This window comes from Streptococcus sp. HMSC034E03 (assembly GCF_001811505.1).
Classification (GTDB): domain Bacteria; phylum Bacillota; class Bacilli; order Lactobacillales; family Streptococcaceae; genus Streptococcus.
This window is the reverse complement of sequence record NZ_KV804942.1, coordinates 22,026-76,104: the sequence shown is the minus strand read 5'-3', so window position 1 is coordinate 76,104 and position 54,079 is coordinate 22,026. Positions and strand designations below refer to the sequence as shown.

At 39.4% G+C, this 54,079-nt stretch carries 74 protein-coding genes and 1 pseudogene (1 of these 75 running past the window's edge); 64 read left to right on the top strand and 11 right to left on the bottom strand.

Annotated features, from left to right (window positions below; genetic code table 11):
• From HMPREF2805_RS00880 to HMPREF2805_RS00840, 9 genes and pseudogenes are all read left to right on the top strand, one after another.
• On the top strand, positions 1-882 hold the 3' portion of the coding sequence (locus HMPREF2805_RS00880; RefSeq protein ID WP_000804748.1) for a CD3337/EF1877 family mobilome membrane protein. It extends 1,296 nt beyond the left edge of the window; only the last 882 of its 2,178 coding nucleotides appear in the window; its start codon lies beyond the left edge, outside the window; its stop codon occupies positions 880-882.
• Positions 879-1,880 (top strand): bifunctional lytic transglycosylase/C40 family peptidase, encoded by a 1,002-nt coding sequence (locus HMPREF2805_RS00875; RefSeq protein ID WP_075231012.1) that lies wholly within the window; start codon positions 879-881, stop codon positions 1,878-1,880. Before HMPREF2805_RS00880 ends, HMPREF2805_RS00875 begins: the two co-directional genes overlap by 4 nt.
• Complete coding sequence (locus HMPREF2805_RS00870) at positions 1,877-2,812, top strand: conjugal transfer protein (protein WP_001224320.1); 936 nt, start codon at positions 1,877-1,879, stop codon at positions 2,810-2,812. The genes HMPREF2805_RS00875 and HMPREF2805_RS00870 overlap by 4 nt, the downstream gene beginning before the upstream one ends.
• A gap of 313 nt (positions 2,813-3,125) precedes the next feature.
• Positions 3,126-3,173 (top strand): annotated as a pseudogene (locus HMPREF2805_RS11645) (hypothetical protein); the annotation flags it as partial.
• A 15-nt stretch (positions 3,174-3,188) separates the two neighbouring features.
• Entirely contained in the window at positions 3,189-5,108 is a 1,920-nt protein-coding gene (gene tet(M), locus HMPREF2805_RS00865) for a tetracycline resistance ribosomal protection protein Tet(M) (RefSeq protein ID WP_000691734.1), read from the top strand.
• A gap of 363 nt (positions 5,109-5,471) precedes the next feature.
• Positions 5,472-5,717 (top strand): hypothetical protein, encoded by a 246-nt coding sequence (locus HMPREF2805_RS00855; RefSeq protein ID WP_001813542.1) that lies wholly within the window; start codon positions 5,472-5,474, stop codon positions 5,715-5,717.
• The gene (locus HMPREF2805_RS00850) at positions 5,714-6,049 is read left to right on the top strand and encodes a DinB/UmuC family translesion DNA polymerase (protein ID WP_000806926.1); all 336 of its coding nucleotides are present in this window, start codon (positions 5,714-5,716) and stop codon (positions 6,047-6,049) included. Before HMPREF2805_RS00855 ends, HMPREF2805_RS00850 begins: the two co-directional genes overlap by 4 nt.
• A gap of 12 nt (positions 6,050-6,061) precedes the next feature.
• Entirely contained in the window at positions 6,062-6,430 is a 369-nt protein-coding gene (locus HMPREF2805_RS00845; RefSeq protein ID WP_000567222.1) for a hypothetical protein, read from the top strand.
• A complete protein-coding gene (locus HMPREF2805_RS00840; protein WP_001072467.1) occupies positions 6,417-6,716 on the top strand; it encodes a DUF5960 family protein in 300 nt (99 codons plus the stop codon). Before HMPREF2805_RS00845 ends, HMPREF2805_RS00840 begins: the two co-directional genes overlap by 14 nt.
• Before the next feature lie 117 nt (positions 6,717-6,833).
• Here HMPREF2805_RS00840 and msr(D) read toward each other — a convergent pair whose 3' ends face one another.
• From msr(D) to HMPREF2805_RS00825, 3 genes are all read right to left on the bottom strand, one after another.
• Complete coding sequence (gene msr(D) / locus HMPREF2805_RS00835; RefSeq protein ID WP_000420313.1) at positions 6,834-8,297, bottom strand: ABC-F type ribosomal protection protein Msr(D); 1,464 nt, start codon at positions 8,295-8,297, stop codon at positions 6,834-6,836.
• Positions 8,298-8,317: 20 nt separating this feature from the next.
• Positions 8,318-9,535 (bottom strand): macrolide efflux MFS transporter Mef(A), encoded by a 1,218-nt coding sequence (mef(A), locus tag HMPREF2805_RS00830; RefSeq protein ID WP_000417519.1) that lies wholly within the window; start codon positions 9,533-9,535, stop codon positions 8,318-8,320.
• Between the two features lie 385 nt (positions 9,536-9,920).
• Entirely contained in the window at positions 9,921-10,091 is a 171-nt protein-coding gene (locus HMPREF2805_RS00825; protein ID WP_000873143.1) for a hypothetical protein, read from the bottom strand.
• Positions 10,092-10,612: 521 nt separating this feature from the next.
• Between HMPREF2805_RS00825 and HMPREF2805_RS10430 the strand changes: the two genes are divergently transcribed.
• On the top strand, positions 10,613-10,804 hold the full coding sequence (locus HMPREF2805_RS10430) for a cysteine-rich KTR domain-containing protein (RefSeq protein ID WP_001860868.1): 192 nt from the start codon (positions 10,613-10,615) through the stop codon (positions 10,802-10,804).
• A 59-nt stretch (positions 10,805-10,863) separates the two neighbouring features.
• Here HMPREF2805_RS10430 and HMPREF2805_RS00820 read toward each other — a convergent pair whose 3' ends face one another.
• On the bottom strand, positions 10,864-11,217 hold the full coding sequence (locus tag HMPREF2805_RS00820) for a helix-turn-helix transcriptional regulator (protein WP_001227347.1): 354 nt from the start codon (positions 11,215-11,217) through the stop codon (positions 10,864-10,866).
• Positions 11,218-11,720: 503 nt separating this feature from the next.
• Between HMPREF2805_RS00820 and HMPREF2805_RS00815 the strand changes: the two genes are divergently transcribed.
• Both HMPREF2805_RS00815 and HMPREF2805_RS00810 read left to right on the top strand, forming a co-directional pair.
• The gene (locus HMPREF2805_RS00815; protein ID WP_000804885.1) at positions 11,721-12,143 is read left to right on the top strand and encodes a sigma-70 family RNA polymerase sigma factor; all 423 of its coding nucleotides are present in this window, start codon (positions 11,721-11,723) and stop codon (positions 12,141-12,143) included.
• Positions 12,140-12,370, top strand: coding sequence for a helix-turn-helix domain-containing protein (locus HMPREF2805_RS00810; RefSeq protein WP_000857133.1), 231 nt, complete (start codon positions 12,140-12,142; stop codon positions 12,368-12,370). The genes HMPREF2805_RS00815 and HMPREF2805_RS00810 overlap by 4 nt, the downstream gene beginning before the upstream one ends.
• Before the next feature lie 225 nt (positions 12,371-12,595).
• Here HMPREF2805_RS00810 and HMPREF2805_RS11430 read toward each other — a convergent pair whose 3' ends face one another.
• Positions 12,596-12,847, bottom strand: a complete 252-nt coding sequence (locus HMPREF2805_RS11430; RefSeq protein ID WP_001845478.1) for a hypothetical protein — start codon at positions 12,845-12,847, stop codon at positions 12,596-12,598.
• Between HMPREF2805_RS11430 and HMPREF2805_RS00805 the strand changes: the two genes are divergently transcribed.
• The gene (locus tag HMPREF2805_RS00805) at positions 12,831-13,034 is read left to right on the top strand and encodes an excisionase (protein ID WP_000814511.1); all 204 of its coding nucleotides are present in this window, start codon (positions 12,831-12,833) and stop codon (positions 13,032-13,034) included. The two genes, HMPREF2805_RS11430 and HMPREF2805_RS00805, sit on opposite strands and share 17 nt — an antisense overlap.
• An 81-nt stretch (positions 13,035-13,115) precedes the next feature.
• Positions 13,116-14,333, top strand: coding sequence for a tyrosine-type recombinase/integrase (locus HMPREF2805_RS00800; protein WP_001291561.1), 1,218 nt, complete (start codon positions 13,116-13,118; stop codon positions 14,331-14,333).
• A 208-nt stretch (positions 14,334-14,541) separates the two neighbouring features.
• On the opposite strand, the gene HMPREF2805_RS00795 is transcribed toward HMPREF2805_RS00800, so the two are convergent.
• Positions 14,542-15,708: a CynX/NimT family MFS transporter gene (locus HMPREF2805_RS00795; RefSeq protein WP_075231011.1), complete on the bottom strand. Its 1,167-nt coding sequence runs from the start codon at positions 15,706-15,708 to the stop codon at positions 14,542-14,544.
• A gap of 215 nt (positions 15,709-15,923) precedes the next feature.
• On the opposite strand from HMPREF2805_RS00795, the gene HMPREF2805_RS00790 reads away from it, so the two are divergent.
• From HMPREF2805_RS00790 to HMPREF2805_RS00775, 4 genes are all read left to right on the top strand, one after another.
• A complete protein-coding gene (locus HMPREF2805_RS00790) occupies positions 15,924-16,958 on the top strand; it encodes a glycosyltransferase family 2 protein (protein WP_075231010.1) in 1,035 nt (344 codons plus the stop codon).
• A gap of 56 nt (positions 16,959-17,014) precedes the next feature.
• Positions 17,015-18,865 (top strand): nucleoside-diphosphate sugar epimerase/dehydratase, encoded by a 1,851-nt coding sequence (locus HMPREF2805_RS00785; RefSeq protein ID WP_049530309.1) that lies wholly within the window; start codon positions 17,015-17,017, stop codon positions 18,863-18,865.
• A gap of 260 nt (positions 18,866-19,125) precedes the next feature.
• Positions 19,126-19,551, top strand: a complete 426-nt coding sequence (locus HMPREF2805_RS00780) for a DUF805 domain-containing protein (RefSeq protein ID WP_075231009.1) — start codon at positions 19,126-19,128, stop codon at positions 19,549-19,551.
• Between the two features lie 150 nt (positions 19,552-19,701).
• Entirely contained in the window at positions 19,702-20,118 is a 417-nt protein-coding gene (locus HMPREF2805_RS00775) for a DUF805 domain-containing protein (RefSeq protein ID WP_060956321.1), read from the top strand.
• A gap of 86 nt (positions 20,119-20,204) precedes the next feature.
• Here HMPREF2805_RS00775 and HMPREF2805_RS00770 read toward each other — a convergent pair whose 3' ends face one another.
• From HMPREF2805_RS00770 to sdaAB, 3 genes are read right to left on the bottom strand one after another with little or no spacing between them, the layout of a single operon-like run.
• Positions 20,205-20,846: an HAD hydrolase-like protein gene (locus tag HMPREF2805_RS00770; protein ID WP_075231008.1), complete on the bottom strand. Its 642-nt coding sequence runs from the start codon at positions 20,844-20,846 to the stop codon at positions 20,205-20,207.
• Between the two features lie 23 nt (positions 20,847-20,869).
• The gene (gene sdaAA / locus HMPREF2805_RS00765) at positions 20,870-21,742 is read right to left on the bottom strand and encodes an L-serine ammonia-lyase, iron-sulfur-dependent, subunit alpha (protein WP_045762454.1); all 873 of its coding nucleotides are present in this window, start codon (positions 21,740-21,742) and stop codon (positions 20,870-20,872) included.
• A gap of 8 nt (positions 21,743-21,750) precedes the next feature.
• Positions 21,751-22,422 carry an L-serine ammonia-lyase, iron-sulfur-dependent subunit beta gene (gene sdaAB, locus HMPREF2805_RS00760; protein ID WP_001191178.1) on the bottom strand — a complete coding sequence of 224 codons (672 nt, stop codon included), beginning with the start codon at positions 22,420-22,422 and terminating at the stop codon, positions 21,751-21,753.
• Positions 22,423-22,663: 241 nt separating this feature from the next.
• Between sdaAB and HMPREF2805_RS00755 the strand changes: the two genes are divergently transcribed.
• Positions 22,664-23,269, top strand: coding sequence for an aggregation-promoting factor (locus HMPREF2805_RS00755; protein WP_075231007.1), 606 nt, complete (start codon positions 22,664-22,666; stop codon positions 23,267-23,269).
• A gap of 51 nt (positions 23,270-23,320) precedes the next feature.
• Here HMPREF2805_RS00755 and HMPREF2805_RS00750 read toward each other — a convergent pair whose 3' ends face one another.
• Positions 23,321-24,184, bottom strand: coding sequence for a helix-turn-helix domain-containing protein (locus HMPREF2805_RS00750; protein ID WP_075231006.1), 864 nt, complete (start codon positions 24,182-24,184; stop codon positions 23,321-23,323).
• Between the two features lie 750 nt (positions 24,185-24,934).
• On the opposite strand from HMPREF2805_RS00750, the gene HMPREF2805_RS11425 reads away from it, so the two are divergent.
• Together HMPREF2805_RS11425 and HMPREF2805_RS00745 are read left to right on the top strand one after the other, a co-directional pair.
• Positions 24,935-25,063 carry a hypothetical protein gene (locus HMPREF2805_RS11425; RefSeq protein ID WP_261676122.1) on the top strand — a complete coding sequence of 43 codons (129 nt, stop codon included), beginning with the start codon at positions 24,935-24,937 and terminating at the stop codon, positions 25,061-25,063.
• On the top strand, positions 25,060-25,275 hold the full coding sequence (locus HMPREF2805_RS00745) for a hypothetical protein (RefSeq protein WP_075231005.1): 216 nt from the start codon (positions 25,060-25,062) through the stop codon (positions 25,273-25,275). Before HMPREF2805_RS11425 ends, HMPREF2805_RS00745 begins: the two co-directional genes overlap by 4 nt.
• Positions 25,276-25,439: 164 nt before the next feature.
• On the opposite strand, the gene HMPREF2805_RS00740 is transcribed toward HMPREF2805_RS00745, so the two are convergent.
• Positions 25,440-26,243, bottom strand: coding sequence for a hypothetical protein (locus tag HMPREF2805_RS00740; protein WP_075231004.1), 804 nt, complete (start codon positions 26,241-26,243; stop codon positions 25,440-25,442).
• A gap of 304 nt (positions 26,244-26,547) precedes the next feature.
• On the opposite strand from HMPREF2805_RS00740, the gene mnmA reads away from it, so the two are divergent.
• The 43 genes from mnmA (at position 26,548) to HMPREF2805_RS00540 (ending at position 53,999) form a co-directional block, all read left to right on the top strand.
• The gene (gene mnmA, locus HMPREF2805_RS00735; RefSeq protein ID WP_075231003.1) at positions 26,548-27,669 is read left to right on the top strand and encodes a tRNA 2-thiouridine(34) synthase MnmA; all 1,122 of its coding nucleotides are present in this window, start codon (positions 26,548-26,550) and stop codon (positions 27,667-27,669) included.
• 66 nt (positions 27,670-27,735) lie between these two features.
• Positions 27,736-28,122, top strand: coding sequence for an SseB family protein (locus tag HMPREF2805_RS00730; protein WP_261676120.1), 387 nt, complete (start codon positions 27,736-27,738; stop codon positions 28,120-28,122).
• 149 nt (positions 28,123-28,271) lie between these two features.
• Positions 28,272-28,727, top strand: a complete 456-nt coding sequence (locus tag HMPREF2805_RS00725; protein WP_075231002.1) for an NUDIX hydrolase — start codon at positions 28,272-28,274, stop codon at positions 28,725-28,727.
• An 8-nt stretch (positions 28,728-28,735) separates the two neighbouring features.
• Positions 28,736-29,167 (top strand): NUDIX hydrolase, encoded by a 432-nt coding sequence (locus HMPREF2805_RS00720; RefSeq protein ID WP_075231001.1) that lies wholly within the window; start codon positions 28,736-28,738, stop codon positions 29,165-29,167.
• On the top strand, positions 29,157-31,073 hold the full coding sequence (mnmG, locus tag HMPREF2805_RS00715; protein WP_075231000.1) for a tRNA uridine-5-carboxymethylaminomethyl(34) synthesis enzyme MnmG: 1,917 nt from the start codon (positions 29,157-29,159) through the stop codon (positions 31,071-31,073). Before HMPREF2805_RS00720 ends, mnmG begins: the two co-directional genes overlap by 11 nt.
• Positions 31,074-31,160: 87 nt before the next feature.
• Positions 31,161-31,295: a hypothetical protein gene (locus HMPREF2805_RS11420; RefSeq protein ID WP_261676119.1), complete on the top strand. Its 135-nt coding sequence runs from the start codon at positions 31,161-31,163 to the stop codon at positions 31,293-31,295.
• A 44-nt stretch (positions 31,296-31,339) separates the two neighbouring features.
• The gene (locus tag HMPREF2805_RS00710; protein WP_075230999.1) at positions 31,340-32,893 is read left to right on the top strand and encodes a damage-inducible protein CinA; all 1,554 of its coding nucleotides are present in this window, start codon (positions 31,340-31,342) and stop codon (positions 32,891-32,893) included.
• Between the two features lie 129 nt (positions 32,894-33,022).
• Complete coding sequence (gene nrdD / locus HMPREF2805_RS00705; RefSeq protein ID WP_075231036.1) at positions 33,023-35,230, top strand: anaerobic ribonucleoside-triphosphate reductase; 2,208 nt, start codon at positions 33,023-33,025, stop codon at positions 35,228-35,230.
• Between the two features lie 11 nt (positions 35,231-35,241).
• A complete protein-coding gene (locus tag HMPREF2805_RS10900) occupies positions 35,242-35,382 on the top strand; it encodes a hypothetical protein (protein ID WP_000521609.1) in 141 nt (46 codons plus the stop codon).
• A 37-nt stretch (positions 35,383-35,419) separates the two neighbouring features.
• Positions 35,420-35,920 carry a GNAT family N-acetyltransferase gene (locus HMPREF2805_RS00700; RefSeq protein WP_075230998.1) on the top strand — a complete coding sequence of 167 codons (501 nt, stop codon included), beginning with the start codon at positions 35,420-35,422 and terminating at the stop codon, positions 35,918-35,920.
• 5 nt (positions 35,921-35,925) lie between these two features.
• Positions 35,926-36,522 carry an anaerobic ribonucleoside-triphosphate reductase activating protein gene (nrdG, locus tag HMPREF2805_RS00695; RefSeq protein ID WP_075230997.1) on the top strand — a complete coding sequence of 199 codons (597 nt, stop codon included), beginning with the start codon at positions 35,926-35,928 and terminating at the stop codon, positions 36,520-36,522.
• Positions 36,519-37,142, top strand: a complete 624-nt coding sequence (locus tag HMPREF2805_RS00690) for a uridine kinase family protein (RefSeq protein ID WP_075230996.1) — start codon at positions 36,519-36,521, stop codon at positions 37,140-37,142. Before nrdG ends, HMPREF2805_RS00690 begins: the two co-directional genes overlap by 4 nt.
• A 264-nt stretch (positions 37,143-37,406) precedes the next feature.
• Positions 37,407-37,715, top strand: coding sequence for a 30S ribosomal protein S10 (gene rpsJ / locus HMPREF2805_RS00685; protein ID WP_001284513.1), 309 nt, complete (start codon positions 37,407-37,409; stop codon positions 37,713-37,715).
• Between the two features lie 82 nt (positions 37,716-37,797).
• Positions 37,798-38,424 carry a 50S ribosomal protein L3 gene (gene rplC, locus HMPREF2805_RS00680; protein ID WP_000160197.1) on the top strand — a complete coding sequence of 209 codons (627 nt, stop codon included), beginning with the start codon at positions 37,798-37,800 and terminating at the stop codon, positions 38,422-38,424.
• A gap of 24 nt (positions 38,425-38,448) precedes the next feature.
• The gene (rplD, locus tag HMPREF2805_RS00675) at positions 38,449-39,072 is read left to right on the top strand and encodes a 50S ribosomal protein L4 (RefSeq protein WP_000024549.1); all 624 of its coding nucleotides are present in this window, start codon (positions 38,449-38,451) and stop codon (positions 39,070-39,072) included.
• Positions 39,072-39,368: a 50S ribosomal protein L23 gene (locus tag HMPREF2805_RS00670; protein WP_001055348.1), complete on the top strand. Its 297-nt coding sequence runs from the start codon at positions 39,072-39,074 to the stop codon at positions 39,366-39,368. Before rplD ends, HMPREF2805_RS00670 begins: the two co-directional genes overlap by 1 nt.
• 17 nt (positions 39,369-39,385) lie before the next feature.
• Positions 39,386-40,219: a 50S ribosomal protein L2 gene (rplB, locus tag HMPREF2805_RS00665; RefSeq protein WP_000512914.1), complete on the top strand. Its 834-nt coding sequence runs from the start codon at positions 39,386-39,388 to the stop codon at positions 40,217-40,219.
• Positions 40,220-40,323: 104 nt separating this feature from the next.
• Positions 40,324-40,605, top strand: coding sequence for a 30S ribosomal protein S19 (rpsS, locus tag HMPREF2805_RS00660; protein ID WP_000533766.1), 282 nt, complete (start codon positions 40,324-40,326; stop codon positions 40,603-40,605).
• An 11-nt stretch (positions 40,606-40,616) separates the two neighbouring features.
• Complete coding sequence (rplV, locus tag HMPREF2805_RS00655; RefSeq protein WP_000818137.1) at positions 40,617-40,961, top strand: 50S ribosomal protein L22; 345 nt, start codon at positions 40,617-40,619, stop codon at positions 40,959-40,961.
• Positions 40,962-40,973: 12 nt separating this feature from the next.
• Complete coding sequence (gene rpsC, locus HMPREF2805_RS00650) at positions 40,974-41,627, top strand: 30S ribosomal protein S3 (protein ID WP_000529936.1); 654 nt, start codon at positions 40,974-40,976, stop codon at positions 41,625-41,627.
• Between the two features lie 3 nt (positions 41,628-41,630).
• Positions 41,631-42,044, top strand: coding sequence for a 50S ribosomal protein L16 (gene rplP / locus HMPREF2805_RS00645; protein WP_000960948.1), 414 nt, complete (start codon positions 41,631-41,633; stop codon positions 42,042-42,044).
• 9 nt (positions 42,045-42,053) lie between these two features.
• A complete protein-coding gene (gene rpmC, locus HMPREF2805_RS00640) occupies positions 42,054-42,260 on the top strand; it encodes a 50S ribosomal protein L29 (RefSeq protein ID WP_075230995.1) in 207 nt (68 codons plus the stop codon).
• 24 nt (positions 42,261-42,284) lie between these two features.
• A complete protein-coding gene (rpsQ, locus tag HMPREF2805_RS00635) occupies positions 42,285-42,545 on the top strand; it encodes a 30S ribosomal protein S17 (protein WP_000440801.1) in 261 nt (86 codons plus the stop codon).
• 25 nt (positions 42,546-42,570) lie between these two features.
• Complete coding sequence (rplN, locus tag HMPREF2805_RS00630; protein WP_000616548.1) at positions 42,571-42,939, top strand: 50S ribosomal protein L14; 369 nt, start codon at positions 42,571-42,573, stop codon at positions 42,937-42,939.
• An 83-nt stretch (positions 42,940-43,022) separates the two neighbouring features.
• A complete protein-coding gene (rplX, locus tag HMPREF2805_RS00625; protein ID WP_000497691.1) occupies positions 43,023-43,328 on the top strand; it encodes a 50S ribosomal protein L24 in 306 nt (101 codons plus the stop codon).
• Between the two features lie 23 nt (positions 43,329-43,351).
• A complete protein-coding gene (gene rplE / locus HMPREF2805_RS00620) occupies positions 43,352-43,894 on the top strand; it encodes a 50S ribosomal protein L5 (RefSeq protein ID WP_000013542.1) in 543 nt (180 codons plus the stop codon).
• Between the two features lie 17 nt (positions 43,895-43,911).
• Complete coding sequence (locus tag HMPREF2805_RS00615) at positions 43,912-44,097, top strand: type Z 30S ribosomal protein S14 (RefSeq protein WP_001085699.1); 186 nt, start codon at positions 43,912-43,914, stop codon at positions 44,095-44,097.
• 212 nt (positions 44,098-44,309) lie between these two features.
• The gene (rpsH, locus tag HMPREF2805_RS00610) at positions 44,310-44,708 is read left to right on the top strand and encodes a 30S ribosomal protein S8 (protein WP_000245504.1); all 399 of its coding nucleotides are present in this window, start codon (positions 44,310-44,312) and stop codon (positions 44,706-44,708) included.
• A 186-nt stretch (positions 44,709-44,894) separates the two neighbouring features.
• A complete protein-coding gene (gene rplF, locus HMPREF2805_RS00605) occupies positions 44,895-45,431 on the top strand; it encodes a 50S ribosomal protein L6 (RefSeq protein WP_000086625.1) in 537 nt (178 codons plus the stop codon).
• Between the two features lie 83 nt (positions 45,432-45,514).
• Entirely contained in the window at positions 45,515-45,871 is a 357-nt protein-coding gene (rplR, locus tag HMPREF2805_RS00600) for a 50S ribosomal protein L18 (protein ID WP_000624044.1), read from the top strand.
• A gap of 17 nt (positions 45,872-45,888) precedes the next feature.
• Complete coding sequence (gene rpsE, locus HMPREF2805_RS00595) at positions 45,889-46,383, top strand: 30S ribosomal protein S5 (RefSeq protein WP_000874203.1); 495 nt, start codon at positions 45,889-45,891, stop codon at positions 46,381-46,383.
• A gap of 13 nt (positions 46,384-46,396) precedes the next feature.
• Positions 46,397-46,579 (top strand): 50S ribosomal protein L30, encoded by a 183-nt coding sequence (rpmD, locus tag HMPREF2805_RS00590; RefSeq protein ID WP_000057243.1) that lies wholly within the window; start codon positions 46,397-46,399, stop codon positions 46,577-46,579.
• A 146-nt stretch (positions 46,580-46,725) separates the two neighbouring features.
• Positions 46,726-47,166, top strand: coding sequence for a 50S ribosomal protein L15 (rplO, locus tag HMPREF2805_RS00585; RefSeq protein ID WP_000766079.1), 441 nt, complete (start codon positions 46,726-46,728; stop codon positions 47,164-47,166).
• Positions 47,167-47,178: 12 nt separating this feature from the next.
• On the top strand, positions 47,179-48,489 hold the full coding sequence (secY, locus tag HMPREF2805_RS00580; protein ID WP_075230994.1) for a preprotein translocase subunit SecY: 1,311 nt from the start codon (positions 47,179-47,181) through the stop codon (positions 48,487-48,489).
• A gap of 155 nt (positions 48,490-48,644) precedes the next feature.
• Positions 48,645-49,283, top strand: coding sequence for an adenylate kinase (locus HMPREF2805_RS00575; RefSeq protein WP_075230993.1), 639 nt, complete (start codon positions 48,645-48,647; stop codon positions 49,281-49,283).
• A gap of 117 nt (positions 49,284-49,400) precedes the next feature.
• Positions 49,401-49,619: a translation initiation factor IF-1 gene (gene infA / locus HMPREF2805_RS00570; protein WP_001029883.1), complete on the top strand. Its 219-nt coding sequence runs from the start codon at positions 49,401-49,403 to the stop codon at positions 49,617-49,619.
• 24 nt (positions 49,620-49,643) lie between these two features.
• Positions 49,644-49,760 (top strand): 50S ribosomal protein L36, encoded by a 117-nt coding sequence (rpmJ, locus tag HMPREF2805_RS10420; RefSeq protein WP_001808836.1) that lies wholly within the window; start codon positions 49,644-49,646, stop codon positions 49,758-49,760.
• 17 nt (positions 49,761-49,777) lie between these two features.
• Complete coding sequence (gene rpsM, locus HMPREF2805_RS00565; protein ID WP_000090783.1) at positions 49,778-50,143, top strand: 30S ribosomal protein S13; 366 nt, start codon at positions 49,778-49,780, stop codon at positions 50,141-50,143.
• 17 nt (positions 50,144-50,160) lie between these two features.
• Complete coding sequence (gene rpsK, locus HMPREF2805_RS00560; RefSeq protein ID WP_001118385.1) at positions 50,161-50,544, top strand: 30S ribosomal protein S11; 384 nt, start codon at positions 50,161-50,163, stop codon at positions 50,542-50,544.
• Between the two features lie 42 nt (positions 50,545-50,586).
• Positions 50,587-51,522 (top strand): DNA-directed RNA polymerase subunit alpha, encoded by a 936-nt coding sequence (locus tag HMPREF2805_RS00555; protein WP_000568996.1) that lies wholly within the window; start codon positions 50,587-50,589, stop codon positions 51,520-51,522.
• 11 nt (positions 51,523-51,533) lie between these two features.
• On the top strand, positions 51,534-51,920 hold the full coding sequence (gene rplQ, locus HMPREF2805_RS00550) for a 50S ribosomal protein L17 (RefSeq protein ID WP_000331493.1): 387 nt from the start codon (positions 51,534-51,536) through the stop codon (positions 51,918-51,920).
• 465 nt (positions 51,921-52,385) lie between these two features.
• Positions 52,386-52,652, top strand: coding sequence for an ACT domain-containing protein (locus HMPREF2805_RS00545; protein WP_000644115.1), 267 nt, complete (start codon positions 52,386-52,388; stop codon positions 52,650-52,652).
• Positions 52,653-52,661: 9 nt separating this feature from the next.
• Positions 52,662-53,999 carry a PFL family protein gene (locus tag HMPREF2805_RS00540; protein WP_075230992.1) on the top strand — a complete coding sequence of 446 codons (1,338 nt, stop codon included), beginning with the start codon at positions 52,662-52,664 and terminating at the stop codon, positions 53,997-53,999.
• Positions 54,000-54,079: the final 80 nt, after the last annotated feature.

The following is a 54,079-nucleotide window of genomic DNA, read 5'->3' as shown; positions in this document are numbered from 1 at the left end:
ATGAGTATGTTTTCTCTACAGAGTAACGATTCTCAAAGTGTGGGAAGTCGTGTGATGAGAAAACCTCGTATGCTTATGCACGCTCACATGCACCGTCTACAGCGGAAACTTGGACGTTCCATGACTACTCTAGGGGCTGGGTCTGCCATTGTTACAGGTAAAAAAGGACAGTCGGGTTCGGGGAGTTCTGCAAGGACACAAGCAGATCACTCCCGACCAGACGGAAAGGAAAAATCAACACTTGGAAAACGTATCGGTCAAACCATCGGTACAGTAGCTGATACCAAAGACAGAATGGTAGACACTGCTAGTGGTTTGAAAGAACAGGTTAAAGATTTGCCGACCAATGCAAGATATGCAGTATATCAAGGAAAATCCAAAGTAAAAGAGAATGTCCGTGATTTAACCAGTAGTATTTCTCAAACCAAAGCGGACAGAGCCAGTGGACGCAAGGAACAGCAGGAACAAAGGCGAAAAACCATTGCGAAGCGTCGCTCTGAAATGGAACAGGTCAAACAGAAAAAACAGCCTGCTTCTTCTGTTCATGAAAGACCGACTACAAGACAAGAACAATATCATGATGAACAGACCTCAAAACAGTCTAATATTCAGACTTCATATAAGGAATCTCAACAAGCCAAACAAGAGCGTCCAGCAGTTAAGTCCGATTTTTCAAGTCCAAAAGTGGAACGCCAAGGCAATACCGTTCAAGAAAAAACCGTTCAAAAGCCAGCAACTTCAACCACTACAGCAGATAGAACTTCACAACGTCCAATCACAAAAGAACGTCCGTCTACTGTTCAAAGAGTACCACTACAAAATACAAGAAGTAGACCACCAATCAAAACCGCCACCATTAAGAAAGTCGGTAAGAAACCATGAAGTTGAAAACTTTAGTGATTGGTGGTTCTGGATTATTCTTGATGGTCTTCTCACTGCTTCTGTTTGTTGCCATTTTATTTTCAGATGAACAGGACAGCGGAATTTCCAATATTCATTATGGAGGTGTGAATGTTTCCGCAGAAGTGCTGGCTCATAAGCCTATGGTAGAAAAATATGCCAAAGAATATGGCGTTGAAGAATATGTCAACATACTTCTTGCGATTATACAGGTGGAATCGGGCGGTACTGCGGAAGATGTTATGCAGTCCTCGGAATCCCTCGGTCTTCCACCTAATTCATTGAGTACAGAAGAATCCATTAAGCAAGGTGTGAAGTATTTCAGTGAATTATTAGCCAGTAGCGAAAGGCTCAGTGTAGATTTAGAATCGGTTATCCAGTCCTACAATTATGGTGGTGGTTTCTTAGGGTATGTGGCTAATCGTGGAAATAAATATACCTTTGAACTGGCTCAAAGTTTCTCAAAAGAGTATTCAGGTGGCGACAAAGTGTCTTACCCCAATCCCATAGCCATACCTATCAATGGGGGCTGGCGATACAACTATGGCAATATGTTTTATGTGCAACTGGTAACGCAGTATCTTGTCACAACAGAGTTTGATGATGATACGGTACAAGCCATCATGGACGAAGCACTGAAATATGAGGGCTGGCGATACGTTTACGGTGGAGCTTCCCCGACTACTTCTTTTGATTGTAGCGGACTGACACAATGGACGTATGGAAAAGCTGGAATTAACTTACCACGAACCGCACAACAGCAATATGATGTGACCCAGCATATCCCACTATCGGAAGCACAAGCTGGCGATTTGGTTTTCTTTCATTCTACCTATAACGCTGGCTCTTATATTACTCATGTTGGGATATACCTTGGCAATAACCGTATGTTTCATGCAGGCGACCCAATCGGTTATGCCGACTTAACAAGCCCCTACTGGCAACAGCATTTAGTGGGAGCAGGACGAATCAAACAATGAGAAAGGAAGATTTAATGATGAAATTTAGAAAAAATCAGAATAAAGAAAAACAGATACCAAAGGAAAAGAAACCTCGTGTCTACTATAAGGTCAATCCTCATAAAAAGGTTGTGATTGCCTTGTGGGTACTTTTAGGGCTTAGTTTCAGCTTTGCGATATTCAAGCACTTTACAGCTATAGATACTCATACTATTCACGAAACAACTATCATAGAAAAGGAATACGTTGATACTCATCATGTAGAAAATTTTGTAGAGAACTTTGCGAAAGTCTACTATTCATGGGAGCAATCCGATAAGTCCATTGATAATCGAATGGAAAGTCTAAAAGGCTATCTGACAGATGAACTTCAAGCTCTCAATGTTGATACAGTACGCAAAGATATTCCTGTATCGTCTTCTGTAAGAGGATTTCAGATATGGACGGTAGAGCCAACTGGCGACAATGAGTTTAATGTAACCTACAGTGTAGACCAGCTCATTACAGAGGGAGAAAATACAAAGACCGTCCACTCTGCTTATATAGTGAGTGTCTATGTAGATGGTTCTGGAAATATGGTACTGGTTAAGAATCCGACCATTACCAACATACCTAAGAAATCAAGTTATAAACCAAAAGCCATTGAAAGTGAGGGGACGGTTGATTCCATTACAACCAATGAAATCAATGAGTTTTTAACGACGTTCTTCAAGCTCTATCCTACAGCGACAGCCAGTGAACTTTCCTACTATGTGAATGACGGGATATTAAAACCAATCGGAAAAGAGTACATCTTTCAAGAACTGGTAAATCCTATTCACAATCGTAAGGATAATCAAGTCACGGTATCGCTGACAGTGGAGTATATCGACCAGCAGACCAAAGCAACGCAGGTATCTCAATTTGATTTGGTACTTGAAAAGAACGGGAGTAATTGGAAGATTATAGAATAACAAATATTGGTACATTATTACAGCTATTTTGTAATCACGTACTCTCTTTGATAAAAAATTGGAGATTCCTTTACAAATATGCTCTTATGTGCTATTATTTAAGTATCTATTTAAAAGGAGTTAATAAATATGCGGCAAGGTATTCTTAAATAAACTGTCAATTTGATAGTGGGAACAAATAATTGGATGTCCTTTTTTAGGAGGGCTTAGTTTTTTGTACCCAGTTTAAGAATACCTTTATCATGTGATTCTAAAGTATCCGGAGAATATCTGTATGCTTTGTATGCCTATGGTTATGCATAAAAATCCCAGTGATAAGAGTATTTATCACTGGGATTTTTATGCCCTTTTGGGCTTTTGAATGGAGGAAAATCACATGAAAATTATTAATATTGGAGTTTTAGCTCATGTTGATGCGGGAAAAACTACCTTAACAGAAAGCTTATTATATAACAGTGGAGCGATTACAGAATTAGGAAGCGTGGACAAAGGTACAACGAGGACGGATAATACGCTTTTAGAACGTCAGAGAGGAATTACAATTCAGACAGGAATAACCTCTTTTCAGTGGGAAAATACGAAGGTGAACATCATAGACACGCCAGGACATATGGATTTCTTAGCAGAAGTATATCGTTCATTATCAGTTTTAGATGGGGCAATTCTACTGATTTCTGCAAAAGATGGCGTACAAGCACAAACTCGTATATTATTTCATGCACTTAGGAAAATGGGGATTCCCACAATCTTTTTTATCAATAAGATTGACCAAAATGGAATTGATTTATCAACGGTTTATCAGGATATTAAAGAGAAACTTTCTGCCGAAATTGTAATCAAACAGAAGGTAGAACTGTATCCTAATATGTGTGTGACGAACTTTACCGAATCTGAACAATGGGATACGGTAATAGAGGGAAACGATGACCTTTTAGAGAAATATATGTCCGGTAAATCATTAGAAGCATTGGAACTCGAACAAGAGGAAAGCATAAGATTTCAGAATTGTTCTCTGTTCCCTCTTTATCATGGAAGTGCAAAAAGTAATATAGGGATTGATAACCTTATAGAAGTTATTACTAATAAATTTTATTCATCAACACATCGAGGTCCGTCTGAACTTTGCGGAAATGTTTTCAAAATTGAGTATTCGGAAAAAAGACAGCGTCTTGCATATATACGTCTTTATAGTGGCGTACTGCATTTGCGAGATTCGGTTAGAATATCGGAAAAGGAAAAAATAAAAATTACAGAAATGTATACTTCAATAAATGGTGAATTATGTAAAATCGATAAGGCTTATTCCGGGGAAATTGTTATTTTGCAGAATGAGTTTTTGAAGTTAAATAGTGTTCTTGGAGATACAAAGCTATTGCCACAGAGAGAGAGAATTGAAAATCCCCTCCCTCTGCTGCAAACGACTGTTGAACCGAGCAAACCTCAACAAAGGGAAATGTTACTTGATGCACTTTTAGAAATCTCCGACAGTGACCCGCTTCTGCGATATTATGTGGATTCTGCGACACATGAAATCATACTTTCTTTCTTAGGGAAAGTACAAATGGAAGTGACTTGTGCTCTGCTGCAAGAAAAGTATCATGTGGAGATAGAAATAAAAGAGCCTACAGTCATTTATATGGAAAGACCGTTAAAAAAAGCAGAGTATACCATTCACATCGAAGTTCCACCGAATCCTTTCTGGGCTTCCATTGGTCTATCTGTAGCACAGCTTCCATTAGGGAGCGGAGTACAGTATGAGAGCTCGGTTTCTCTTGGATACTTAAATCAATCGTTTCAAAATGCAGTTATGGAGGGGATACGCTATGGCTGTGAACAAGGATTGTATGGTTGGAATGTGACGGACTGTAAAATCTGTTTTAAGTATGGCTTATACTATAGCCCTGTTAGTACCCCAGCAGATTTTCGGATGCTTGCTCCTATTGTATTGGAACAAGTCTTAAAAAAAGCTGGAACAGAATTGTTAGAGCCATATCTTAGTTTTAAAATTTATGCGCCACAGGAATATCTTTCACGAGCATACAACGATGCTCCTAAATATTGTGCGAACATCGTAGACACTCAATTGAAAAATAATGAGGTCATTCTTAGTGGAGAAATCCCTGCTCGGTGTATTCAAGAATATCGTAGTGATTTAACTTTCTTTACAAATGGACGTAGTGTTTGTTTAACAGAGTTAAAAGGGTACCATGTTACTACCGGTGAACCTGTTTGCCAGCCCCGTCGTCCAAATAGTCGGATAGATAAAGTACGATATATGTTCAATAAAATAACTTAGTGTATTTTATGTTGTTATATAAATATGGTTTCTTGTTAAATAAGATGAAATATTTTTTAATAAAGATTTGAATTAAAGTGTAAAGGAGGAGATAGTTATTATAAACTACAAGTGGATATTGTGTGCTGAGAGCTTTCTTCTATACTAATAGACGAAAGGGTGTGAAAATGATTTTTAAATGATACTGTGGAACGGAACAGTAGCCCTAGTATTGACTACTGTCGTTTCTATTCATATTGGCTATTCTAGGACTGAGATGAAAAAATCTATAAATGCTCAGAATAAAATTGAACCCGCAAATCTCCCCAAAACAATGGTGAGTCATGTACTTGTATTATTCCGAAAAAATACACCTCTGGTGCAGTGAGACAAATTGGTGTATCTTATAGTGGCTTCGTAGATGAAAGCTATACTCTACTATCACTCTTTGATGATGTAGAACAAATTGAAAAAGATAATAGACTTCAGACAGCTATTGATGTTGTCAGAGAACAGTTTGGTTTTTTAGCCATACAAAAAGGAACCGTCCTAACTGAAGGTTCCAGAAATATTGAACGCAGTAAACTTATCGGTGGTCATTCCGCGGGTGGATTGGAGGGATTAAAATGAAACAAGAAAAAAATACAGTACAATTTTCAGAAATCCGTAGCAAAGGATGTAATGATATTGAAATGCTTGAAAGATTTTTACATGGAATCGTTGAAACAGCAACTTCAAAACTTCGTCAGAGAAAACTCAAAACAACTGAAATATCGATACGACTAGTACATGCTAAATCTGAAAACCGATTACCATTGGAATTTACATTTAGCATTAAGCCAACAAGCTCATCTGTGATAATCTATACTGAGGTAATCAATCGCTTTAAAGAATGTTACACAGGTGGGGGAATTCAAGGTTTTACGATTCAATTTGATAAAAATACCCTTGCCTCTGCATAGAAAGGATTTGATATGATTGACCGTTCATATTTACCATTTCAATCAGCAAGAGAGTACCAGGATACAAAGATGCAAAAATGGATGGGCTTTTTCCTATCTGAACATGCATCAGCACTCTCTGATGATACAAACAAAGTAACGTACATGTCTGACTTATCACTAGAGAAGAAATTATTACTCCTCAGTCAAGTATACGCCGGGCAGCTACGCACACGCATTCAAGTGATTGAAAAAAACAAGCGTGTTTCCTACACTGGAACAATACCAAGTCTGACCAAAGATTTCATTTTGATAAAAACTACAACAGGTCACATCAATTTGAAATTAAAAGACATTATTAGTATTGAACTTGTCGAGGAGGTGCTCTATGAATCAGCTTGAGTTTCAGCGTAATCACCTACAAATGGACTATTATAGCGAGAGCTACCAAGATTTTGAACGTGACTTCTACCGCTACTCTAACATGAATATTCCATTGACCTTCCTAACTGATGATATCCTAAAAACAATGGCGACTTCACGTAAGAATTACTTTGTCCTCAATAAGGAAAAGTCCAGAGATAACCGCGATCACTTCTTCATATTTGAAGTAAGTACCGTAGATGAGAATCCGCTAATCTATCATTATACATATAAGAAAACTACAATATATTTAGCAGAAAAATAGGAGCAGTTCAATTGACTGTTCCTATTTTTAATATTCATAAAATCTAAAGTCTTTATACTCTTTAACAATGGAGTCGCCAACCAGAACAGACTATACTGACCAGCGACTACCTTAAATTTAATGTTTCAGATTTATTTTCTTATCTCTAATTTCATAAACTACATCTGCTACATTTTCGAGTAATCGTTTATCGTGGGTGATAAACACGATAGTTCCGGTGTACTCCTTCATTAGTATTTCCAAAGCCTCTAAACTTGGTATGTCAAGGAAGTTACTGGGTTCATCCATTATTAGGATGTTATATCTACCCATGAGCATTTTAGCAAGCAACAATTTTATAATTTCTCCACCGCTTAAAACAGATAAACTTTTTCCAATATCGTTCTGTTTGAACCCCATAGATGCTAGCACTGAACGAATTTCTGATATATTGTAGTCACAATCCTTCTGCATAAACTCCATAACATTCTGATTACTGTTGTACTTGTAACCATTCTGTGCAAAGTAACCTATTTTTGCCTTAGGCGAAATAGAAATTCCTTCTTCATGGTTTAAGATCATTTGGATTAAAGTTGTTTTTCCGATTCCATTACCACCAGTTAACGCCACTTTTGCTCCTAACGGAATTTGAAAAGATGCATTTTCAAACAGAGCCTTATCCCCAAATACTTTATTAATTTCTGCACCGACTATAGGGTATGGATTATGGAGCTCCAATGCTTTACTTTGCCTGAAACGAATTCTGCGAATGCCTTCCGGAGCTTCTACTTTTCCTAAGGCCGCAATCCTGTGCTCTAGGGTTTTAGCAGCATTATACATCTTTTTTTCCTTACTTCCTATTGATTTTTGATGAGCTAAACGCCCTCCGTCTTCAGTACTTTTTTTCTTTGAAGAACCTTTTGCCTTCTGTTCTATTTTACGAGCCTGTTTTCGCTTTTCCTCCGCAGCCCTTTCCAATCGGGCACGTTCCGCAATAAATTGTTCGTATTCTGCAGCTTGGCTCTTACGTTCTTCCTCTTTCTGACGAAGATAATCAGAATAGTTTCCCCAATACTCAGTGATTTTGCCATCTTTCAGTTCCCATATTTTATCTACTATTTCATCAAGAAAATAGCGGTCATGGCTAATAACTAACAGTGCACCTGTAAAATATTTTAGCTGTCCTATTAGAAAATCAATTCCTTCACGGTCTAAATGGCTCGTAGGTTCATCCGCTAAAATACCATGAACCTGTGCCGATAAGGCCTGTGCTATTTTAAGCCTTGTTTCTTCACCACCGCTCATAGTCTGTATATTTAATTGCTCAACACCTAGCTTGCCTACAAGTGCAAAATCTTTTTCCTCCTGCAGAGTTACTTCGTCCAACTGGGGAATATAGGCAAGTTCACCCAGACGATTCATTTTACATCCTGGGGGAGTTAATTCTCCTAAAAGTACCCTGAGTAAAGTGCTTTTTCCAGCACCATTTGCTCCTACTAAACCAATACGGTCATAATCATATACTTCTAATTCATTTATATCTAAAACATCGCGTCCTTTGAATTCCACACGAATGTCTTTTGCTTTTAATATTAATTCCATAACATTTCCTCCAATATTGTTTATTTTAAATCTAATTTTCTAACCTCAGTTATCATTTGGCAAACTATAGCAATGCCAATAATTAAAATACCTGATAGTAAAAACCAATGATTTACACCGATTTTATCAGCAAAGAATCCAGAAAGAATTAACCCAATTGGCATAGCAAGTGACATGATACTTCCGATCAAAGAAAATACACGTCCTAAATATTCAGGCTTAATTTTCTCCTGAAAAAGAGCTGTTTGCACACCGCTATAAAATGGCACCGAAAGCCCCATTATTGCACAGCAAACTACGAATATTACAAATCCATTTGGAGGAAGTATTCCCGAAACGGCTAAACTGGTCCCCATTATAAAAAATGAACTTGTTATTAGTAATACATGCTTTTCGAAGCCCCCTAATCTTCCTAATAATAAGCCTCCTGCTAGCATCCCAAATGCAAAGGAAATTTCCGTAATAGAAATATGCACAGGTGTTCCATTAAAGTGTTCCATGCTTATTAAAGGAAATAGTGCATTGATTGGCATATAAACAAAAGTATATAGTGTTCCTAAGAGTAATAAGGCAAACAATCCTTTGTTTTGTCTCAGAACCACAACTCCTTCTTTCATCTCCCTTATGAAATTTGGTTCTAAACTTTGCACTTGATTACCCAGCTTAGGTATACGTACAATTGCTACCGTAATAGATGCAATCACAGCACCCAATACGTCGATGGCAATAATAGCATTTAAATCCCAAACGGAGTATAAGAGTGCTGCAACTGCCGGACTAACAATATAGCTTATAGACTGCAAAGACTGACTATAGCCTGCGCATTTCGTTAGCTGTTCTTCTGGTACTAAAAGTGGTGTAACCGCATTGAGTGCTGGGGTATGAAAAGCTGTTCCAATGCTACGGATAAACAATACTATCATAATCATCCAGACAGGTAGCTCCATACAGAATGCAACAATAGCAAGCACTGCACCAGCTGCTGCGATAATTAAATCGGCACCAATCATTATCTTCTTCCTATCATGACGATCCACTAGCACACCAATGGCAGGTCCCAAAATCGCATAGGGTAAAAAACCTACTAATGAAGCCATAGACAAGACCATCGCAGATCCTGTTTTTTCTGTAAGGTAAAAAATAATCGCCATTTGCAGGATGGCACTAGTGATTAATGATACTGCTTGCCCTGCCCATATTGCATAAAATTTTCGTTTCCAATTGTTGTATTTTTCCATTTATATTATCTCCTGCATATTATTTTGCTTGAATTTCTATTTTGAATAGCATTCTAGGCAATAAAAAATGCAGGCCAAACCCCACAATGTGGCTTTTGGTCTGCATACATACAATTTGGAAACATTCATATTAAAGACATAGTTAAATAAAGGTATAGTTAAATAACCAATATCCTCACCGTAACTAATGAATGCTCAATATCGTATAAATAAGCACAACAAAAAAGCCTATCATCGGGTATAGATTCTGCTTTTTTTATTGCCAGCTTATCTTAAACGCATTGAGGCTGTCATAGTTTCGGTTCCTCCTACATCTTTGTTTATATCAATTTATAGTATAACACAACAAGATGATATGTTCAATATAAAAGTTATGGAATGAGACTCATACTTCCAATTCGATGCCAGATTTAAAGGATATGACGAAGTTTTCTTCATAGACTGTAACGCTCTGGATTATCTTCCTTAGTAGCAAGCGATTAGCTTTCACAAAATCTTCTGTTTGTAGTTTTAAAAATTCATCAGGATTTTCTAACTCAACCTCAAAATATTTCATTTTACATTCCCTCATTTCATTTATTGATAAATTGAGTTTGCAAAAAAGAGTGGACAATTTTTGTCTACTCTTAACCTTTAAAATAGTTTTTTTTAATCGATTTGAAGTTGCCTAAATTATTACTTATTCGGTAAAATGAAGTATTGCTTTCAACAGATTTCCTTCAACTACACTTCACTTGATTCAAACAAGGTGGGTACATTTCTATTCCCACAAACTCCTTGTCAATGGAAACAAACACGTACCCACAGGGTAAATGGAAATAGAAACTGATAATTTCTAGCTATCACTTCTACTCATTCCAAAAATTTTCTCACTCTGATACTTACCCACCATAAAGCAAAAAGCCTTGCAATCAAGGCTTTCATTATCCCTTTCGTTCAAAGGTTTCTAAGCTTTTACGAGCAGAGCGACACACTCAGCGGTTCGCTATCTCCGTTCTGTCTGCGTGCTAGCACTTGTCAATCACGGACAGCTATCGCATGGGCGGAAGTAAATGCTAATCTTCGTCGTTTTACTCCTTGACTAGCAAACTTACCGCCTCAACATGTCCTGTATGTGGAAATAAAACACGATTAAAGATAAGGGAAGATACTGAATTAAAAAAATTCCCCCTCTATTGTCCGAAATGCAGACAAGAAAATTTAATTGAAATAAAGCAGTTCAAAGTAACTGTGATTACAGAGCCAGACGCAAAGACGCAGAGCCGATAAAATGAGATTAATACAATCTCATTTTATCGGCTCTTTCCGTTATGTATGGATTCTTTTAATTAGTCTTCGATATTTCTTGCTTCGTTGATACCGCTGGCTAAAGATTCCATTAAGGATAGTTCTTTGTCTGTAAAGCTATCCATGTATTTCTCTATCTGTAATCGTCGGGTGCTTTTTACCAAGTTATTAGCAGGTAAGAAAAATTCATCAACGGAAACATGAAGTAACGATACAAGGTCATAAAGAACTTGTATGCTGGGGTGTTGCCCCTTATTTTCAATATTAGTTAAGTACCGTGGGTCAATTTCAATCAATGCTCCCACTTGTTCACGAGTTAAACCTCGTTTCAATCGAGCTTCTTTAATGGCTAAACCAAAGGCTCTAAAATCATATTTATCTTCTTTTTTACGCATAGTAGACCACCTCTATACATTTTATTGTTCCTACTGAATTAAAAACAGGTATAGAAAAACGTGTTATATGGTTTATAGGTTTATATTTAATAAAAAGCACTACTAAACGCCAATAAAAAAAACCGTTATATGGTAGTGCTATTTACGCTGTTAAAATATTGTATATTACTTCCAAATGGCGGTTTGTTGGAGGTCAACGTCGCCATGAAGTACATCATATACAATAAATTTCCTTACATTGGGTTCTTGTCAAAAAAAGTCGTCTATCTGCAATAGATAAGTACGTCCACCAATGTGGTTTTATAAATCATATAGATAGAATAACAGAAGCATGTAAACAGAGAAATAAATCTGTTTATATGCTTTTTTGGCTATTCAGAACTTTTTTACAAAGTTTATTTATCAGTAATGCAACAAATCCCCCTTTCACATTGGGACTAAGAGTGAAAGGAGATAAACGAGCAAGGTCACTTCCTTTCCTAGACAGAAAGGGGGTGAGAAACATGAAACCATCTTCTTTTCAGACCACAATAGAAAATCAGTTTGACTATATCTGTAAACGTGCTATGGAAGACGAGCGAAAGAATTATATGCTTTATCTTTCAAGGATTGCAAAGCGTGAGGTGTCCTTTTCGGATGTTGGCGATTATCTTGTTAGCCAGTTTGCGACAACAGATAACTATTCAACTGACTTTCAGATTTTTACACTCAATGGGTTATCAGTAGGCGTTGAAAATGATTTGTTGAGTGAAGCATTACGTGAGTTGCCAGACAAGAAACGTGAAATTCTACTGCTGTTTTACTTTATGGACATGAGCGATTCAGAAATTGCAGACCTGTTGAAATTGAACCGTTCTACTGTCTATCGGCATAGAACCAGTGGACTAGCCTTAATTAAAAAGTTTATGGAGGAATTTGAAGAATGAAAACACAATATCCTATGATTCCCTTTCCTCTCATTGTAAAGGCAACAGATGGCGATACCGAAGCGATTAACCAGATTCTACATCATTACAGAGGGTACATAACGAAGCGTTCCCTACGACTTATGAAAGATGAATATGGCAATCAAAGTATGGTCGTTGATGAAGTCTTACGTGGAAGAATGGAAACCAGACTGATTACAAAGATTTTGTCATTTGAAATTAAGTAATATCCTCTCTCCTTTCGTGGAAGCGTGCTAAACCATTCCACGCTTCCCGAACAGGGAGGTTTGTTATTCCACCAAAGCATATTGAGCTTTCAATGTGTTTTGATAGGCTAACGAGCCATTGTTCTTTGAAAACTGAATAAAAGTAATCGAATACGTTTCGATAAGAAAAGAGCCAACGGAACTAACCGCCATGACCTATCTTATAAAGATAGCGAGCGATTCATGTTAGTGATCCGAGAAGCAATCTTTAGCAGGATTGCCTGCAACGACATTCTTATCGTGATAATGATACTCCCATACAGTCAATAGTCCGAGCGTGATAAAACCGTCGCAGGCAATGAGTATGGCTACATGAGAACCATGCAGGGGTGGAACTCCCGTGAGCTTTGCTAAAGCTGTTCGATTGCTGGTAAAACAACTTTTATGAAATCCAAATAAGTGATTTGGAAAGGAGGATTTTATGAAGCAGACTGACATTCCTATTTGGGAACGTTATACCCTAACCATTGAAGAAGCGTCAAAATATTTTCGTATTGGCGAAAACAAGCTACGACGCTTGGCAGAGGAAAATAAAAATGCAAATTGGCTGATTATGAATGGCAATCGTATTCAGATTAAACGAAAACAATTTGAAAAAATTATAGATACATTGGACGCAATCTAGCGTCGCCAAAGGGTCTTGTATATGATAAAATAGTATTAAGTCGTATCAAGGCTCTTTCCATAAAGGAAAGGAGCAAATGCCATGTCAGAAAAAAGACGTGACAATAAAGGTCGAATCTTAAAGACTGGAGAGAGCCAACGAAAAGACGGAAGATACTTATACAAATATATAGATTCATTTGGAGAACCGCAATTTGTTTACTCGTGGAAACTTGTGGCTACAGACCGAGTACCAGCAGGAAAGCGTGATTGTATCTCACTTAGAGAGAAAATCGCAGAGTTACAGAAAGACATTCATGATGGTATTGATGTTGTAGGAAAGAAAATGACACTCTGCCAGCTTTACGCAAAACAGAACGCTCAAAGACCAAAGGTTAGAAAAAACACTGAAACTGGACGCAAATATCTTATGGATATTTTGAAGAAAGACAAGTTAGGTGTAAGAAGTATTGACAGTATTAAGCCATCAGACGCTAAAGAATGGGCTATTAGAATGAGTGAAAATGGTTATGCTTATCAAACCATCAATAACTACAAACGTTCTTTAAAGGCTTCATTCTATATTGCTATACAAGATGATTGTGTTCGGAAGAATCCATTTGACTTTCAACTGAAAGCAGTTCTTGATGATGATACTGTCCCTAAGACCGTACTAACAGAAGAACAGGAAGAAAAACTGTTAGCCTTTGCAAAAGCTGATAAAACCTACAGCAAAAATTATGATGAAATTCTGATACTCTTAAAAACAGGTCTTCGTATTTCAGAGTTTGGTGGTTTGACACTTCCAGATTTAGATTTTGAGAATCGTCTTGTCAATATAGACCATCAGCTATTGAGAGATACTGAAATTGGGTACTACATTGAAACACCAAAGACCAAAAGTGGCGAACGTCAAGTTCCTATGGTTGAAGAAGCCTATCAAGCATTTAAGCGAGTGTTAGCGAATCGAAAGAATGATAAGCGTGTTGAGATTGATGGATATAGTGATTTCCTCTTTCTTAATAGAAAGAACTATCCAAAAGTGGCAAGTGATTACAACGGCATGATGAAAGGTCTTGTTAAGAAATACAATAAGTATAACGAGGATAAATTGCCACACATCACTCCACATAGTTTGCGACATACATTCTGTACCAACTATGCAAATGCAGGAATGAATCCAAAGGCATTACAGTACATTATGGGACATGCTAATATAGCCATGACGCTGAACTATTACGCACATGCAACATTCGATTCTGCAATGGCAGAAATGAAACGCTTGAATAAAGAGAAGCAACAGGAGCGTCTTGTTGCTTAGTAGTACAAATGAATTTACTACTTATTTACCACTTCTGACAGCTAAGACATGAGGAAATATGCAAAGAAACGTGAAGTATCTTCCTACAGTAAAAATACTCGAAAGCACATAGAATAAGGCTTTACGAGCATTTAAGAAAATATAAAAAGATAATTAGAAATTTATACTTTGTTTATATATAAAAAATCTTCTAGCAAAAACTAGAAGATTAGAGGATTTTCTCTGCTCGATCCACCATAAAGAGGGCGATTGTCATGATGATATCAATTACTAGAAGAATCAGTACGGCTGGGATCCAAGAATGGAACATGTTAAAGCTATAACCAAAGAGAGTTGGTCCAAAGGCTGCTAGGATGTAACCACCAGTCTGGGCGAGCCCAGACAATTGGGCTGTCTTTTCAGGGGAGCTAGTTTTGATGGAGAAGCAAACCATGAGATAAGGGAAAAGAGCGCTACAAGCAGTACCAATCAAGAGATGCGCTACTAACCAGTAAAGGAAACTCTTACTCGGATATAGAAGCATAGCAATTCCAAGCATTCCAGCGAGAGAGATGACTGTTAACATGATTTGACGGTAACGATTGGACAAACGAGTTGTTAAACTTGGAATGGTCATCGAGAAGGGGATACTGATCAGTGAAAAGATAGAAGCCAGAAGACCAGCGTCCGTATGAGATAGTCCTGCACTGATGGCCATGGTTGGTAACCAGGTCATGCTAGTATAGAAGAGCAAGGACTGAAGTCCGCCGAATACAATAATAGCCCAAACTTGCTGGCTTTTTAGGATATTCTCTTTTTCTTTTTTCTCTTCATGCCTTTCTAGAAAATGATTTCGGCCATGGTTGGGGAACCAGACGAATAAGGTTAGTAGGCAGACCAAGGATAGGCAGAGGATCAAGCCTTTCCAAGATGTTGCCTGAGTAATAGGGACAGATAGATAAGAGGCTAGTGCTGTCGCGATTCCCATAGTCGTCACATAAACCGTTGTCAGGAAGCTAATCTTTTGTGGGTAGTTGGCCTGAATCAGGCTAGGAAGAAGTACGTTAAAGATCGCAATACTCGCTCCGATGAGTAGAGTCCCCAGATAAAGTAATGGGAGATTAAAGATACGAATCACGGAGCCTACAGTCAATACGATAAGACTATAGGTAAAAAGGTGCTCAAGTCCATTTTTTTGAGCCAAACGGGTCGCAAAAGAGGAGAAGAGGGCAAACATTAAGAGAGGGAGACTGGTCAAAACACCAAGTGAACTAACTTCCACTCCTAAACCTTGGGCAATATCTCCCAAAACAGTTGGCAAAGCTGTGAAAGGAGCTCTTAAGACCGCTCCGATTAAGATAATTCCTAGAATAAAAAAGAGTGATCGTTTTTTCATGTGAACCTCTCTAAGATGATTTTTATAACAGCTTATTTTAAGTTTTTTTCTAAGAGATGTCAAGCTAGAGCAGGGAGATTCGGTGTTTTACTTAAACTAAATAAAAGTAAAGTAGGACGAGTTGTTTACTAGTTTTTTTCTGGGATTCAAATAAAAATAGGAAAGTCTGGGAATTTGTGATAAAATAGTGAAAGAAAATATTTAGGAGACTGTAAGTGATTCAACAAATCGATAATTTAATCGTCTCTATTGTGATTAGTGCTTATAATGAAGAGAAGTACTTACCGGACTTAATTGAAGATTTAAAAAAACAGACATACAATAAAGAAAATATTGAAATTTTATTTATTAATGCAATGTCCACAGATAAGACAACCGATATTATTCAGCGATTTATCTCTGAGGATACCGAATTTAAGTCAATTAGATTGTATGATAACCCTAAAAAGAATCAAGCAAGTGGTTTTAATTTAGGGATTAAGAACTCTAATGGAGACCTTATTGTGAAGATTGATGCGCATTCCAAAGTCACAGAGGATTTTGTGAAAAATAATGTTGAGATCATCAATCAAGGGGAATATGTCTGTGGGGGGCCTAGACCAACGCTTGTTGAAGGTGAGGGTAAATGGTCCCAAGCTTTACATATCGTTGAAGAAAATATGTTTGGAAGCAGCATCGCAGATTATCGAAACAGTTCTCAAGACAGATATGTTTCTTCTATTTTTCATGGCATGTACCGTCGAGAAGTTTTTGAGCAAGCTGGTTTAGTCGATGAACAACTTGGGAGAACAGAAGACAATGAACTTCATTATCGTATCAGAAATCACGGATATAAAATAAGATTTAGTCCCGATGTTTTATCTTATCAATATATTCGACCAACATTTAAAAAGATGCTCCACCAAAAGTATTCAAACGGGCTATGGATTGGATTGACAACTCATGTTAAACCAAAATGTCTATCTATTTTTCATTATGTTCCCTTTGCGTTTGTGTTAAGCATTTTTGTAAGTGCTATGTTACTACCTCTTTCTCCCTTGTTTTTAATGTTTCTATTAGCGATTTATGACCTATTTGTTATATTATTGACTATACTTTCCCTATTGAAACATAAAAATGAAGTATTACTGTTAATGCCTTTTATGTTGTTCTCTATCCATTTTGCTTACGGTATAGGTACAATAGTTGGATTAATCAAAGGTTTTAAATGGAGAAAAGGTTATAAATACGAAATTCAGTATTTAAATTAAAATTTCTTAAGCATGCTTAATTAAACATTTTCTCTGTGTAGGAGGATACCATTCACATGAATAAAAAAATGACAGATTATGTAATTGATCTGGTTGAAGTGTTAAATAAACAACAAAAACAAGTCTTTTGGGGGATTTTTGATGCTGCCAGCATGATTTCCTCAATCATTGTTTCTTATATCTTGTTTTATGGATTGATCAATCCAGCTCCTGTGGACTATGTCATCTATACTAGCTTGACCTTCTTGTTCTATCAGATTATGATTGGATTCTGGGGGCTCAATGCTAGTATTAGTCGCTATAGCAAAATCACAGACTTTATGAAGATATTCATCGGAGTAAGTGTCAGCAGTGTCTTGTCCTATCTCCTATGTTATGCCTTCTTGCCACTTTTCTCTGTGCGCTTTATTGTCCTCTTTATCTTGTTGACAACCTTCTTGATTCTTTTCCCTCGTATCACTTGGCAGTTGATCTATTCTAGACGTAAAAAGAGTGATGGAGAAGGGGAACATCGTCGTACCTTCTTGATTGGTGCGGGAGACGGTGGAGCTCTCTTTATGAACAGCTACCAGCATCCTACGAGTGATCTTGAGTTAGTAGGTATTTTGGACAATGATGAGAAGAAAAAAGGCCAAAAACTAGGAGGAATCCCAGTCTTAGGATCTTATGAACAGTTACCAGAACTCTCAAAACGTCATCAGATTGAGAAAGTCATTGTTGCGATTCCTTCTCTTGATCCGTCAGAGTATGAGCGTATCCTAAAAATGTGTAACCAACTTGGCTTGAAATGTTATAAGATGCCCAAGATTGAGTCGGTTGTACAAGGATTGCATCCTCAGGTAGGTGGTTTCCAAAAAATCGATATTACGGACCTTTTGGGACGTAAAGAAATTCAACTAGATGAGTCACGCCTAGGCTCAGAAATTACTGGAAAAACCATCTTAGTAACAGGTGCAGGAGGTTCTATCGGGTCTGAGATTTGCCGTCAGGTTAGTCGCTTTAATCCAGAGCGAGTGGTTCTCTTGGGTCATGGGGAAAACTCCATTTATCTGATCTATCATGAATTGATTCGTAGCTTCCAAGGAATTGACTATGTTCCTGTGATTGCAGATATCCAAGACTACGATCGCTTACTTCAAGTATTTGAGCAGTACCAACCAGCCATTGTTTACCACGCTGCTGCCCATAAGCACGTGCCAATGATGGAACGTAATCCAAAAGAAGCCTTCAAGAATAATATCCTCGGAACTTATAATGTTGCCAAGGCAGTTGATGCTGCTAAGGTACCGAAGATGGTCATGATTTCGACAGATAAGGCTGTTAATCCACCAAACGTAATGGGAGCTACCAAACGTGTGGCAGAGTTGATTGTTACAGGATTTAACCAACGTAGCCAGTCTACCTATTGTGCGGTTCGTTTTGGGAATGTTCTCGGTAGCCGTGGTAGTGTGATTCCAGTATTTGAGCGTCAGATTGCAGAGGGTGGTCCAGTGACTGTGACAGACTTCCGTATGACTCGTTACTTTATGACCATTCCAGAAGCTAGCCGTTTGGTGATCCATGCAGGAGCTTATGCTAAAGATGGAGAAGTCTTTATTCTTGATATGGGCAAACCAGTTAAGATTTATGATTTGGCCAAGAAAATGGTTCTTCTCAGCGGGCGTACTGAAAATGAAATTCCAATTGTAGAAGTGGGAATCCGTCCAGGTGAGAAACTCTATGAGGAGTTGTTGGTATCTACTGAATTGGTTGATAATCAAGTCATGGATAAGATTTTTGTTGGTAAGGTTAATGTCATGCCACTTGAAGTTATCGATCAAAAGATTGAAGAATTCCGTATCTTGCAAGGTTCAGAGTTGAAGCAAGCCATTATCGGTTTTGCAAATGAAACAACTCACACTCATTAAAAAAGAAAAAGGTATGATTCCTAGCTTCATGTTAGAAGCGAGTGGAATCATACCTTTTATGATAACGAATGGTCCTTTACCGATTTTTAAACTAACTTGTCATTGTTGAACATTTATGGTAAACTAAATTTATACTATTTGAAAATCAAAGTAACTAAGGTCTGCGTCGTTTTACTGTACTTAGATATGGTTTATAACTGACTTTCTGATTTGCTTTTCAATTTTCATGGAGTATGAATTAAAAAATTAGGGAGTAACTTATGATTAACGCATATAAAAGTTTCTTTAAAGGTTATGTAGATTTTACAGGTCGTTCAAAACGCTCAGAGTATTGGTGGATTTGGTTAACAAACATGATCCTCCTTGTCCCTTTTTACTCAGCATATTTTAAGGCACTAGCAAATCCAAGAAATGAGACTGCTCTTATGGCCTTGGGTGGAATTGCTATTATCTATATGATTTTCGGGCTAGCCTTAATGTTACCTATGTTAGCTTTGACAGTTCGTCGTCTACGTGATGCTGGTTTCCACTGGGCTCTGATCTTTGTCATTTTTATTCCTATGGTTGGACCTCTTGCCCTTTTAGCTTTGTTAGCTATGCCAACGAAACAAGTAGAAGTAGTAACAATCAATGAAACTGAAGAAGTTGTAGAAGTTTCACCATTCGAAGAATCAGACAAAAACTAAGAAGTTCAGGTTTTACAATTGAATCTGTTTTAGAGTTTTCTTTATATTGTTAAGCAAATATCTGACACTCCCATATCTAAAAATAGATTTGGGAGTGTTTTAAAACAATGTACGCTTTATAGCATATTGTTTTTAAAAAGGAGAAATATCTTGTTTAGGGCTTATATAAATTTTTTAAAAGGTTATGTAGATTTTGTAGGACACTCAACACGTCCTGACTTCTGGTGGGTTTGGTTGATGAATCATATCTTGTTCCTACCCCTGTATATCCTTATCTTCAATAAAGAGATAAACCAGGGTCCTTCTCTGAACTTTACTTTAGTTATCCTGATATGCATGATTTATGCCCTTTTAGCTTTACTCCTTCTGTTGCCTACTTTAGCGTTAAAGATTCGCCGTTTGCGTGATGGAGGTTTCCACTGGGCCTTTATCTTCCTTCACTTTGTTCCAATGGTTGGACGTTTTGCGCTATTAGTTCTGCTAGCTATGCCAAGTAAGGAAGTAGAAATAGTAACAATCAATAGACCTAATGAAGTTGAAAGCGAAGAAGCTTCGCCTTTTGAATAATTGGATGAGTACGGGGAATGTCATTCTCCTCATTAAGATCAGACAAAAAGCTCCCAAACCTAACTTTTAGGCTGGGAGTCTTTTGTTTAACGTTTTAATTGTAGATGCTGTAAAATGTCTGCCGGCTGGTGAGCAATCCAGTCAGGATTATAGCCCATGAGGTCTTTCTCATCACCGAATCCCCAGGTTACCGCTAATTTCTTAATGCCAGTTTCTTGGGCACCAATCATATCAAACTTGGTATCTCCGATAATAACCACTTTTTCTGGCTCCAAGTTATGAGTTGTCAAAGCTTGACGGATGACATCTGCCTTGTGTAGGGCTTGAGGGCTTGAACCATAAATGCCATCAAAGAAGTGGTCAATCCCAAAATTGTTAGTCATGTCAACTGCGGTTGGTGTATTCTTCGTAGTAGTGATATAAAGAGGATAATGCTCAGCTAGTTCTACGAGTAAATCTTTGATATGTGGAAAGAGTTGGGCTTCGTACACACCCTTTTCCTTATAATAAGAACGATAGAGCTGGATGGCTTCCTCTATTTGCTCAGCTGGTAAACAACTAGCAAAGCTGGTTTCTAGTGGGGGACCCATAAAACCTCGAATGGTTTTGGCACCAGGACTAGAAACTCCAAGTTGGTCAAAGGTATAGGTGAAACCATTATGGATACCGATAGAACTATCAACTAGCGTTCCATCTAAGTCAAAAAAGATAGCAGATATAGATGACATTGATTCTCCTCATAATGATGAAATTATTCGCCGAAGATTTCTTTTTGAAGGCGACGACCTGTAGGTGTGGCAGCGAGCCCCCCTTCAGCAGTTTCACGAAAGGCAGTTGGTAAGCTAGATCCTACTTGATACATGGCGTCAATGACCTCATCAACTGGAATTTTTGATTCGATACCAGCCAGAGCCATATCGGCTGCGATGAAGGCAAAACTTGCTCCCATGGCATTCCGCTTGACACAAGGAACTTCAACCAAACCTGCAACGGGGTCACAGATTAGGCCGAGCATGTTTTTGATAACGAAGGCGATAGCCTGGCTCGCTTGATAAGGTGTTCCGCCTGCAGCTAGAGTTAGGGCAGCGGCACTCATGGCTGAAGCTGAACCGACTTCGGCCTGGCAGCCACCTTCGGCTCCCGAGATAGAAGCGTTGTTAGCAATCACGAGTCCAAAAGCACCTGCAGCGAATAAGAAGTCTAGTTGTTGTTCATGAGTTAAATCCAACTTTTGAATAGCAGCAGTGAGAACGGCTGGAAGGCAGCCTGCACTACCAGCAGTAGGTGTTGCACAGACCAGTCCCATCTTGGCATTGTGTTCATTAACGGCGATAGCATTACGGGCTGCAGACAAGACAGTGAAGTCTGATAGGGTCTTTCCTTTTTTGATGTAGTGGTCAAGCTTGGCAGCGTCACCACCTGTCAAACCACTACGAGATTTTTTTTCACTAAGACCAAGCTCAACTGAAGCTTTCATGACTTCAAGGTTGCGCTCCATGAGAAGGAGAACTTCTTCTCGTTCACGACCTGTTAGCTCAAACTCGGTCGTAATCATGAGTTCAGCAACATTTCCTTGAAAATCAAGTTCGGCTTGTTCGACTAATTCTTTGATAGAATAAAACATATTTTCTCCTATTGAAAGAAATTGACATTATGCAAATGAGGAATTTTACGAATCTCTTCGATAGATTCATCACAGTTGCGGCTATCAACTTCAATAATCATAATGGCTTTCTCACCAGCTTTTTCTCGGGTTACATTCATTTGGGCGATGTTAATGTCAAAGCGAGAGAGGGCCTCTGTTACGTGAGCAATCATACCAGGAACATCCTGATGAACGATGATAATGGTAGGAGTGTTCATGTTGAGGGATACGGCAAAGCCATTGAGCTCTGTTACCTGGATATTTCCACCACCGATTGAAATTCCTGTCACACTGATGGTCTTGTGCTCATTCTTAACAGTGATTTTCGTAGTATTTGGGTGAGGGGCGTTACTGTCTTTCTGGATGGTCCAGACAATTTTGATGCCACGCTTGTGGGCAATTTCTAAACTATTTGGAATTTCTGGATCATCTGTGTCCATTCCTAAGATTCCAGCGACCAGGGCGAGATCAGTTCCGTGCCCGCGATAGGTTTTTGCAAAAGAATTAAAAAGCTGGAACTCGACCTCGGTTGGAGTATCGTCAAAGATAGAAGAGACGATTTTACCGATACGAACAGCTCCTGCCGTGTGACTACTAGATGGGCCAATCATGACTGGCCCAATGATATCAAAGACAGATTGAAAACGAAGTGATTGCATCTGTTTCCCCTTAAAAAGATTCTTAACTCTATTATATCAAAGATTAGATGCAAGCGCTCAATTCCATGATAAAATATCTAAACTCCCCATAAAGCCTATAAAATCAAGCCTTTTGTAACAAAAAGAGGCTATTTAAGTGAAATAAAACATAGTCTTGTAACATTTCTACATAAAACCGTCAAGAAACAGTAATAATAGTAGGGTATGATGGAAATATAAGAAAGAAGGAGAATCTTTTAATATGAAATCAACAACTAACAAAATTAAAACAGGACTTGTAGGAGTAGCAGCAGCGCTTGCTTTCCTTGCACCATCACTTACTTTTGCACAAGAAACAACAACTTACACAGTAAAATCAGGTGACACTCTATCAGGAATCGCTGAAAAATACAATACAACTGTTGAAAAATTGGCAGAAAAAAATAAGATTAAAGATATTCATTTGATCTATGTAGACCAAGTATTGGTTATTGATGGTGAAGCACCAGCAACTTCAGCTGCGACAGCAGAAGCTCCAGTAGCAGCACCTGCAGCTACTGAAACAACAACTTATGAAGCGCCAGCAGCAAGCGTAACTGTAGCAGAAGAAACTGTTACTACAGCATCAACTTCAACTGTAAGCGGATCTGAAGCAGAAGCTAAAGAATGGATCGCTCAAAAAGAATCAGGTGGTAGCTACACAGCTACAAACGGACGTTACATCGGACGTTACCAATTGACAGATTCATACTTGAACGGTGACTACTCAGCTGAAAACCAAGAACGTGTAGCAGATGCTTACGTTGCAGGACGTTACGGTTCATGGGCAGCTGCTAAGAACTTCTGGCTTAACAACGGTTGGTACTAAGAACTAACTAGCAGAATAAGATGCAAAAGTCGAGGGATTTCCTCGACTTTTTTATATTTCCTTTGCTTGATAACAGGTCTCTACTTCCTTTTTGAGGTGAGATAGCATTGAGGTTTCATTAGTTAACTCCAGAAGGGAGAAGCCCTTTTGAATAAGATGATCATTACTAGTACAAATACCTATTCGAACATAGGCGATAGCTAAAATATCGTATCTTCTCTTTTTCTTAGCATCCTCTAGTAAGGTGTAGCAGATTTGTTGACAGGTATTTTTATCTTGATTGTACAAGTAAATGGTGGACAGATTGAGTAGGATTGCCATTCGTAATTCATATAAATGTCGATAGTTTTTATATTCTTCCAAGCGCTGCAAGATTTGTTCAGTGATCAGATGGAGGTGTTCAATGGGAAAGCTGAAAAGGATGGTATTGAGGATTTTTAGGTCACTTTCATACCATGTATCTTGTTTTTCAATTTTTTCCCAAAGCTTTTTGACCGTTTGTTTCACTTGGATTGAAAGTTGCCTTGTTCCATGTTGACGGATATAAATGACAATTTCCAGCATATCTCTGATTTCCTCTATAGGGATATCGTGATGAATCTTAAGATAGTCTTGGCATGTTTCAAATAAATTGACTAGACTACTGGTACCAAAGATGGAACTTGTATTGAGATAGGTTTGCATGATTTCTGTTCGCTGGCTCGGTCTATAGAGATGGCAGATGTATTCAAACTCTTCAAAACTCATATTGATTTGACGGAGAAGAAACTCCATGTTTTCATATTTGGGAGTTGCCTTGCCACTTTCAAACTTGGAAAGGCTGGTTCTTGAAAGGCCATTTCCACAGACCTCTTCTTGGGTCAATCCTTTTGACTCACGTATGTCTTTATATACTTTCCCGAAATCATAGCGCATGATTTCCTCCTTTTCGTGAAAAAAGTTAACAGTAAATAGAATTCTATTAAATATATTGTATCATAAGAATATAGAAAGTAAATAAGAGGTATCATGTAGCTAGAAAATAATAGATTGGAGGTTGTTTCAATGCGTAAAAATAAAGATCTATTTCGGGTAATCATTGTCTTTGTGGCAGGGGTTATTTTGATTCTAGCAACCCCAGTGTTATTTAGAGTTGTTATAGAACTACTGTCAAAATAAAATCTGCATTGATTAGATTCATTAGGATTTAAAATCATTACATGAGAGCTTCTGGATAAATTTAATTTGCTGTAAGATTTGCTTATTTCATCAATTTCTTTTAGTTGGAACTCTGATTTGTAATTTACCATATTTATATTCATAGAAATTAAAGTGAATATCATGAGAAGAAAATAAGAAAGGTGATTTTATCTATAGTAGGTAGAATCTAAAAAATAAATTATGATTCATTTAAAATTTTATATCAAATCCGTTCTTTGTTCATTGGTATTTTTTATCCTTTTAATTCTTTTTATTAAAAATATATATTACCCTGCTCTAAAGATAACTATTGAAGTTATTATGACGTTTTCGATAGGTAGTCTTTGTTATGCTATTTTTTGTAAAACAAATCGTGCTGCTTTTCTGCCAATTTCGGTTGTTTTATTTTTGCTGACACTCTATTTGATGGGAGGATAGTATTTTAGCAGGAACTTTGTCAGTTTGCATTTTTCGCTTGGAGAAATTATGACGGTTGAAATTTTAGTGGCTTTAAGTGGAGTAAATTTGCTATCAAGATTTTTCAAAAAAAGAGAAGTCAATAGATTTGCTAGTGGATTATTAAAACGAAAGGTAAAATTGGGATATTTAAAATGAAACATTTTTTTGCAGGAATTGGTGAAGGTCATTTTTTGTTATTTTTATTATATCTAAGCATGTCTATTAGTCCAATAATTGGACTAGTGATTGGACATACTGAAATAAATCCAATAAATTCTATTATTATGGCTCTTGGTATGATATTGGCATTAATTTTGGTATTATCAAGGGTGTATAGAAAATATTTTTATAGAGACGAAGATGACTAAAGTCTTTATCAATAATTGGCTCCATAATATCTATAGGGAATTTACCTACTACAAATATCATAGAGCCCTAAAAAAGAGCCGTTTAAGGCTCTTTTTGTGTGTTTACAATTATAAACATTGGTGTTGAGGGCTTACAAGTTTATGGGACTTCGCCATCTAGATTATTAGTTAGACGAACTGGTTGTATCGTTATTAGACTCTGATTGAGAACCTGAAGAATCAGCAGTTTGACCTCCGGTATTAGCGCCATTATCTCCTCCACTGTTAGCACTATCAGTTGAGTATTGGTCCGTTGCAGGTGCTTGGGAATTAGATATGCTTCCATTTGTTTCTGGATAGCTTTGAATATAGCTACTATCTTCTGAACGGCTGGCTTCTAGTCCGGCATCTCTAGTAGTCGTTTCTGTTTGGGTAGTTTTTTCTTCTTCTTTTTTGGTCAAGACTTCAACTTGTTTTTGGAATTTAGAGATTAGTTCTTGAATTGGTTTTATCTTTTCTTCAAGAGCAACTTGGTCGCTGGCAGCATTAATGTTTTTAATGATGTCTATTATTTTTTGCAAGGAAGTGATGGCTGTCTCAAGTGTTTGTTTATCTTGAAACTGGCTATCAGAATCCTTTATATCTAATTTCAAAGCTTTTTCACTATAATGATTTGTGACTTTCTTGGCAGTAGAAGTAAGAAAGTCTTCTAAGGTCTTTTTGCCTTCATCAGTAGTTGGTTTCAATTCTTGGATTTTTTTCCAATCTTCTATAATGGTTTCAGAATCAATATTGAAGTCTTTAATGGCGTATTTTACTTGTTCGACATCTTGTTGATTTCTTTGTTGTTTGATGAGAGCAACGTTCCCTCTCTCTGCTTGGATTTTTTCTTGATGGAGGACTAAGCCTGTCAAAAGTCCAATACCTGCAATAAGTGTAATAATAAAAATAGTATTTTTTGATTTTAGAATATCTTTGTAGTTGTTCACATTAGTCCTACGCACATGGATGATGGTGTATATATGGAATCATGTGCGCATTCCTCCTTATTAAAGTATATCATTTTTAGTTGATTTTAAAAATAAGTTTTTAAAGAGAATAGAGATTTAGGAATGAATTGATTTCTTTTGTATCCTGATTTTCATGTATTGACAGAAGAGCTTGGTAGATTATCAGCCTCTTCCTTGTCTTCTCTATCTAAGCATGTTATAATGAAAACTGCTCAAACGACCTTCAATCGTTAAGCACACACGACCTTCAATCGTGAATAAACGAATAGATGGGAGACTTACCATGAGTGATAACTCTAAAACACGTGTTGTCGTGGGGATGAGTGGTGGTGTTGATTCGTCGGTGACGGCTCTTCTTCTCAAGGAGCAGGGCTACGATGTGATCGGTATCTTCATGAAGAACTGGGATGATACAGATGAAAACGGCGTCTGTACGGCGACCGAAGACTACAAGGATGTGGCTGCGGTAGCAGATCGGATTGGCATTCCCTACTACTCTGTTAATTTTGAAAAAGAGTACTGGGACCGCGTTTTTGAGTATTTCCTAGCGGAATACCGTGCAGGGCGCACGCCAAATCCAGATGTTATGTGCAACAAGGAAATCAAATTTAAGGCCTTTTTGGACTATGCCATGACATTGGGGGCAGACTATGTGGCGACTGGGCATTATGCTCGAGTAGCGCGTGATGAGGATGGCATCGTTCACATGCTTCGTGGTGTGGACAATGGCAAGGATCAGACTTATTTCCTCAGCCAACTTTCGCAAGAACAACTTCAAAAAACTATGTTCCCCTTGGGACATTTGGAAAAACCTGAAGTTCGCAGACTAGCAGAAGAAGCAGGCCTTGCGACTGCCAAGAAGAAAGACTCGACAGGGATTTGCTTTATCGGAGAAAAGAACTTTAAAAACTTCCTCAGCAACTATCTGCCAGCTCAGCCTGGTCGCATGATGACTGTGGATGGTCGCGATATGGGCGAACATGCAGGCCTTATGTACTATACGATTGGTCAGCGTGGCGGTCTCGGTATCGGTGGGCAACACGGTGGAGACAATGCGCCTTGGTTCGTTGTCGGAAAAGACCTAAGCAAGAATATTCTCTATGTCGGACAAGGTTTCTACCATGATTCGCTCATGTCAACCAGCCTAGAGGCTAGCCAAGTCCACTTTACTCGTGACATGCCAGAGGAATTTACGCTAGAATGCACAGCAAAATTCCGCTACCGTCAGCCTGATTCTAAAGTAACCGTCCATGTCAAAGGAGACAAGGCAGAAGTCATCTTTGCGGAGCCACAGCGTGCGATCACACCAGGTCAGGCAGTTGTCTTTTACGATGGCGAAGAGTGTCTAGGTGGTGGTTTGATTGACAATGCCTACCGCGATGGACAAGTTTGTCAGTACATTTAAGAGTTTCTAAGAGGAATGAGAATGTTTCAGTTTTTTTAGAAAAAAACGGCTAAAAAAGAGAAGTCAATGACTCTCTCTGACTATAAGAAAGAGTATTTGAGGGAGAAAACGACAGAATCGATAGAGGCCTTGTTTAAGGAATTGAAGCAAGCTAAAGTCTGGGTTCCCTTCAATCCTTCTCTGATGGATGGGAGTGACGGACAAGAAGGTGCTCGCCTAAAGCCGGATATTCTGCAAAAGGGAGATGACTACTTTTATCCTTGCTTCTTAGAAATTCAGGACATCCTCAAGGACTATTATGCCCAATTTTCTTGGTTGCAGTTACCTCTTACGGACTGTTTGTTTGCTGCGGAAGGGATGGAGAGTTTTCCTGTGAGAGGGATTGTTCTAGATGCCTTCTCTGACCCAGTTGAGATTGACAAAGGAGCTTTTGAAGCAATTCGCCAATCATAGTACATTTAGATTGACAAATTTTCTCAATTTGCTACAATAATAAAAGCAATAGAAATGATGGTCAAAGCTCATGGATGTTGCAGGCTTTTTTGTCCTGCACTTCTTTGGAGTTTTGACTGTTTTTGTGTCGTTTAAGGGAAAGGACAAAAATGACTCAGCAAGACTTTCGGACAAAAGTAGGAAATACGGTTTTTGGCGTTCGGGCGACAGCTTTGATTGTCCAAAATTGCAAGCTCCTAGTTACCAAAAATAAGGGAAAGTATTACACAATTGGCGGTGCGATTCAAGTTAATGAAAGCACGGAAGATGCGGTAGTCCGTGAAGTGAGGGAAGAACTGGGTGTCAAAGCTCAAGTTGGGCAACTAGCTTTCGTGGTTGAAAATCGTTTTGAACAGGACGGTGTTTTCTATCACAACATCGAGTTTCATTATTTGGTAGACTTGCTTGAGGAGGCCCCATTGACCATGCAGGAAGATGAGAAAAGGCAGCCCTGTGAATGGATTGATTTGGACCAGCTCCAGAATATCCAACTAGTTCCAGCCTTTTTAAAAACAGGCCTGCCAAATTGGGACGGACAATTACGACACATCCATCTTAACGAATAGGAGAGAAAATGATGGTTAAGCTTATTGCCCATGTACTTGTTCATAGTGGTGGTGATTATTTACTCATTCAGCGTTCGGAAATTAAAAGAGGACAACCCAACGTTTATCCGACTTACTGGGATATTCCTGGTGGTGGGGTTGAAAAGGGTGAACTTCCGCGAGATGGAGCTCTTAGAGAATGTATTGAAGAAGCAGGAGTTAGGCTAGACAGCAGTTCGCTCAAACTTCTTCACGAAGATAGTCAACTGGATACCTCTAAGGATACTGTCTTTACTCGCTTAGTTTATAAAGTAGAGTGGGTTGGGGAGAAGCCAATTATCAGATTAGATCCTGAAGAGCATACACACTTTAAATGGGTTACTATGGATCAAGCTCTAGAGGAGGAGAAGATAGTTCCTTATTTACGAGAAATTTTTGAAAGGTTAAGAAATGACTTATAATTTTACTGAAGAATACGATATCATTGTAATCGGTGCGGGGCATGCGGGAGTAGAAGCCTCTCTAGCTGCTAGCCGTATGGGTTGTAAGGTCTTACTTGCGACTATTAACATTGAAATGCTGGCTTTCATGCCTTGTAATCCATCTATCGGTGGCTCTGCCAAGGGGATTGTAGTGCGTGAAGTAGATGCCCTCGGTGGCGAAATGGCCAAGACCATTGACAAGACTTACATCCAGATGAAGATGCTCAACACTGGGAAGGGGCCAGCGGTTCGTGCCCTTCGTGCGCAGGCTGATAAGGAACTTTACTCTAAGGAAATGCGTAAGACGGTTGAAAATCAAGAAAATCTAACCCTTCGTCAGACCATGATTGATGAGATTTTGGTGGAAGATGGCAAGGTTGTCGGTGTTCGTACAGCTACCCATCAAGAGTATGCTGCCAAGGCTGTTATCGTGACCACAGGAACTGCTCTCCGTGGGGAAATCATCATCGGAGATCTTAAGTATTCATCAGGTCCAAACCACAGTCTGGCTTCTATTAACCTAGCTGATAACCTCAAGGAATTGGGACTCGAAATCGGTCGTTTCAAGACAGGAACCCCTCCACGTGTCAAGGCTTCCTCTATCAACTATGATGTGACAGAGATTCAGCCAGGAGATGAAACACCAAATCACTTCTCTTACACTTCACGTGATGAGGACTATGTCAAGGACCAAGTGCCATGCTGGTTGACCTATACCAATGGAACCAGTCATGAGATTATCCAAAACAACCTCCACCGTGCGCCTATGTTTACAGGTGTGGTCAAGGGAGTAGGGCCTCGTTACTGTCCGTCGATTGAGGACAAGATTGTGCGTTTTGCAGACAAGGAACGTCACCAGCTTTTCCTTGAGCCAGAAGGACGAAACACAGAGGAAGTTTATGTCCAGGGACTTTCAACTAGCCTTCCTGAGGATGTCCAGCGTGATCTGGTTCATTCTATCAAAGGTTTGGAAAATGCAGAGATGATGCGAACTGGTTATGCTATCGAGTACGACATGGTCTTGCCGCATCAGTTGCGTGCGACTCTGGAAACCAAGAAAATCTCAGGACTTTTCACAGCTGGTCAGACAAATGGTACATCTGGTTACGAAGAGGCAGCAGGCCAAGGGATTATCGCTGGTATCAATGCGGCTCTGAAAATCCAAGATAAGCCTGAATTGATTTTGAAGCGCAGTGATGGTTATATCGGGGTGATGATTGATGACTTGGTGACCAAGGGAACCATTGAACCTTACCGTCTGTTAACCAGTCGTGCAGAATACCGACTCATTCTCCGTCATGACAATGCTGATATGCGTTTGACAGAGATGGGACGCGAGATTGGCCTTGTGGATGATGAACGCTGGGCTCGTTTTGAAATCAAGAAAAATCAATTTGATAATGAGATGAAGCGCCTAGACAGCATCAAACTCAAGCCAGTCAAGGAAACCAATGTCAAGGTTGAGGAGATGGGCTTTAAACCGTTGACCGATGCAGTGACAGCCAAGGAATTCCTTCGCCGTCCAGAAGTTTCTTACCAAGATGTGGTAGCCTTCATCGGACCAGCTGCAGAGGACTTGGATGACAAGATTATCGAGTTGATTGAAACAGAAATCAAGTACGAAGGCTATATCTCAAAAGCCATGGATCAGGTTGCCAAGATGAAACGCATGGAAGAAAAACGCATTCCAGCCAACATCGACTGGGATGACATTGACTCTATCGCAACCGAAGCCCGCCAGAAGTTCAAACTCATCAATCCAGAAACCATAGGCCAAGCCAGCCGTATTTCGGGAGTAAATCCAGCAGACATTTCTATTTTGATGGTGTATCTGGAAGGTAAAAATCGTAGTATTTCAAAAAATTTAGAAAAGAAAGCTGACTAATTTTAAAAAAACTGAATTCTCTTTGGGGATTCAGTTTTTTTGATAGATTGCTTCTCTTTTTTTCGAATAAAGAGAAAAGGAGAAGAGATGATAACAGTAAAAGAAAAAATTTTTTTAGAAGCCTATAAAAAGGCGTCTTATCACCGTTTTTATGAGATTGAACGCTTCGCTAGTCTCTATAAAAAGCTGAACAAATGTCCTCAGCAGGCTGACAAGAACTAGACTTTTTGATATACTAGAACAAATCAAAATCTAGGAGAGAATGAATGAACGTATATGGTAGATTAGAAGACGAACCAACTCCAACTTGGACTGGAAATCAAGAAAATTCAGCTGGGGGAGAGGAGCGAGAAGAGTTTGAAACACGACAATCTGCTCGCTTACCATTGTTTAAAATCTTAATTTGGAGCACTTTAGCGGTACTTGTATCTGTAGTTCTTCCTTTGGTGCTAGGATTGACCAGTCCAGAGCAGGCTCAGGATTTCTATATTGGATGGGCAATGCACCAAGGAGGAGAAATCTACACAGACTATTTTGGAACGAGTGGTCTCCTCTATTATTTTCTACAGTATCTAGCTAAAGGTAGCCTTTTATTTGCAGCCTTTAATTGGCTTGCTTTAGTGGGCGCTGGAATTTTTCTTTTTCGTTCAACCTATGACTTGACGAAAGAGGACGAGCAGTCGCGACAAGTGTTGACGATTTTTTACCTTCTTGCTGGAGGTCTTAGCTTTGGTGGTGGCTATGCCACAATTCTTGCCCTTCCATTCTTATTCTACGCCCTAAACTTAGTCACAACCTATTTTGCAAAATCTAATCATGACAAAGGTTTCTTGCGTATCGGGATGAGTTTGGCTCTAGCATTTTTCTTCGCCCCTCTAGTCACAACTTTATATGCTCTGGTCTTATTCTTTGCTTTGTTAGCCTTTAATATTGGGCGTGGTTACTGGGCTCGCGGCTTTTATCAATTTCTTGCGGTTGGTCTAGGATTTTCACTCTTCTTTTATCCAATCGGTTACTATACGGCTTATAATGGGAGTTTTGGGAGTGCTATTAGTCAAATTCTCTATCCAATTGATAGTTTGAATTTTATGTCCAACCCTGGTCTGCTAGATAATCTCCTCTTTTATGGATTATTGGCAATCGGTCTTGGAGGATTGACCCTGGTGTTTGCAGGCTTTTTCCAGTCTAAACCAAGCAAGCAATATGTCTTATCGATATTTGCTGCGCTTGCTCTTGTACTATCACTAGGCTTGGAAATTTTCTCTACTGAACCGATCCATGGAAGTCGTCTAGCTGAGTTGCTTCCTTTCATGTCCATTTTGTTGTTGACTCGAATTCGTGCCAATGATGCAGAGGGAGTGAGTCGTCGTAGAAGATATAGCGAAGCTCCTTCAGTATGGGCAATTTTCCTCAAAGGCAATGCTTACCTGCCTATCTTGGCCCTTGTTTACCTATTCTTGGCCCCTTTAGTAGCGCGCTATGTCTTTCACCCAGAACAATATCAAGAACGCGCTCGTATCGAAACTATTGTCAAGGGGCAAACGCAAGCAACAGACCGCATTTATGTGTGGGATGATTCGGCTAGTGTTTATCAGGCTAGCGAACGATTAGCAGCTAGTCCGTTACTAACACCGAAATTACATACAGCTTTATCTGAAAATCGTACTAAACTTGTCAATGATTTACGTGATAACCAGCCTAAAGTGATTGTGGTCAATACCAAAACAGCTCTCTGGACGGAAGTGGAACAGCTTCTGGCAGAAAGTTATCAACCAGTTCAAAGTGAATTCAAAGACTTTAAACTTTACAAATTAAAATAACAAAAAATCAATATCTTGTGGAATTTTAAAAATTTTATGATTTTTAACACAAGATATTGATTTTTATTTTTAGAGTGGTATAATACTGAATATAAACTATTCAATAATATTTTAGAAAAGAGCATGGATATGATTGTATTAGAAGAAAAGCTTGCAACCGTTCCCACCTTATTCGTTGAAAAACGCGACGGTAGACGCGTCATTTTTGATGTGGATAAAATTGACAAAGCGCTTCATAAGGCTGCTGAAAAGGTTATGGACGTTACGCCTCTAGTAGAAAAACGCCTAAATGGTCTCGTTGAAAGAATTGTCACAGAGATTCATAGTCGTTTTCCTCAAGGTGTAAAAATCTATGAAATCCAAAATATCGTAGAACATGAGTTATTGGAAGCTAAAGAATATGCCTTGGCAGAGGAATATATCACTTACCGAACTCAAAGGGATTTTGAGCGCTCAAAAGCAACAGATATCAACTTCAGTATCCATAAACTTCTCAACAAAGACCAGGCAGTTGTCAATGAGAATGCTAATAAAGATAGTGATGTTTTTAACACCCAACGTGATTTGACGGCAGGGATTGTTGGGAAATCAATCGGACTGCAAATGCTTCCTAAGCACGTAGCCAATGCCCACCAAAAAGGGGATATCCACTATCACGATTTGGACTACAGCCCTTACACCCCGATGACCAACTGCTGTTTGATTGATTTCAAGGGCATGTTGGAAAATGGTTTTAAGATTGGGAATGCTGAGGTGGAGAGTCCCAAGTCTATCCAAACTGCGACAGCACAGATTTCACAAATCATCGCCAACGTTGCTTCTAGCCAGTACGGTGGGTGTTCGGCAGACCGTATTGATGAAGTCTTGGCCCCATATGCAGAGAAAAATTACCAAAAGCATCTCAAAGATGCAGAGGAATGGGTTTTACCTGACAAACGTGAGGAGTATGCCTGGAAAAAAACTCAAAAAGACATCTACGATGCCATGCAATCTCTAGAGTACGAGATTAATACCCTCTTTACATCAAATGGACAAACACCCTTTACTTCCCTTGGTTTCGGTCTAGGAACCAATCGTTTTGAACGCGAAATTCAAAAGGCAATTTTAAACATTCGTATCAAGGGGCTTGGTTCAGAACACCGTACAGCTATCTTCCCTAAATTGATCTTCACTCTTAAAAGAGGACTTAATCTGGAGGAAGGTTCTCCTAACTACGATATCAAGCAGTTGGCCCTTGAGTGTGCAACTAAGCGCATGTATCCAGATGTCTTGTCTTATGATAAGATTATTGAGTTGACAGGTTCTTTCAAGGTTCCGATGGGGTGTCGTTCATTCCTTCAAGGATGGAAGGATGAAAATGGAGTAGAAGTCAATTCTGGTCGTATGAACCTAGGTGTGGTAACAGTCAATCTTCCTCGTATCGCCCTCGAGTCTGAAGGCGACCTGAACAAGTTCTGGGAAATCTTCAATGAGCGTATGAATATCGCTGAAGATGCACTGGTTTACCGTGTGGAGCGAACCAAGGAAGCCACTCCAGCTAATGCGCCTATCCTTTATCAATACGGAGCTTTTGGCCGTCGTCTTGGTAAAGAAGAAAGTGTCGACGAGCTCTTTAAGAATAGACGTGCCACAGTTTCGCTTGGCTACATTGGACTTTATGAAGTAGCGACAGTATTCTTTGGTAACAATTGGGAAACCAATCCAGAAGCTAAAGAATTCACCCTTGATATCATTCGAGACATGAAACATCGAGTAGAAGAGTGGTCAGACCAATATGGCTATCACTTCTCTATTTATTCAACACCGTCTGAAAGTCTGACGGACCGATTCTGCCGTTTAGATGCTGAGAAATTTGGTTCTATTCCAGATATTATAGATAAAGAATACTACACAAATTCCTTCCATTATGATGTTCGCAAAAATCCAACACCATTTGAAAAATTGGACTTTGAGAAAGTCTACCCAGAAGCGGGTGCATCAGGCGGCTTTATCCACTACTGCGAGTATCCAGTTCTTCAACAAAATCCAAAGGCCTTGGAAGCTGTTTGGGATTATGCTTATGACCGTGTAGGTTATCTCGGAACCAATACTCCAATTGACCGCTGTTACAAGTGTGATTTTGAAGGAGATTTTGAGCCGACAGAGAGAGGATTTGCTTGTCCTAACTGTGGGAACAACGATCCTAAAACAGTAGACGTGGTTAAACGAACCTGTGGTTATCTTGGGAATCCACAAGCTCGTCCGATGGTTAATGGTCGTCACAAGGAAATTGCTGCGCGTGTCAAACACATGAACGGTTCTACTATCAAAACAGCAGGACATGAAGTAAGAAGTTAGAAAGAGATAGCATGGGAAAATATCAATTAGATGATAAGGGCAAGGCCTTGGTTCAACGGTTCCACGAGAAACATTCAAAAGGTGGAGGCAATAAAAAAGACCGAGTGGCTAGCCTAAGAGAGCAATTTTTAAATAAGAATAAGAAAAAGTGAGAGTCCGCTCTCGCTTTTCTCTTAGTTGGAGGTAAAGATGATATTACGCAGACCAAGATTGGCAGATAAAGAAACAATTTTAGAGATGATGTCAGAGTTTGAGCAGACTCAATCAGCCCACAATGGAGGATTTTGGGATACTGAGAACTTTGACTATGAAAAGTGGTTGGAAACTAGCCATAATAAAGAAATGGGAATAGGATTGCTGGAAAATCGCGTTCCATCAATTCAGTTCGTATTGTTTGATGAATCAGGCCATGCTTTAGGTTTTTTAAATTTACGGTTGAGACTGAATGAGGGTTTACTGAATTATGCTGGCCATATTGGCTATTCTATCCGCCCTTCCGAAAGAGGCAAAGGATATGCCAAGGAAGCTCTCCGTCAAGGTCTACAAGTGGCTAAAGAAAAGAACATCCATCGTGCTCTGGTGAATTGTAGCGCGGAAAATCCAGCAAGCCGAGCTGTTATCTTAGCTAATGGTGGAGAGTTGGAGGATGTTCGAAATGGAACGGAGCGCTATTGGATAGAGTTGGAGTAGAAAGCATGACATGGAATACACCAAAACCAGGCGAGTGGAAGAGTGAGGAGCTTAGTCAAGGGCGTATCATTGACTATAAGGCTTTTAACTTTGTGGATGGAGAAGGGGTGCGCAATTCTCTCTATGTAGCCGGCTGCATGTTTCACTGTGAGGGCTGTTACAATGTAGCGACCTGGTCTTTCAATGCAGGAATTCCTTATACGCCAGAATTGGAAGAACAAATCATGGCAGACTTAGCCCAGCCCTATGTTCAAGGATTGACTTTGCTAGGAGGAGAGCCATTCCTCAATACAGGTATTCTTTTGCCCCTTGTAAAACGCATTCGAAAGGAATTGCCAGAAAAAGACATCTGGTCTTGGACAGGCTACACTTGGGAAGAAATGATGCTGGAAACTCCAGATAAGCTAGAGCTTTTATCTATGATTGATATCCTGGTCGATGGTCGCTATGATCGGAGCAAGAGAAATCTTATGCTTCAATTCCGCGGCTCTTCCAATCAACGAATTATCGATGTACAAAAGTCTCTCCAAAGTGGAAAGGTAGTCATTTGGGACAAGCTTAACGATGGAAAAGAAAGCTATGAACAGGTGAAGAGAGAATGAAGAAAAAAGAATTAATAGAAAGACTAGTATCAGAAATAGAGTCGGGAAAAGTAAAAACGCTGGGTATCTACGGTCACGGCGCTTCAGGAAAATCAACTTTTGCTCAAGAATTGTACCAAATATTGGACGCTGAAAAGGTAAATTTACTAGAGACAGATCCCTATATTACTTCGGGACGACATTTAGTAGTACCTAAAGAGACACCAGACCAAAAGGTGACAGCATGTTTACCGGTAGCGCATGAGCTGGCAAGTTTACAAAGAGATATTCTTGCTCTGCAAGCGGGTATGGACATCTTGACAATTGAGGAACCTTGGAAGGCTAGCGAGATCTTATCTGGAGCAAAACCAATTCTGATAGTCGAAGGGATGTCTGTGGGTTTTCTACCCAAGGAACTCTTTGACAAAACCATTTGTTTCTACACAGATGAGGAGACCGAATTAAAGAGACGTCTAGCTCGAGATACGACTGTGAGAAATGGCGATGCATCCATTATATTGGCTAGTCAGCAGATGAGACGAGAGCAGTATATACAATACTATAAAGAAACCGAGTCAAGAGCTGATATCTTGGTAGATCAATCAGATGATAAATTTCAAATTAAAACTAACATTATATAGAAGAAAAGACAGATAATCTAGCACTTAAATATGAAAATTTATTAAAATGGAATAAGAAAACAGTTTCATCTAAAAAATTTAAAAAAACCTGTCAAATCCCTTGCAATCGCAGGGGCTTTGTGTTATTCTATTATGGTGCTGTAAATTACAGCTTTAGCTTTGATGCAAGAGGTTGCGACACGCTCGGTTGCATTGCCACGCAACGCGCGTCGGTTTTCTTGTGGAGCTAGCCTATTATCTTAAATAGACGAAAAGGAGAAAAAGATGGCAAACAAAAAAATCCGTATCCGTTTGAAAGCTTACGAACACCGTACGCTTGACACAGCGGCTGCAAAAATCGTAGAATCAGCTACTCGTACAGGTGCACAAGTTGCGGGTCCAATCCCACTTCCAACTGAGCGTAGCCTCTACACAATCATTCGTGCGACTCACAAATACAAAGACTCTCGCGAACAATTTGAAATGCGTACACACAAACGTTTGATCGATATCGTTAACCCAACTCAAAAAACAGTTGACGCTTTGATGAAATTGGATCTTCCAAGTGGTGTAAACGTAGAAATCAAACTTTAATTTAAAGCTTGATAACTTGAGCATAAAAAACGCTCGTTAAAAACTTTTTGAATAAAAAATATAGAAAAGGAACTATTTTCTCATGACAAAAGGAATCTTAGGGAAAAAAGTGGGAATGACTCAAATCTTCACTGAAGCTGGCGAATTGATCCCTGTAACAGTTATTGAAGCAACTCCAAACGTTGTTCTTCAAGTTAAAACTGTTGAAACAGACGGATACAACGCTATCCAAGTTGGTTTCGATGACAAACGCGAAGTATTGAGCAACAAACCTGCTAAAGGACATGTAGCAAAAGCTAACACGGCTCCTAAGCGCTTCATTCGTGAATTCAAAAACGTTGAAGGCTTGGAAGTTGGTGCTGAAATCACAGTTGAAACTTTCGCAGCTGGAGATGTTGTTGACGTAACTGGTACTTCTAAAGGTAAAGGTTTCCAAGGTGTTATCAAACGCCACGGACAATCACGTGGACCTATGGCTCACGGTTCTCGTTACCACCGTCGTCCAGGTTCTATGGGACCTGTTGCACCTAACCGCGTATTCAAAGGTAAAAACCTTGCAGGACGTATGGGTGGCGACCGTGTAACAATTCAAAACCTTGAAGTTGTACAAGTTGTTCCAGAAAAGAACGTTATCCTTATCAAAGGTAACGTACCAGGTGCTAAGAAATCTCTTATCACTATCAAATCAGCAGTTAAAGCTGGTAAATAATAAGGAAAGGGGAATACAGTCAAAATGGCAAATGTAACATTATTCGACCAAACTGGTAAACAAGCGGGCGAAGTTGTTCTTAACGATGCAATCTTTGGTATCGAACCAAACCAATCTGTTGTGTTTGATGTCATCATCAGCCAACGTGCTAGCCTTCGTCAAGGAACTCACGCTGTTAAAAACCGTTCAGCCGTTTCAGGTGGCGGACGCAAACCATGGCGTCAAAAAGGAACTGGACGTGCTCGTCAAGGTTCTATCCGCTCTCCACAATGGCGTGGTGGTGGAATTGTCTTCGGACCAACTCCACGTAGCTATGCGTACAAACTTCCTCAAAAAGTTCGTCGCCTTGCACTAAAATCTGTTTACTCAGAAAAAGTTGCTGAAAACAAATTTGTAGCCGTTGATTCTCTTGAATTTACAGCTCCAAAAACTGCTGAATTTGCAAAAGTTCTTGCAGCTTTGAGCATCGATTCTAAAGTCCTTGTTATTCTTGAAGAAGGAAACGAATTCGCAGCTCTTTCAGCTCGTAACCTTCCAAACGTGAAAGTTGCGACTGCTACAACTGCAAGTGTTCTTGACATCGCAAATAGTGACAAACTTCTTGTTACTCAAGCAGCTATCTCTAAAATCGAGGAGGTTCTTGCATAATGAATTTGTATGATGTTATCAAAAAACCTGTTATCACTGAAAGCTCAATGGCTCAACTTGAAGCAGGCAAATATGTATTTGAAGTTGACACTCGTGCGCACAAACTTTTGATCAAGCAAGCTGTTGAAGCTGCTTTCGAAGGTGTTAAAGTTGCAAATGTTAACACAATTAACGTAAAACCTAAAGCTAAACGTGTTGGACGTTACACTGGTTTTACTAACAAAACTAAAAAAGCTATCATCACTCTTACAGCTGATTCAAAAGCAATCGAGTTGTTTGCTACTGAAGCTGAATAATCTAAGGAGGAAATATCGTGGGAATTCGTGTTTATAAACCAACAACAAACGGTCGCCGTAATATGACTTCTTTGGATTTCGCTGAAATCACAACAAGCACACCTGAAAAAACTTTGCTTGTTGCTTTGAAGAACAAGGCTGGTCGTAACAACAACGGTCGTATCACAGTTCGTCACCAAGGTGGTGGACACAAACGTTTCTACCGTTTGGTTGACTTTAAACGTAACAAAGATAACGTTGAAGCAGTTGTTAAAACTATCGAGTACGATCCAAACCGTTCTGCAAACATCGCTCTTGTACACTACACTGACGGTGTGAAAGCATACATCATCGCTCCAAAAGGTCTTGAAGTTGGTCAACGTATCGTTTCAGGTCCTGAAGCAGATATCAAAGTAGGTAACGCTCTTCCACTTGCTAATATCCCAGTTGGTACTTTGGTCCACAACATTGAGTTGAAACCAGGTCGTGGTGGTGAATTGGTTCGTGCTGCTGGAGCTTCTGCTCAAGTATTGGGACAAGAAGGTAAATACGTTCTTGTTCGTCTTCAATCAGGCGAAGTTCGTATGATTCTTGGAACTTGTCGTGCTACAGTTGGTGTTGTCGGAAACGAACAACATGGACTTGTAAACCTTGGTAAAGCAGGACGTAGCCGCTGGAAAGGTATCCGCCCAACAGTTCGTGGTTCTGTAATGAACCCTAACGATCACCCACACGGTGGTGGTGAAGGTAAAGCACCAGTTGGTCGTAAAGCACCATCTACTCCATGGGGCAAACCTGCTCTTGGTCTTAAAACTCGTAACAAGAAAGCGAAATCTGACAAACTTATCGTTCGTCGTCGCAACGAGAAATAATTTAAAACTAGTCGCTTAAGCAACTAGGAAATTCCGCCAGCTCGGTAGCGCTCCTTGTGAGCGCAAGCCGCTGTGGTACAAAATTTAAAGGAGAAAATATAAAAATGGGACGCAGTCTTAAAAAAGGACCTTTCGTCGATGAGCATTTGATGAAAAAAGTTGAAGCTCAAGCTAACGACGAAAAGAAAAAAGTTATCAAAACTTGGTCACGTCGTTCAACGATCTTCCCAAGTTTCATTGGTTACACAATCGCAGTTTATGATGGACGTAAACACGTACCTGTTTACATCCAAGAAGACATGGTAGGTCACAAACTTGGTGAATTTGCACCAACTCGTACTTACAAAGGTCACGCCGCAGACGACAAGAAGACACGTAGAAAATAAGGAGAACATAAATGGCAGAAATTACTTCAGCTAAAGCAATGGCTCGCACAGTACGTGTTTCACCTCGTAAATCACGTCTTGTTCTTGACAACATCCGTGGTAAAAGCGTAGCCGATGCAATCGCAATTTTGACATTCACTCCAAACAAAGCTGCTGAAATCATCTTGAAAGTTTTGAACTCAGCTGTAGCTAACGCTGAAAACAACTTTGGTTTGGATAAAGCTAACTTGGTAGTATCTGAAGCATTCGCAAACGAAGGACCAACTATGAAACGTTTCCGTCCACGTGCGAAAGGTTCAGCTTCACCAATCAACAAACGTACAGCTCACATCACTGTAGCTGTTGCAGAAAAATAAGGAGGTAAAATCGTGGGTCAAAAAGTACATCCAATTGGTATGCGTGTCGGCATCATCCGTGATTGGGATGCCAAATGGTATGCTGAAAAAGAATACGCGGATTACCTTCATGAAGATCTTGCAATCCGTAAATTCGTTCAAAAAGAACTTGCTGACGCAGCTGTTTCAACTATTGAAATTGAACGCGCAGTAAACAAAGTTAACGTTTCACTTCACACTGCTAAACCAGGTATGGTTATCGGTAAAGGTGGTGCTAACGTTGATGCACTCCGTGCTAAACTTAACAAATTGACTGGAAAACAAGTACACATCAACATCATCGAAATCAAACAACCTGATTTGGATGCTCACCTTGTTGGTGAAGGAATTGCTCGTCAATTGGAGCAACGTGTTGCTTTCCGTCGTGCACAAAAACAAGCAATCCAACGTGCTATGCGTGCTGGAGCTAAAGGAATCAAAACTCAAGTATCAGGTCGTTTGAACGGTGCAGATATCGCCCGTGCTGAAGGATACTCTGAAGGAACTGTTCCACTTCACACACTTCGTGCAGATATCGATTACGCTTGGGAAGAAGCAGACACTACATACGGTAAACTTGGTGTTAAAGTATGGATCTACCGTGGTGAAGTTCTTCCAGCTCGTAAAAACACTAAAGGAGGTAAATAACCAATGTTAGTACCTAAACGTGTTAAACACCGTCGTGAATTCCGTGGTAAAATGCGTGGTGAAGCTAAAGGTGGAAAAGAAGTAGCATTCGGTGAATACGGTCTTCAAGCTACAACTAGCCACTGGATCACTAACCGCCAAATCGAAGCTGCTCGTATCGCCATGACTCGTTACATGAAACGTGGTGGTAAAGTTTGGATTAAAATCTTCCCACACAAATCATACACAGCTAAAGCTATCGGGGTTCGTATGGGATCTGGTAAAGGGGCACCTGAAGGTTGGGTAGCACCAGTTAAACGTGGTAAAGTAATGTTTGAAGTTGCTGGTGTTTCTGAAGAGATCGCTCGCGAAGCGCTTCGTCTTGCAAGCCACAAATTGCCAGTTAAATGTAAATTCGTAAAACGTGAAGCAGAATAAGGAGAAGGCATGAAACTTAATGAAGTAAAAGAATTTGTTAAAGAACTTCGTGGTCTTTCTCAAGAAGAACTCGCGAAGCGCGAAAACGAATTGAAAAAAGAATTGTTTGAACTTCGTTTCCAAGCTGCTACTGGTCAATTAGAACAAACAGCTAGCTTGAAAGAAGTTAAAAAACAAATCGCTCGTATCAAAACAGTTCAATCTGAAGCGAAATAATAGACTAGGGAAGGAGAAATTTCAATGGAACGCAATAATCGTAAAGTTCTTGTTGGACGTGTTGTATCTGACAAAATGGACAAGACAATCACAGTTGTAGTTGAAACAAAACGTAACCACCCAGTCTATGGTAAACGTATTAACTACTCTAAAAAATACAAAGCACATGATGAAAACAATGTTGCCAAAGAAGGCGATATCGTACGTATCATGGAAACTCGTCCGCTTTCAGCTACAAAACGTTTCCGTCTTGTAGAAGTCGTTGAAGAAGCGGTTATCATCTAATCAAACCTGAAAGGAGAAAACTGAAATGATTCAAACAGAAACTCGTTTGAAAGTCGCAGACAACAGCGGTGCACGCGAAATCTTGACTATCAAAGTTCTTGGTGGTTCTAAACGTAAATTTGCGAACATCGGTGATGTTATTGTGGCATCTGTAAAACAAGCTACTCCTGGTGGTGCGGTTAAAAAAGGTGACGTTGTTAAAGCAGTTATCGTTCGTACTAAATCAGGTGCTCGTCGTGCTGATGGTTCATACATCAAATTTGACGAAAACGCAGCAGTTATCATCCGTGAAGACAAAACTCCTCGCGGAACACGTATCTTTGGCCCAGTTGCACGTGAATTGCGTGAAGGTGGCTTCATGAAGATCGTGTCACTTGCTCCAGAAGTACTTTAATTTTCACAGAGCAAAAACAAACAAACACAGTCCCCTGGCTTAGCCAGGGTGCCCATTGGGCGTAAGAATAAAAGGAGAAAAAAATGTTTGTAAAAAAAGGCGACAAAGTTCGCGTAATCGCTGGTAAAGATAAGGGAACAGAAGCTGTTGTCCTTACTGCCCTTCCAAAAGTAAACAAAGTTATCGTTGAAGGTGTTAATATCGTTAAGAAACACCAACGTCCAACTAACGAACTTCCTCAAGGTGGTATCATCGAGAAGGAAGCGGCTATCCACGTATCAAACGTTCAAGTTTTGGACAAAAACGGTGTAGCTGGTCGTGTTGGTTACAAATTTGTAGACGGTAAAAAAGTTCGCTACAACAAAAAATCAGGCGAAGTGCTTGATTAATCACGAAGGAAAGGAGAAGTATAATGGCAAATCGTTTAAAAGAAAAATATCTTAATGAAGTAGTTCCTGCTTTGACAGAACAATTCAACTACTCATCAGTGATGGCTGTGCCTAAAGTAGATAAGATCGTTTTGAACATGGGTGTTGGTGAAGCTGTATCAAACGCTAAAAGCCTTGAAAAAGCTGCTGAAGAATTGGCGCTTATCTCAGGTCAAAAACCACTTATCACTAAAGCTAAAAAATCAATCGCCGGCTTCCGTCTTCGTGAAGGTGTTGCGATCGGTGCAAAAGTTACCCTTCGTGGTGAACGTATGTACGAATTCTTGGATAAATTGGTTTCAGTTTCACTTCCACGTGTGCGTGACTTCCATGGTGTTCCAACAAAATCATTTGATGGACGCGGAAACTACACACTTGGTGTGAAAGAACAATTGATCTTCCCAGAAATCAACTTTGATGACGTTGACAAAACTCGTGGTCTTGACATCGTTATCGTAACTACTGCTAACACTGACGAAGAGTCACGTGCATTGCTTACAGGCCTTGGAATGCCTTTTGCAAAATAATATAGGAGGTATAACTAATGGCTAAAAAATCTATGATTGCTAAGAACAAACGCCCAGCGAAGTTCTCTACTCAAGCATACACTCGCTGTGAACGTTGTGGACGTCCACACTCAGTTTACCGCAAGTTTAAACTTTGCCGTGTTTGCTTCCGTGAATTGGCATATAAAGGTCAAATCCCTGGTGTAACAAAAGCATCTTGGTAATATCATGATACAAAGAGCGTAACAACCCCAGCAAAAATAGGAGATTTGGTGCAGGAGCGATGCTCCAAGACAAATCTATCTTTTTTGCCCAGGTTGTAGCTCGTGTTCAAATGAGATTATCTTGTTTGAATGTGTCAATACTATCTGAGCCCAGCTCAATCATTAACTAGCAAGTGCAACTTGCAAACTACTAGTAAGAGGAGAAAAATAAAATGGTTATGACTGACCCAATCGCAGACTTCCTAACTCGTATTCGTAACGCTAACCAAGCAAAACACGAAGTACTTGAAGTACCTGCATCAAACATCAAAAAAGGGATTGCAGAAATCCTTAAACGCGAAGGTTTTGTTAAGAACGTAGAAATCATCGAAGATGACAAACAAGGCATCATCCGTGTATTCCTTAAATACGGACCAAACGGTGAAAAAGTTATCACAAACTTGAAACGTGTTTCTAAACCAGGACTTCGTGTCTACAAAAAACGTGAAGACCTTCCAAAAGTACTTAACGGTCTTGGAATTGCTATCCTTTCAACTTCTGAAGGTTTGCTTACTGATAAAGAAGCACGCCAAAAGAACGTTGGTGGTGAGGTTATCGCTTACGTTTGGTAATATTTAGCTCCCAATTTCTTTGTGACTCGTCGTTATCGTCTCTTGCCTAACCCAAAGTTATGTCTGCGAGACGATGCCTAGATTCACTTTGAATTGAAACCTAAATGTTCCTTCAAATCGAGAAATCGATTTAACCCCGTGAAAACTGGCCGTTCTGGCCTGACAATTTAACAGGAGAATAAAAACATGTCACGTATTGGTAATAAAGTTATCGTGTTGCCTGCTGGTGTTGAAATCACTAACAATGACAACGTTGTAACTGTAAAAGGACCTAAAGGAGAACTTACTCGTGAGTTCTCAAAAGATATTGAAATTCGTGTGGAAGGTACTGAAGTAACTCTTCACCGTCCAAACGATTCAAAAGAAATGAAAACTATCCACGGAACTACTCGTGCTCTTTTGAACAACATGGTTATTGGTGTATCAGAAGGATTCAAGAAACAACTTGAAATGCGTGGGGTTGGTTACCGTGCACAACTTCAAGGATCAAAACTTGTTTTGGCTGTTGGTAAATCACATCCAGACGAAGTTGAGGCTCCAGAAGGAATTACTTTTGAACTTCCAAACCCAACAACAATCGTTGTTAGCGGAATTTCAAAAGAAGTAGTTGGTCAAACAGCTGCTTACGTACGTAGCCTTCGTTCACCAGAACCATACAAAGGTAAAGGTATCCGTTACGTTGGCGAATATGTTCGTCTTAAAGAAGGTAAAACAGGTAAATAATATTGAGTGGTTGATTTTCAGCCATCAATATCGTTTCCAACTTTGTGCATAGCACACGATTTAAAACTAAAGAGGTGAAAACTGTGATTTCTAAACCAGATAAAAACAAACTCCGCCAAAAACGCCACCGTCGCGTTCGCGGAAAACTCTCTGGAACTGCTGATCGCCCACGTTTGAACGTATTCCGTTCTAATACAGGCATCTACGCTCAAGTTATTGATGACGTAGCGGGTGTAACGCTCGCAAGTGCTTCAACTCTTGACAAAGAAGTTTCAAAAGGAACAAAAACTGAACAAGCCGTTGCTGTCGGTAAACTCGTTGCAGAACGTGCAAACGCTAAAGGTATTTCAGAAGTGGTGTTCGACCGCGGTGGATATCTATATCACGGACGTGTGAAAGCTTTGGCTGATGCAGCTCGTGAAAACGGATTGAAATTCTAATAGGAGGACACTAGAAAATGGCATTTAAAGACAATGCAGTTGAATTAGAAGAACGCGTAGTTGCTGTTAACCGTGTTACTAAAGTTGTTAAAGGTGGACGTCGTCTTCGTTTTGCAGCTCTTGTAGTCGTTGGTGACCACAACGGTCGCGTAGGATTTGGTACTGGTAAAGCTCAAGAAGTTCCAGAAGCAATCCGCAAAGCAGTAGAAGATGCTAAGAAAAACTTGATCGAAGTTCCTATGGTTGGAACAACAATCCCACACGAAGTTATTTCAGAATTCGGTGGAGCTAAAGTATTGTTGAAACCTGCTGTAGAAGGTTCTGGGGTTGCCGCTGGTGGTGCTGTTCGTGCCGTTATCGAGTTGGCAGGTGTAGCTGATGTTACATCTAAATCTCTTGGCTCAAATACTCCAATCAACATTGTTCGTGCAACTGTTGAAGGTTTGAAACAATTGAAACGCGCTGAAGAAGTTGCTGCCCTTCGTGGTATTTCAGTTTCTGATTTGGCATAAGAAAGGGGATAAAATGGCTCAAATTAAAATTACTTTGACTAAGTCTCCAATCGGACGCATTCCATCACAACGTAAAACTGTTGTAGCACTTGGACTTGGCAAATTGAACAGCTCTGTTATTAAAGAAGATAACCCAGCAGTACGTGGTATGATTACTGCAGTATCTCACTTGGTAACAGTTGAAGAAGTAAACTAATTAAATTTTAGGGGATGTGCAGTATACCATCCCCTAAAACTAGATATAGTCATCTTTGATGACAAACGTATAGGCGAGTTGATAGGAGAGACAACCTTTTCTCTCTTATCGGCGCTAGCATTTTACAAAAGAGGAGAAAATATATAATGAAACTTCATGAATTGAAACCTGCAGAAGGTTCTCGTAAAACTCGTAACCGTGTTGGTCGTGGTACTTCATCAGGTAACGGTAAAACATCTGGTCGTGGTCAAAAAGGTCAAAAAGCTCGTAGCGGTGGCGGAGTACGTCTTGGTTTTGAAGGTGGACAAACTCCATTGTTCCGTCGTCTTCCAAAACGTGGATTCACTAACATCAACGCTAAAGAATACGCAATTGTTAACCTTGACCAATTGAACGTCTTTGAAGATGGTGCAGAAGTAACTCCAGTTGTTCTTATCGAATCAGGAATTGTTAAAGCTGAAAAATCAGGTATCAAAATTCTTGGTAACGGTGAGTTGACTAAGAAATTGTCTGTAAAAGCAGCTAAATTCTCTAAATCAGCTGAAGAAGCTATCACTGCTAAAGGTGGTTCAGTAGAAGTCATCTAAGAGAGGTGACCTATGTTTTTTAAATTATTGAGAGAAGCCTTCAAAGTCAAGCAAGTTCGATCAAAAATTCTTTTTACAATTTTTATCGTCTTTGTCTTCCGTATCGGGACTAGCATTACGGTTCCATGGGTGAATGCCAATAGCTTGAATGCTTTGAGTGGTCTATCTTTTCTAAATATGTTAAGTTTGGTGTCTGGTAATGCCATGAAAAACTTTTCAGTTTTTGCACTTGGTGTTAGTCCATACATTACTGCTTCTATCGTTGTCCAACTCTTACAAATGGATTTATTACCAAAGTTTGTAGAGTGGGGCAAACAAGGGGAAGTTGGTCGTAGAAAATTGAACCAGGCAACTCGATATATTGCCCTTGTTCTTGCATTCGTGCAATCTGTCGGAATTACTGCTGGTTTTAATGCTTTATCTGGAGCCAAACTTTTGACTGTTCCTTTAACACCACAAGTTTTCCTTGTGATTGGAGCAATCCTAACAGCGGGTAGTATGATTGTAACTTGGTTGGGAGAGCAAATTACTGATAAGGGTTATGGAAATGGTGTTTCCATGATTATCTTTGCGGGGATTGTTGCTTCAATTCCTGATATGATCAAGGGGATTTATGTTGACTACTTTGTCAATGTACCAAGCAGTCGCTTGACTTCATCCCTCATTTTTGTTGCTATCTTAATTGTAGCAGTCTTATTGATTGTTTACTTTACAACTTATGTTCAACAAGCTGAATATAAGATACCAATTCAGTATACTAAGGTAGCACAAGGAGCACCATCAAGTTCCTATCTTCCATTGAAGATTAACCCTGCAGGAGTTATTCCAGTTATCTTTGCTAGCTCAATTACAGCAGCACCAGCGGCAATTTTACAATTTGTAAGTGCATCTGGTCTTGATTGGGCCTGGGTACGTAGTGCTCAGGAGTTGCTCTCCACAACAGCCCCTACAGGTATCGCTTTGTACGCTCTGTTGATTATCCTCTTTACATTCTTCTATACATTTGTACAGATTAATCCAGAGAAGGCAGCAGAAAATTTGCAAAAGAGCGGTGCTTATATCCACGGTGTCCGTCCTGGTAAAGGGACAGAAGAGTATATGTCAAAACTTCTTCGTCGTCTCGCAACAGTCGGTTCCCTCTTCCTAGGTGTCATTTCTATTTTACCTATTGTAGCTAAGGATTTATTCGGTCTTTCAGAAGTCGTTGCTTTTGGGGGAACAAGTCTTTTGATCATTATCTCAACAGGTATTGAAGGAATTAAACAATTGGAAGGTTATTTATTGAAACGTAAGTATGTTGGTTTCATGAATACAACAGAATAATTGTAATAGAAAAGAAAATTCACTATTGCTCAGAGAGTGGAGTTTAAAAATCAAAGACCTTGTCAGATTTTTATCTCCTCTCTTCTATTTTGTTTTTAAATAGGAGTTGAAATGAATTTTTGCTTCTATTTAAAAACAAAAAAGGAGTTTGAATCATGAATCTTTTGATTATGGGCTTACCTGGTGCAGGTAAGGGTACACAAGCAGCAAAAATTGTTGAACAATTCCATGTTGCTCATATCTCAACAGGTGATATGTTCCGTGCGGCAATGGCTAACCAAACTGAAATGGGTGTCTTAGCTAAGTCTTATATCGACAAAGGCGAGTTGGTTCCAGATGAAGTTACAAATGGTATTGTGAAAGAGCGTCTTTCACAAGATGACATTAAAGAAACTGGTTTCTTGTTGGACGGATACCCACGTACAATTGAGCAAGCTCATGCCTTGGATAAAACTTTAGCTGAATTAGGGATTGAACTTGAAGGTGTTATTAACATCGAAGTAAATCCAGATTGCCTTTTGGAGCGTTTGAGTGGTCGTATCATTCACCGTGAAACTGGTGAAACTTTCCATAAAGTTTTCAACCCACCAGTTGACTACAAAGAAGAAGACTATTACCAACGTGAAGATGACAAACCTGAAACAGTAAAACGTCGTTTGGATGTTAATATTTCCCAAGGTGAACCAATTATTGCCCACTATCGTGCAAAAGGTTTGGTACATGATATCGAAGGTAACCAAGATATCAATGATGTCTTTGCAGATATCGAAAAAGTATTGACAAAATTGAAATAAAAGCGTTTTTCATGCTTGCAAAATGTCTCTACAAATGTTATACTGAGTTAGTCTGACTTATAATTGTTGTCTCTGTGTCTAGAGGCATCAAATCGAAATTTATGGAGGTACTTTTGCGTGGCAAAAGACGATGTGATTGAAGTTGAAGGTAAAGTAGTTGATACTATGCCGAATGCAATGTTTACGGTTGAACTTGAAAATGGACATCAGATTTTAGCAACAGTTTCTGGTAAAATTCGTAAAAACTATATTCGTATTTTAGCGGGAGATCGTGTTACTGTCGAAATGAGTCCATATGACTTGACACGTGGACGTATCACTTACCGCTTTAAATAATCGAAAAACTTGGAGGGATAAGAAATGAAAGTAAGACCATCGGTCAAACCAATTTGCGAATACTGTAAAGTAATTCGTCGTAATGGTCGTGTTATGGTAATTTGCCCAGCAAATCCAAAACACAAACAACGTCAAGGATAAGATAGAAAGGAGAAAACATGGCTCGTATTGCTGGAGTTGACATTCCAAATGACAAACGCGTAGTAATTTCATTGACTTATGTGTACGGTATCGGACTTCCAACATCTAAGAAAATCTTGGCAGCTGCTGGAATTTCAGAAGATGTACGTGTTCGCGATCTTACACCAGATCAAGAAGATGCTATCCGTCGTGAAGTGGATGCAATTAAAGTTGAAGGTGACCTTCGTCGTGAAGTTAACTTGAACATCAAACGTTTGATGGAAATCGGTTCATACCGTGGTATCCGTCACCGTCGTGGACTTCCTGTCCGTGGACAAAACACTAAAAACAACGCTCGCACTCGTAAAGGTAAAGCTGTTGCGATTGCTGGTAAGAAAAAATAATATAGGAGGTAAAAGTCTTGGCTAAACCAACACGTAAACGTCGTGTGAAAAAGAATATCGAATCTGGTATTGCTCATATTCACGCTACATTTAATAACACTATTGTTATGATTACTGATGTGCATGGTAATGCAATTGCTTGGTCATCAGCTGGTGCTCTTGGTTTTAAAGGTTCTCGTAAATCTACACCATTTGCTGCTCAAATGGCTTCAGAAGCTGCTGCTAAATCTGCACAAGAACACGGTCTTAAGTCAGTTGAAGTTACTGTTAAAGGTCCAGGTTCTGGTCGTGAGTCAGCTATTCGTGCTCTTGCTGCCGCTGGTCTTGAAGTAACAGCAATTCGTGATGTGACTCCAGTGCCACACAATGGTGCTCGTCCTCCAAAACGTCGCCGTGTATAATCATAACCTTACACTGCTTTTCGTTTAAGAGGGAGTAACTAAATGATCGAGTTTGAAAAACCAAATATAACAAAAATTGATGAAAATAAAGATTATGGCAAGTTTGTAATCGAACCGCTTGAACGTGGTTACGGTACAACACTTGGTAACTCTCTTCGTCGTGTACTTCTAGCTTCTCTTCCAGGGGCTGCTGTAACATCTATCAATATCGAAGGTGTATTGCATGAATTTGATACAGTTCCGGGTGTTCGCGAAGACGTGATGCAAATCATTCTGAACATCAAAGGTATTGCAGTAAAATCTTACGTTAAAGACGAAAAGATCATTGAACTAGATGTGCAAGGTCCTGCTGAAATTACAGCTGGAGATATCTTGACAGATAGCGACATTGAAATTGTAAATCCAGATCATTATCTCTTTACAATCGGTGAAGGTTCTTCTCTAAAGGCGACAATGACTGTTAACAGTGGTCGTGGATATGTACCTGCTGATGAAAATAAAAAAGATAATGCACCAGTTGGAACACTTGCTGTAGATTCTATTTATACACCAGTTACAAAAGTCAACTATCAAGTTGAACCTGCTCGTGTAGGTAGCAATGATGGTTTCGACAAATTAACCCTTGAAATCTTGACTAATGGAACAATTATTCCAGAAGATGCTTTAGGGCTTTCAGCACGTATCTTGACAGAGCACCTTGATTTGTTTACAAATCTTACAGAGATTGCTAAGTCAGCAGAAGTGATGAAAGAAGCTGATACTGAATCGGACGACCGTATCTTGGAACGTACGATTGAGGAACTTGACTTGTCTGTGCGTTCATATAACTGTTTGAAACGTGCCGGTATCAACACTGTGCATGATTTGACAGAAAAATCTGAAGCAGAGATGATGAAAGTAAGAAATCTTGGACGCAAGAGTTTGGAAGAAGTGAAAGTCAAACTCATTGATTTGGGTCTTGGATTAAAAGATAAATAAAGGAGGAATAAATGGCTTACCGTAAACTAGGACGCACTAGCTCACAACGTAAAGCAATGCTTCGCGATTTGACAACTGACCTTTTGATCAACGAATCAATCGTGACAACTGAAGCTCGTGCTAAAGAAATCCGTAAAACTGTTGAAAAAATGATTACTCTAGGTAAACGTGGTGATTTGCATGCACGTCGTCAAGCAGCTGCTTTCGTACGTAATGAAATCGCATCTGAAAACTATGATGAAGCAACTGATAAGTACACTTCTACTACAGCACTTCAAAAATTGTTCTCAGAAATCGCACCTCGTTATGCTGAGCGTAACGGTGGATACACTCGTATCCTTAAAACTGAACCACGTCGTGGTGATGCAGCGCCAATGGCGATCATCGAATTAGTATAAAATCATCAATTTTGTTGAGTGTTATGATGATGGGGTCTTGTGCTCTTAGTCTAGCTCTGGTCTACCGCTAGGACTTATGTCCTAGCGGGAACACTCATCATAAGATGATAAGGTAGACGCTTGTTTACGAAATTGTTTTTTACTAAAGAACAATTTCGTAAGCAGGCGTTTTTGAGTATTTTATTAAGAAATATGCTATACTATTGAAAACGAAAATCAACAATGTTCATTTTTTCAAAAATATTCTATAAAGAGGTTATGAGCTAATATACTATCAGTTTCAAGTTCTAAACTAGCGACCTAGTAAAAAAATACTAGTCTGGTACAAGATCAACTAAGAGATTTTTTAGGGTTTCAACTTGGATAATTGTTCACTATTAAGTGATTTAGTTACTCTATCCCCCCTTTTTTATTTTGTTTTTGGCCGAAATGGATATTGTTCTGTGTTAGAAACGGAGTTTAATCATGAAAGCTATTATTACTGTTGTTGGTAAAGATAAATCTGGAATTGTTGCAGGTGTTGCGACAAAAATTGCTGAATTAGGCTTAAATATTGATGATATCTCACAAACAGTCTTGGACGAATTCTTTACAATGATGGCTGTGGTATCTAGTGATGAAAAACAAGATTTTACTCATCTTAGAAACGAATTTGAGGTTTTTGGTCAGACTTTGAATGTCAAAATCAATATTCAAAGTGCGGCTATTTTTGATGCTATGTACAATATCTAGGAGGTATTTATGGATATTAGACAAGTTACCGAAACAATCGCTATGATTGAGGAGCAAAACTTTGACATTAGAACCATTACCATGGGGATTTCCCTTTTGGACTGTATCGATCCAGATATCAATCGTGCTGCGGAGAAAATTTATCAAAAGATTACAACCAAGGCGGCTAATTTAGTGGCTGTTGGAGATGAAATTGCGGCTGAGTTAGGAATTCCCATTGTAAATAAACGTGTGTCCGTAACTCCAATTTCCTTGATCGGTGCTGCTACAGATGCAAGGGACTATGTTCCATTAGCCAAGGCTTTGGACAGAGCTGCTAAGGAAATTGGTGTTGATTTTATTGGTGGTTTTTCTGCCTTGGTACAAAAGGGTTACCAAAAAGGTGATGAGATTCTCATCAATTCGATTCCTCGTGCTTTGGCAGAAACAGATAAGGTTTGTTCATCGGTAAATATCGGTTCTACCAAATCGGGTATCAATATGACTGCAGTAGCAGATATGGGGCGTATTATCAAGGAGACAGCTTCTCTGTCTGATATGGGTGCTGCTAAATTAGTTGTATTTGCCAACGCGGTAGAGGACAATCCTTTTATGGCAGGTGCCTTCCATGGAGTTGGTGAAGCAGATGTCATCATCAATGTAGGTGTTTCAGGACCGGGTGTTGTCAAACGTGCCTTGGAAAAGGTTCGAGGTCAGAGCTTTGATGTTGTTGCTGAAACTGTTAAAAAGACAGCCTTCAAGATTACCCGCATTGGTCAATTGGTTGGTCAAATGGCTAGTGAGCGCCTCGGAGTTGATTTTGGGATTGTCGATTTGAGTTTAGCTCCAACTCCAGCAGTGGGTGATTCTGTAGCTCGTGTTCTTGAAGAAATGGGGTTAGAGACAGTTGGGACTCATGGAACGACTGCTGCTTTGGCTCTCTTGAACGACCAAGTTAAAAAAGGTGGAGTTATGGCTTGCAACCAAGTTGGTGGTTTGTCAGGGGCTTTTATCCCAGTTTCTGAGGACGAGGGGATGATTGCTGCAGTGCAAAACGGCTCCCTTAATTTGGAAAAATTAGAAGCTATGACAGCTATCTGTTCAGTTGGTTTGGATATGATTGCCATTCCTGAGGATACACCTGCGGAAACGATTGCGGCAATGATTGCGGATGAAGCTGCTATCGGGGTCATCAATATGAAAACAACTGCTGTACGTATTATTCCAAAAGGAAAAGAAGGCGATATGATTGAATTTGGTGGCCTTCTAGGAACGGCTCCAGTCATGAAAGTTAACGGTGCCTCGTCTGTTGACTTCATTGCTCGTGGAGGGCAAATTCCAGCTCCAATCCATAGTTTTAAAAATTAAAAAGAAATGGAATCTGTTTAAGTTGGGTTTAAGGATAGACAGGTATACTATAATCATTAAATAAAGACCTCCTAACTTTA

Bases quoted from the DNA above. Each gene is read 5' to 3' on its own strand.
- HMPREF2805_RS00875 (WP_075231012.1), top strand. From the start codon at position 879: ATGAAGTTGAAAACTTTAGTGATTGGTGGTTCTGGATTATTCTTGATG.
- HMPREF2805_RS00870 (WP_001224320.1), top strand. From the start codon at position 1,877: ATGAGAAAGGAAGATTTAATGATGAAATTTAGAAAAAATCAGAATAAA.
- HMPREF2805_RS00850 (WP_000806926.1), top strand. From the start codon at position 5,714: ATGAAACAAGAAAAAAATACAGTACAATTTTCAGAAATCCGTAGCAAA.
- HMPREF2805_RS00845 (WP_000567222.1), top strand. From the start codon at position 6,062: ATGATTGACCGTTCATATTTACCATTTCAATCAGCAAGAGAGTACCAG.
- HMPREF2805_RS00840 (WP_001072467.1), top strand. From the start codon at position 6,417: ATGAATCAGCTTGAGTTTCAGCGTAATCACCTACAAATGGACTATTAT.
- HMPREF2805_RS00825 (WP_000873143.1), bottom strand. From the start codon at position 10,091: ATGAAATATTTTGAGGTTGAGTTAGAAAATCCTGATGAATTTTTAAAA.
- HMPREF2805_RS00820 (WP_001227347.1), bottom strand. From the start codon at position 11,217: ATGCGTAAAAAAGAAGATAAATATGATTTTAGAGCCTTTGGTTTAGCC.
- HMPREF2805_RS00815 (WP_000804885.1), top strand. From the start codon at position 11,721: ATGAAACCATCTTCTTTTCAGACCACAATAGAAAATCAGTTTGACTAT.
- HMPREF2805_RS00810 (WP_000857133.1), top strand. From the start codon at position 12,140: ATGAAAACACAATATCCTATGATTCCCTTTCCTCTCATTGTAAAGGCA.
- HMPREF2805_RS00805 (WP_000814511.1), top strand. From the start codon at position 12,831: ATGAAGCAGACTGACATTCCTATTTGGGAACGTTATACCCTAACCATT.
- HMPREF2805_RS11430 (WP_001845478.1), bottom strand. From the start codon at position 12,847: ATGTCAGTCTGCTTCATAAAATCCTCCTTTCCAAATCACTTATTTGGA.
- HMPREF2805_RS00800 (WP_001291561.1), top strand. From the start codon at position 13,116: ATGTCAGAAAAAAGACGTGACAATAAAGGTCGAATCTTAAAGACTGGA.
- HMPREF2805_RS00795 (WP_075231011.1), bottom strand. From the start codon at position 15,708: ATGAAAAAACGATCACTCTTTTTTATTCTAGGAATTATCTTAATCGGA.
- HMPREF2805_RS00785 (WP_049530309.1), top strand. From the start codon at position 17,015: ATGAATAAAAAAATGACAGATTATGTAATTGATCTGGTTGAAGTGTTA.
- HMPREF2805_RS00780 (WP_075231009.1), top strand. From the start codon at position 19,126: ATGATTAACGCATATAAAAGTTTCTTTAAAGGTTATGTAGATTTTACA.
- HMPREF2805_RS00770 (WP_075231008.1), bottom strand. From the start codon at position 20,846: ATGTCATCTATATCTGCTATCTTTTTTGACTTAGATGGAACGCTAGTT.
- sdaAA (WP_045762454.1), bottom strand. From the start codon at position 21,742: ATGTTTTATTCTATCAAAGAATTAGTCGAACAAGCCGAACTTGATTTT.
- sdaAB (WP_001191178.1), bottom strand. From the start codon at position 22,422: ATGCAATCACTTCGTTTTCAATCTGTCTTTGATATCATTGGGCCAGTC.
- HMPREF2805_RS00755 (WP_075231007.1), top strand. From the start codon at position 22,664: ATGAAATCAACAACTAACAAAATTAAAACAGGACTTGTAGGAGTAGCA.
- HMPREF2805_RS00750 (WP_075231006.1), bottom strand. From the start codon at position 24,184: ATGCGCTATGATTTCGGGAAAGTATATAAAGACATACGTGAGTCAAAA.
- HMPREF2805_RS11425 (WP_261676122.1), top strand. From the start codon at position 24,935: ATGACGGTTGAAATTTTAGTGGCTTTAAGTGGAGTAAATTTGCTATCA.
- HMPREF2805_RS00745 (WP_075231005.1), top strand. From the start codon at position 25,060: ATGAAACATTTTTTTGCAGGAATTGGTGAAGGTCATTTTTTGTTATTT.
- mnmA (WP_075231003.1), top strand. From the start codon at position 26,548: ATGAGTGATAACTCTAAAACACGTGTTGTCGTGGGGATGAGTGGTGGT.
- HMPREF2805_RS00730 (WP_261676120.1), top strand. From the start codon at position 27,736: ATGACTCTCTCTGACTATAAGAAAGAGTATTTGAGGGAGAAAACGACA.
- HMPREF2805_RS00725 (WP_075231002.1), top strand. From the start codon at position 28,272: ATGACTCAGCAAGACTTTCGGACAAAAGTAGGAAATACGGTTTTTGGC.
- HMPREF2805_RS00720 (WP_075231001.1), top strand. From the start codon at position 28,736: ATGATGGTTAAGCTTATTGCCCATGTACTTGTTCATAGTGGTGGTGAT.
- mnmG (WP_075231000.1), top strand. From the start codon at position 29,157: ATGACTTATAATTTTACTGAAGAATACGATATCATTGTAATCGGTGCG.
- HMPREF2805_RS11420 (WP_261676119.1), top strand. From the start codon at position 31,161: ATGATAACAGTAAAAGAAAAAATTTTTTTAGAAGCCTATAAAAAGGCG.
- HMPREF2805_RS00710 (WP_075230999.1), top strand. From the start codon at position 31,340: ATGAACGTATATGGTAGATTAGAAGACGAACCAACTCCAACTTGGACT.
- nrdD (WP_075231036.1), top strand. From the start codon at position 33,023: ATGATTGTATTAGAAGAAAAGCTTGCAACCGTTCCCACCTTATTCGTT.
- HMPREF2805_RS10900 (WP_000521609.1), top strand. From the start codon at position 35,242: ATGGGAAAATATCAATTAGATGATAAGGGCAAGGCCTTGGTTCAACGG.
- HMPREF2805_RS00700 (WP_075230998.1), top strand. From the start codon at position 35,420: ATGATATTACGCAGACCAAGATTGGCAGATAAAGAAACAATTTTAGAG.
- nrdG (WP_075230997.1), top strand. From the start codon at position 35,926: ATGACATGGAATACACCAAAACCAGGCGAGTGGAAGAGTGAGGAGCTT.
- HMPREF2805_RS00690 (WP_075230996.1), top strand. From the start codon at position 36,519: ATGAAGAAAAAAGAATTAATAGAAAGACTAGTATCAGAAATAGAGTCG.
- rpsJ (WP_001284513.1), top strand. From the start codon at position 37,407: ATGGCAAACAAAAAAATCCGTATCCGTTTGAAAGCTTACGAACACCGT.
- rplC (WP_000160197.1), top strand. From the start codon at position 37,798: ATGACAAAAGGAATCTTAGGGAAAAAAGTGGGAATGACTCAAATCTTC.
- rplD (WP_000024549.1), top strand. From the start codon at position 38,449: ATGGCAAATGTAACATTATTCGACCAAACTGGTAAACAAGCGGGCGAA.
- HMPREF2805_RS00670 (WP_001055348.1), top strand. From the start codon at position 39,072: ATGAATTTGTATGATGTTATCAAAAAACCTGTTATCACTGAAAGCTCA.
- rpsS (WP_000533766.1), top strand. From the start codon at position 40,324: ATGGGACGCAGTCTTAAAAAAGGACCTTTCGTCGATGAGCATTTGATG.
- rplV (WP_000818137.1), top strand. From the start codon at position 40,617: ATGGCAGAAATTACTTCAGCTAAAGCAATGGCTCGCACAGTACGTGTT.
- rplP (WP_000960948.1), top strand. From the start codon at position 41,631: ATGTTAGTACCTAAACGTGTTAAACACCGTCGTGAATTCCGTGGTAAA.
- rpmC (WP_075230995.1), top strand. From the start codon at position 42,054: ATGAAACTTAATGAAGTAAAAGAATTTGTTAAAGAACTTCGTGGTCTT.
- rpsQ (WP_000440801.1), top strand. From the start codon at position 42,285: ATGGAACGCAATAATCGTAAAGTTCTTGTTGGACGTGTTGTATCTGAC.
- rplN (WP_000616548.1), top strand. From the start codon at position 42,571: ATGATTCAAACAGAAACTCGTTTGAAAGTCGCAGACAACAGCGGTGCA.
- rplX (WP_000497691.1), top strand. From the start codon at position 43,023: ATGTTTGTAAAAAAAGGCGACAAAGTTCGCGTAATCGCTGGTAAAGAT.
- rplE (WP_000013542.1), top strand. From the start codon at position 43,352: ATGGCAAATCGTTTAAAAGAAAAATATCTTAATGAAGTAGTTCCTGCT.
- HMPREF2805_RS00615 (WP_001085699.1), top strand. From the start codon at position 43,912: ATGGCTAAAAAATCTATGATTGCTAAGAACAAACGCCCAGCGAAGTTC.
- rpsH (WP_000245504.1), top strand. From the start codon at position 44,310: ATGGTTATGACTGACCCAATCGCAGACTTCCTAACTCGTATTCGTAAC.
- rplF (WP_000086625.1), top strand. From the start codon at position 44,895: ATGTCACGTATTGGTAATAAAGTTATCGTGTTGCCTGCTGGTGTTGAA.
- rpsE (WP_000874203.1), top strand. From the start codon at position 45,889: ATGGCATTTAAAGACAATGCAGTTGAATTAGAAGAACGCGTAGTTGCT.
- rpmD (WP_000057243.1), top strand. From the start codon at position 46,397: ATGGCTCAAATTAAAATTACTTTGACTAAGTCTCCAATCGGACGCATT.
- rplO (WP_000766079.1), top strand. From the start codon at position 46,726: ATGAAACTTCATGAATTGAAACCTGCAGAAGGTTCTCGTAAAACTCGT.
- secY (WP_075230994.1), top strand. From the start codon at position 47,179: ATGTTTTTTAAATTATTGAGAGAAGCCTTCAAAGTCAAGCAAGTTCGA.
- HMPREF2805_RS00575 (WP_075230993.1), top strand. From the start codon at position 48,645: ATGAATCTTTTGATTATGGGCTTACCTGGTGCAGGTAAGGGTACACAA.
- rpmJ (WP_001808836.1), top strand. From the start codon at position 49,644: ATGAAAGTAAGACCATCGGTCAAACCAATTTGCGAATACTGTAAAGTA.
- rpsM (WP_000090783.1), top strand. From the start codon at position 49,778: ATGGCTCGTATTGCTGGAGTTGACATTCCAAATGACAAACGCGTAGTA.
- HMPREF2805_RS00555 (WP_000568996.1), top strand. From the start codon at position 50,587: ATGATCGAGTTTGAAAAACCAAATATAACAAAAATTGATGAAAATAAA.
- rplQ (WP_000331493.1), top strand. From the start codon at position 51,534: ATGGCTTACCGTAAACTAGGACGCACTAGCTCACAACGTAAAGCAATG.
- HMPREF2805_RS00545 (WP_000644115.1), top strand. From the start codon at position 52,386: ATGAAAGCTATTATTACTGTTGTTGGTAAAGATAAATCTGGAATTGTT.
- HMPREF2805_RS00540 (WP_075230992.1), top strand. From the start codon at position 52,662: ATGGATATTAGACAAGTTACCGAAACAATCGCTATGATTGAGGAGCAA.